Source organism: Kitasatospora sp. NPDC097605, from assembly GCF_040302725.1.
In the GTDB taxonomy this organism is placed as follows: Bacteria; Actinomycetota; Actinomycetes; order Streptomycetales; family Streptomycetaceae; genus Kitasatospora.
This window is the reverse complement of record NZ_JBEOSF010000008.1, coordinates 1-55129: the sequence shown is the minus strand read 5'-3', so window position 1 is coordinate 55129 and position 55129 is coordinate 1. Positions and strand designations below refer to the sequence as shown.

Annotated in this window: 55 protein-coding genes and 2 pseudogenes (1 of these 57 cut by a window edge); 26 read left to right on the top strand and 31 right to left on the bottom strand. The window is 75.4% G+C overall.

Annotated features, from left to right (window positions below):
• From ABTX81_RS11775 to ABTX81_RS11750, 6 genes are all read left to right on the top strand, one after another.
• A protein-coding gene (locus ABTX81_RS11775) for an acyl-CoA dehydrogenase family protein (RefSeq protein WP_350543377.1) crosses the window boundary here: on the top strand, nucleotides 1-794 show its 3' portion. Its footprint begins 397 nt before the window's first position; only the last 794 of its 1191 coding nucleotides appear in the window; its start codon lies beyond the left edge, outside the window; the stop codon is at nucleotides 792-794.
• Nucleotides 795-890: 96 nt separating this feature from the next.
• The gene (locus ABTX81_RS11770) at nucleotides 891-1322 is read left to right on the top strand and encodes an ADP-ribosylation/crystallin J1 (RefSeq protein ID WP_350543375.1); all 432 of its coding nucleotides are present in this window, start codon (nucleotides 891-893) and stop codon (nucleotides 1320-1322) included.
• 29 nt (nucleotides 1323-1351) lie between these two features.
• On the top strand, nucleotides 1352-2206 hold the full coding sequence (locus ABTX81_RS11765) for an ATP-grasp domain-containing protein (RefSeq protein WP_502892761.1): 855 nt from the start codon (nucleotides 1352-1354) through the stop codon (nucleotides 2204-2206).
• Between the two features lie 73 nt (nucleotides 2207-2279).
• Complete coding sequence (locus ABTX81_RS11760; RefSeq protein ID WP_350543373.1) at nucleotides 2280-3158, top strand: alkaline phosphatase family protein; 879 nt, start codon at nucleotides 2280-2282, stop codon at nucleotides 3156-3158.
• A 330-nt stretch (nucleotides 3159-3488) separates the two neighbouring features.
• The gene (locus tag ABTX81_RS11755; RefSeq protein ID WP_350543371.1) at nucleotides 3489-3968 is read left to right on the top strand and encodes a hypothetical protein; all 480 of its coding nucleotides are present in this window, start codon (nucleotides 3489-3491) and stop codon (nucleotides 3966-3968) included.
• Between the two features lie 131 nt (nucleotides 3969-4099).
• Nucleotides 4100-5464 (top strand): multidrug effflux MFS transporter, encoded by a 1365-nt coding sequence (locus tag ABTX81_RS11750; protein WP_350543369.1) that lies wholly within the window; start codon nucleotides 4100-4102, stop codon nucleotides 5462-5464.
• A 198-nt stretch (nucleotides 5465-5662) separates the two neighbouring features.
• Here ABTX81_RS11750 and ABTX81_RS39625 read toward each other — a convergent pair whose 3' ends face one another.
• The 11 genes and pseudogenes from ABTX81_RS39625 to ABTX81_RS11700 all read right to left on the bottom strand — a co-directional run bounded on the left by ABTX81_RS39625 (nucleotide 5663) and on the right by ABTX81_RS11700 (nucleotide 17963).
• Nucleotides 5663-6316: a carbohydrate binding domain-containing protein gene (locus tag ABTX81_RS39625; protein ID WP_502892760.1), complete on the bottom strand. Its 654-nt coding sequence runs from the start codon at nucleotides 6314-6316 to the stop codon at nucleotides 5663-5665.
• A pseudogene (locus ABTX81_RS11745) lies at nucleotides 6293-7786 on the bottom strand (chitinase); the annotation flags it as partial. The pseudogene ABTX81_RS11745 and the gene ABTX81_RS39625, both read right to left, overlap by 24 nt.
• Nucleotides 7787-8783: 997 nt before the next feature.
• Nucleotides 8784-9464: a hypothetical protein gene (locus tag ABTX81_RS11740; RefSeq protein ID WP_350543365.1), complete on the bottom strand. Its 681-nt coding sequence runs from the start codon at nucleotides 9462-9464 to the stop codon at nucleotides 8784-8786.
• Between the two features lie 87 nt (nucleotides 9465-9551).
• Nucleotides 9552-10529, bottom strand: a complete 978-nt coding sequence (locus ABTX81_RS11735; protein ID WP_350543363.1) for an ABC transporter substrate-binding protein — start codon at nucleotides 10527-10529, stop codon at nucleotides 9552-9554.
• Nucleotides 10530-10621: 92 nt separating this feature from the next.
• The gene (locus ABTX81_RS11730; protein WP_350543361.1) at nucleotides 10622-11314 is read right to left on the bottom strand and encodes an ABC transporter permease; all 693 of its coding nucleotides are present in this window, start codon (nucleotides 11312-11314) and stop codon (nucleotides 10622-10624) included.
• Entirely contained in the window at nucleotides 11311-11979 is a 669-nt protein-coding gene (locus ABTX81_RS11725) for an ABC transporter permease (protein WP_350543359.1), read from the bottom strand. Before ABTX81_RS11725 ends, ABTX81_RS11730 begins: the two co-directional genes overlap by 4 nt.
• Nucleotides 11969-13204: an ABC transporter ATP-binding protein gene (locus ABTX81_RS11720; protein WP_350543357.1), complete on the bottom strand. Its 1236-nt coding sequence runs from the start codon at nucleotides 13202-13204 to the stop codon at nucleotides 11969-11971. Before ABTX81_RS11720 ends, ABTX81_RS11725 begins: the two co-directional genes overlap by 11 nt.
• Before the next feature lie 242 nt (nucleotides 13205-13446).
• Nucleotides 13447-13833, bottom strand: coding sequence for a rhodanese-like domain-containing protein (locus ABTX81_RS11715; protein WP_350543355.1), 387 nt, complete (start codon nucleotides 13831-13833; stop codon nucleotides 13447-13449).
• Nucleotides 13827-14405, bottom strand: coding sequence for a cysteine dioxygenase (locus ABTX81_RS11710; protein ID WP_350543353.1), 579 nt, complete (start codon nucleotides 14403-14405; stop codon nucleotides 13827-13829). Before ABTX81_RS11710 ends, ABTX81_RS11715 begins: the two co-directional genes overlap by 7 nt.
• Before the next feature lie 184 nt (nucleotides 14406-14589).
• On the bottom strand, nucleotides 14590-14670 hold the full coding sequence (locus ABTX81_RS11705; protein WP_344330530.1) for a putative leader peptide: 81 nt from the start codon (nucleotides 14668-14670) through the stop codon (nucleotides 14590-14592).
• A 47-nt stretch (nucleotides 14671-14717) separates the two neighbouring features.
• Nucleotides 14718-17963 carry a hypothetical protein gene (locus tag ABTX81_RS11700; RefSeq protein WP_350543351.1) on the bottom strand — a complete coding sequence of 1082 codons (3246 nt, stop codon included), beginning with the start codon at nucleotides 17961-17963 and terminating at the stop codon, nucleotides 14718-14720.
• A gap of 363 nt (nucleotides 17964-18326) precedes the next feature.
• On the opposite strand from ABTX81_RS11700, the gene ABTX81_RS11695 reads away from it, so the two are divergent.
• The 3 genes from ABTX81_RS11695 to ABTX81_RS11685 are packed head-to-tail and all read left to right on the top strand — an operon-like array spanning nucleotide 18327 to nucleotide 21674.
• Complete coding sequence (locus tag ABTX81_RS11695; RefSeq protein ID WP_350543349.1) at nucleotides 18327-19169, top strand: nitrilase-related carbon-nitrogen hydrolase; 843 nt, start codon at nucleotides 18327-18329, stop codon at nucleotides 19167-19169.
• Nucleotides 19170-19182: 13 nt separating this feature from the next.
• On the top strand, nucleotides 19183-20610 hold the full coding sequence (gene hydA / locus ABTX81_RS11690) for a dihydropyrimidinase (protein WP_350543347.1): 1428 nt from the start codon (nucleotides 19183-19185) through the stop codon (nucleotides 20608-20610).
• A 38-nt stretch (nucleotides 20611-20648) separates the two neighbouring features.
• Nucleotides 20649-21674, top strand: coding sequence for a TIGR03842 family LLM class F420-dependent oxidoreductase (locus ABTX81_RS11685; protein WP_350543346.1), 1026 nt, complete (start codon nucleotides 20649-20651; stop codon nucleotides 21672-21674).
• On the opposite strand, the gene ABTX81_RS11680 is transcribed toward ABTX81_RS11685, so the two are convergent.
• Nucleotides 21664-22221 carry an SMI1/KNR4 family protein gene (locus tag ABTX81_RS11680; protein ID WP_350543344.1) on the bottom strand — a complete coding sequence of 186 codons (558 nt, stop codon included), beginning with the start codon at nucleotides 22219-22221 and terminating at the stop codon, nucleotides 21664-21666. The genes ABTX81_RS11685 and ABTX81_RS11680 overlap by 11 nt on opposite strands.
• Before the next feature lie 100 nt (nucleotides 22222-22321).
• Here ABTX81_RS11680 and ABTX81_RS11675 point away from each other — a divergent pair, with 100 nt between their 5' ends.
• Nucleotides 22322-22879, top strand: a complete 558-nt coding sequence (locus ABTX81_RS11675; protein WP_350543342.1) for an NUDIX hydrolase — start codon at nucleotides 22322-22324, stop codon at nucleotides 22877-22879.
• A gap of 53 nt (nucleotides 22880-22932) precedes the next feature.
• Here ABTX81_RS11675 and bla read toward each other — a convergent pair whose 3' ends face one another.
• Nucleotides 22933-23844 carry a class A beta-lactamase gene (gene bla / locus ABTX81_RS11670; protein ID WP_350543340.1) on the bottom strand — a complete coding sequence of 304 codons (912 nt, stop codon included), beginning with the start codon at nucleotides 23842-23844 and terminating at the stop codon, nucleotides 22933-22935.
• Between the two features lie 229 nt (nucleotides 23845-24073).
• Here bla and ABTX81_RS11665 point away from each other — a divergent pair, with 229 nt between their 5' ends.
• Nucleotides 24074-24340, top strand: a complete 267-nt coding sequence (locus ABTX81_RS11665; RefSeq protein ID WP_350543338.1) for a GlsB/YeaQ/YmgE family stress response membrane protein — start codon at nucleotides 24074-24076, stop codon at nucleotides 24338-24340.
• Nucleotides 24341-24384: 44 nt separating this feature from the next.
• Here the strand turns inward: ABTX81_RS11665 and ABTX81_RS11660 are convergent, their stop codons facing one another.
• The 6 genes and pseudogenes from ABTX81_RS11660 to ABTX81_RS11635 all read right to left on the bottom strand — a co-directional run bounded on the left by ABTX81_RS11660 (nucleotide 24385) and on the right by ABTX81_RS11635 (nucleotide 28432).
• Entirely contained in the window at nucleotides 24385-24732 is a 348-nt protein-coding gene (locus tag ABTX81_RS11660) for an ADP-ribosylglycohydrolase family protein (RefSeq protein ID WP_350543336.1), read from the bottom strand.
• A 73-nt stretch (nucleotides 24733-24805) separates the two neighbouring features.
• A pseudogene (locus tag ABTX81_RS11655) lies at nucleotides 24806-25129 on the bottom strand (ADP-ribosylglycohydrolase family protein); the annotation flags it as partial.
• Between the two features lie 236 nt (nucleotides 25130-25365).
• On the bottom strand, nucleotides 25366-25956 hold the full coding sequence (locus ABTX81_RS11650; protein ID WP_350543334.1) for a TetR/AcrR family transcriptional regulator: 591 nt from the start codon (nucleotides 25954-25956) through the stop codon (nucleotides 25366-25368).
• A gap of 143 nt (nucleotides 25957-26099) precedes the next feature.
• A complete protein-coding gene (locus ABTX81_RS11645) occupies nucleotides 26100-27122 on the bottom strand; it encodes an aldo/keto reductase (RefSeq protein ID WP_350543332.1) in 1023 nt (340 codons plus the stop codon).
• 109 nt (nucleotides 27123-27231) lie between these two features.
• On the bottom strand, nucleotides 27232-27534 hold the full coding sequence (locus ABTX81_RS11640; RefSeq protein ID WP_350543330.1) for a GNAT family N-acetyltransferase: 303 nt from the start codon (nucleotides 27532-27534) through the stop codon (nucleotides 27232-27234).
• Between the two features lie 52 nt (nucleotides 27535-27586).
• The gene (locus ABTX81_RS11635; protein ID WP_350543328.1) at nucleotides 27587-28432 is read right to left on the bottom strand and encodes a class I SAM-dependent methyltransferase; all 846 of its coding nucleotides are present in this window, start codon (nucleotides 28430-28432) and stop codon (nucleotides 27587-27589) included.
• 160 nt (nucleotides 28433-28592) lie between these two features.
• Between ABTX81_RS11635 and ABTX81_RS11630 the strand changes: the two genes are divergently transcribed.
• The 3 genes from ABTX81_RS11630 (at nucleotide 28593) to ABTX81_RS11620 (ending at nucleotide 33004) form a co-directional block, all read left to right on the top strand.
• Nucleotides 28593-30089 carry a sensor histidine kinase gene (locus ABTX81_RS11630; protein WP_350543326.1) on the top strand — a complete coding sequence of 499 codons (1497 nt, stop codon included), beginning with the start codon at nucleotides 28593-28595 and terminating at the stop codon, nucleotides 30087-30089.
• Complete coding sequence (locus ABTX81_RS11625) at nucleotides 30086-30745, top strand: response regulator (protein ID WP_350543324.1); 660 nt, start codon at nucleotides 30086-30088, stop codon at nucleotides 30743-30745. The genes ABTX81_RS11630 and ABTX81_RS11625 overlap by 4 nt, the downstream gene beginning before the upstream one ends.
• A gap of 630 nt (nucleotides 30746-31375) precedes the next feature.
• Entirely contained in the window at nucleotides 31376-33004 is a 1629-nt protein-coding gene (locus tag ABTX81_RS11620) for a M20 family metallopeptidase (RefSeq protein WP_350543322.1), read from the top strand.
• Between the two features lie 367 nt (nucleotides 33005-33371).
• Here ABTX81_RS11620 and ABTX81_RS11615 read toward each other — a convergent pair whose 3' ends face one another.
• The gene (locus tag ABTX81_RS11615; protein ID WP_350543320.1) at nucleotides 33372-34313 is read right to left on the bottom strand and encodes an aminoglycoside phosphotransferase family protein; all 942 of its coding nucleotides are present in this window, start codon (nucleotides 34311-34313) and stop codon (nucleotides 33372-33374) included.
• A 265-nt stretch (nucleotides 34314-34578) separates the two neighbouring features.
• Between ABTX81_RS11615 and paaA the strand changes: the two genes are divergently transcribed.
• Genes paaA through paaE form a run of 5 tightly spaced genes read left to right on the top strand, consistent with a single transcriptional unit; the run spans nucleotide 34579 to nucleotide 38637 of the window.
• Complete coding sequence (paaA, locus tag ABTX81_RS11610; RefSeq protein ID WP_350543318.1) at nucleotides 34579-35628, top strand: 1,2-phenylacetyl-CoA epoxidase subunit PaaA; 1050 nt, start codon at nucleotides 34579-34581, stop codon at nucleotides 35626-35628.
• Nucleotides 35625-35918: a 1,2-phenylacetyl-CoA epoxidase subunit PaaB gene (paaB, locus tag ABTX81_RS11605; protein ID WP_344330439.1), complete on the top strand. Its 294-nt coding sequence runs from the start codon at nucleotides 35625-35627 to the stop codon at nucleotides 35916-35918. Before paaA ends, paaB begins: the two co-directional genes overlap by 4 nt.
• Nucleotides 35919-35950: 32 nt before the next feature.
• Nucleotides 35951-36832, top strand: a complete 882-nt coding sequence (paaC, locus tag ABTX81_RS11600; protein ID WP_350543694.1) for a 1,2-phenylacetyl-CoA epoxidase subunit PaaC — start codon at nucleotides 35951-35953, stop codon at nucleotides 36830-36832.
• Nucleotides 36833-36837: 5 nt separating this feature from the next.
• A complete protein-coding gene (gene paaD, locus ABTX81_RS11595) occupies nucleotides 36838-37404 on the top strand; it encodes a 1,2-phenylacetyl-CoA epoxidase subunit PaaD (RefSeq protein WP_350543315.1) in 567 nt (188 codons plus the stop codon).
• Nucleotides 37405-38637, top strand: coding sequence for a 1,2-phenylacetyl-CoA epoxidase subunit PaaE (paaE, locus tag ABTX81_RS11590; RefSeq protein WP_350543313.1), 1233 nt, complete (start codon nucleotides 37405-37407; stop codon nucleotides 38635-38637).
• 28 nt (nucleotides 38638-38665) lie between these two features.
• Here paaE and ABTX81_RS11585 read toward each other — a convergent pair whose 3' ends face one another.
• Nucleotides 38666-39568 carry an NAD(P)H-binding protein gene (locus ABTX81_RS11585; protein WP_350543311.1) on the bottom strand — a complete coding sequence of 301 codons (903 nt, stop codon included), beginning with the start codon at nucleotides 39566-39568 and terminating at the stop codon, nucleotides 38666-38668.
• A 76-nt stretch (nucleotides 39569-39644) separates the two neighbouring features.
• Between ABTX81_RS11585 and ABTX81_RS11580 the strand changes: the two genes are divergently transcribed.
• Entirely contained in the window at nucleotides 39645-40082 is a 438-nt protein-coding gene (locus ABTX81_RS11580; protein WP_350543309.1) for a winged helix-turn-helix transcriptional regulator, read from the top strand.
• Nucleotides 40083-40118: 36 nt separating this feature from the next.
• Here the strand turns inward: ABTX81_RS11580 and ABTX81_RS11575 are convergent, their stop codons facing one another.
• Together ABTX81_RS11575 and ABTX81_RS11570 are read right to left on the bottom strand one after the other, a co-directional pair.
• Entirely contained in the window at nucleotides 40119-41273 is a 1155-nt protein-coding gene (locus tag ABTX81_RS11575; RefSeq protein ID WP_350543307.1) for a flavin-containing monooxygenase, read from the bottom strand.
• A 117-nt stretch (nucleotides 41274-41390) separates the two neighbouring features.
• Nucleotides 41391-41765 (bottom strand): YbjQ family protein, encoded by a 375-nt coding sequence (locus tag ABTX81_RS11570; RefSeq protein WP_350543305.1) that lies wholly within the window; start codon nucleotides 41763-41765, stop codon nucleotides 41391-41393.
• Between the two features lie 147 nt (nucleotides 41766-41912).
• On the opposite strand from ABTX81_RS11570, the gene ABTX81_RS11565 reads away from it, so the two are divergent.
• On the top strand, nucleotides 41913-42845 hold the full coding sequence (locus ABTX81_RS11565; RefSeq protein ID WP_350543303.1) for a hypothetical protein: 933 nt from the start codon (nucleotides 41913-41915) through the stop codon (nucleotides 42843-42845).
• A gap of 31 nt (nucleotides 42846-42876) precedes the next feature.
• Complete coding sequence (locus ABTX81_RS11560) at nucleotides 42877-43590, top strand: aminoacyl-tRNA hydrolase (protein ID WP_350543301.1); 714 nt, start codon at nucleotides 42877-42879, stop codon at nucleotides 43588-43590.
• A 93-nt stretch (nucleotides 43591-43683) separates the two neighbouring features.
• Here the strand turns inward: ABTX81_RS11560 and ABTX81_RS11555 are convergent, their stop codons facing one another.
• The 5 genes from ABTX81_RS11555 to ABTX81_RS11535 form a co-directional block, all read right to left on the bottom strand.
• Nucleotides 43684-44151, bottom strand: coding sequence for an LAGLIDADG family homing endonuclease (locus tag ABTX81_RS11555; RefSeq protein ID WP_350543692.1), 468 nt, complete (start codon nucleotides 44149-44151; stop codon nucleotides 43684-43686).
• 117 nt (nucleotides 44152-44268) lie between these two features.
• The gene (locus ABTX81_RS11550; protein WP_350543299.1) at nucleotides 44269-44748 is read right to left on the bottom strand and encodes a Hint domain-containing protein; all 480 of its coding nucleotides are present in this window, start codon (nucleotides 44746-44748) and stop codon (nucleotides 44269-44271) included.
• A gap of 91 nt (nucleotides 44749-44839) precedes the next feature.
• Entirely contained in the window at nucleotides 44840-45301 is a 462-nt protein-coding gene (locus ABTX81_RS11545) for an SRPBCC domain-containing protein (RefSeq protein ID WP_350543297.1), read from the bottom strand.
• 104 nt (nucleotides 45302-45405) lie between these two features.
• Nucleotides 45406-46173, bottom strand: coding sequence for a hypothetical protein (locus ABTX81_RS11540; RefSeq protein ID WP_350543295.1), 768 nt, complete (start codon nucleotides 46171-46173; stop codon nucleotides 45406-45408).
• Nucleotides 46170-47078, bottom strand: a complete 909-nt coding sequence (locus ABTX81_RS11535) for an ABC transporter ATP-binding protein (protein ID WP_350543293.1) — start codon at nucleotides 47076-47078, stop codon at nucleotides 46170-46172. The genes ABTX81_RS11540 and ABTX81_RS11535 overlap by 4 nt, the downstream gene beginning before the upstream one ends.
• 143 nt (nucleotides 47079-47221) lie before the next feature.
• Here ABTX81_RS11535 and ABTX81_RS11530 point away from each other — a divergent pair, with 143 nt between their 5' ends.
• Both ABTX81_RS11530 and ABTX81_RS11525 read left to right on the top strand, forming a co-directional pair.
• The gene (locus ABTX81_RS11530; RefSeq protein ID WP_350543291.1) at nucleotides 47222-48448 is read left to right on the top strand and encodes a sensor histidine kinase; all 1227 of its coding nucleotides are present in this window, start codon (nucleotides 47222-47224) and stop codon (nucleotides 48446-48448) included.
• Entirely contained in the window at nucleotides 48448-49110 is a 663-nt protein-coding gene (locus tag ABTX81_RS11525) for a response regulator transcription factor (RefSeq protein ID WP_502892759.1), read from the top strand. Before ABTX81_RS11530 ends, ABTX81_RS11525 begins: the two co-directional genes overlap by 1 nt.
• A gap of 26 nt (nucleotides 49111-49136) precedes the next feature.
• Here ABTX81_RS11525 and ABTX81_RS11520 read toward each other — a convergent pair whose 3' ends face one another.
• From ABTX81_RS11520 to modA, 3 genes are all read right to left on the bottom strand, one after another.
• Nucleotides 49137-50231, bottom strand: a complete 1095-nt coding sequence (locus ABTX81_RS11520; RefSeq protein WP_350543287.1) for an ABC transporter ATP-binding protein — start codon at nucleotides 50229-50231, stop codon at nucleotides 49137-49139.
• Between the two features lie 79 nt (nucleotides 50232-50310).
• The gene (locus ABTX81_RS11515) at nucleotides 50311-51192 is read right to left on the bottom strand and encodes an ABC transporter permease (protein ID WP_502892752.1); all 882 of its coding nucleotides are present in this window, start codon (nucleotides 51190-51192) and stop codon (nucleotides 50311-50313) included.
• Nucleotides 51189-52022, bottom strand: coding sequence for a molybdate ABC transporter substrate-binding protein (gene modA / locus ABTX81_RS11510; protein WP_350543285.1), 834 nt, complete (start codon nucleotides 52020-52022; stop codon nucleotides 51189-51191). The genes ABTX81_RS11515 and modA overlap by 4 nt, the downstream gene beginning before the upstream one ends.
• Nucleotides 52023-52311: 289 nt before the next feature.
• Here modA and ABTX81_RS11505 point away from each other — a divergent pair, with 289 nt between their 5' ends.
• Entirely contained in the window at nucleotides 52312-53379 is a 1068-nt protein-coding gene (locus tag ABTX81_RS11505; protein WP_350543283.1) for an RNA ligase (ATP), read from the top strand.
• 146 nt (nucleotides 53380-53525) lie between these two features.
• On the top strand, nucleotides 53526-55016 hold the full coding sequence (locus ABTX81_RS11500) for a cytochrome P450 (protein WP_350543281.1): 1491 nt from the start codon (nucleotides 53526-53528) through the stop codon (nucleotides 55014-55016).
• The last annotated feature ends 113 nt before the right edge of the window (nucleotides 55017-55129 follow it).

Genomic DNA, 55129 nt, shown 5'->3' with positions numbered 1-55129 from the left:
TGATCGGCTGCTTCGCCCTCACCGAACCGGACTTCGGCTCCGACCCCGCCAACATGCGCACCCGCGCCCGCCGCAAGGGCGCCGGCGAGGGCGCGGACTGGGTGCTCTCCGGTTCCAAGATGTGGATCACCAACGGCGGCGTCTCCGATGTCGCGGTGGTCTGGGCGCAGACCGAGGAGGGTGTGCGCGGCTTCCTGGTCGAACCCGGCATGCCCGGCTTCACCGCCACCGACGTGCCCGGCAAGCTCTCCCTGCGCGCCTCGGTGACCAGCGCGCTCGCCTTCGACGACGTCGTGCTGCCGGCCGACGCCGTCCTGCCCGGCGTCACCGGCCTGCGCGGACCGCTCTCCTCCCTCAACGAGGCCCGCTACGGCATCCTCTGGGGCACCGTCGGCGCCGCCCGCGACTGCTACACCGCCGCCCTCGACTACGCGAAGACCCGCGTCCAGTTCGAGCGCCCGATCGCCGGCTTCCAGCTCACCCAGCAGAAGCTCGTCGAGATGATGCTGGAGGTCGAGAAGGCCTACCTGGTCGCGCTGCGCGTCGGCCGCCTCAAGGACGAGGGCGCGGCCCGCCCGGCGCACATCAGCTTCGGCAAGCTCAACAACGTCCGCGCCGCCCTGGAGATCGCCCGCAGCGCCCGCACCGTGCTCGGCGCCAACGGCATCACCACCGCCTACCCGGTCCTGCGGCACGCCAACAACCTGGAGTCGGTGCTCACCTACGAGGGCACCAGCGAGATCCACACCCTCGTCCTCGGCGAGGCCATCACCGGCGAGTCCGCCTACCGCTGACCCTGTCCACCGCTGACGGCGCCTACCGCTGACGGCGCCCCGCTCCGGCGAAAATCCGGTACCGCCGCCGGGCCGTTCATGGCTACCGTCCTGCCCATGAACGGCCCGACGACCCCACCCCCGACGACCGGCTCCACGAGCCCGTCCCCGAGCACACCCACCGGTACCGGCGCCTCCACCGGCACCACCACGCTCTGGCGCCCGACCGGCCCCGAGGAACTGGCCCTCGTCGAGGCCGCCGACTGGCGCGCCTGGCCGCCGCGCCTGCCCGATCAGCCGATCTTCTACCCGGTGCTGAACGAGGACTACGCGATCCGCATCGCCCGCGACTGGAACGTGCCCGCCTCCGGCGTCGGCTACGTCACCCGCTTCGAGGTCGACACCGCCTTCCTCGCCCGCTACCCGGTGCGCCAGGCCGGCGGCCGCACCATCCTCGAACTCTGGGTCCCCGCGGAGGAACTGCCCGAGTTCAACCGTCACCTGGTCGGCCGCATCGAGGTGGTCCACGCGTTCCGGCCGCAGCCGTGACGGCCGCCGTCGCCGGTGGCGCCCCGGTCCTGCTGACCTCGGCCCAGGCCACCGGCACCACCTCGCTGCTCACCGGGGCCGCCGCCGCCCGCGGACTGGCCACCGCCGTCCTGACCGGCCCCGACACCCTCGACCGGCTGGCCGGCCGGCCCGTCCACTGGTACGGCGGCCCCCTCGCCGCCGCCCGCGTCGCCGACCGGCTCGCCCTGGCGCTGCTCGAACCGGCCGACGACTGGCTCGCCGCCCTGCCCGAGGAGTTCACCGGCCGCCGCATCGACCTCACCACGCTCGCCGAGGCCTGGACGCTGCGCCGCCCGGCCTTCGTCAAACCGCCGGCCGACAAGTCGATCCCGCCCGCCGTCTACGCCGACGGCGACCGCCTGCCGCGCACCGGCGAGCGGATCGGCCCCGGCACTCCCGTCCTGGTCAGCGACCCGGTGACGTTCGGCACCGAGTACCGGCTCTTCGTCCTCGACGGCGCCGTGCACACCGGCAGCCGCTACGCCCGCTTCGGCCGGCTCGACCCCGGACCGCTCACCGGGCAGGCCCTCGCCTTCGCGCGGCGGCTGCTCGCCGCCGTCGGACCGAGCCTGCCGAGCGCCGTCGCCCTCGACGTCGGGACCCTGCTCGACCCGTACGACCCCGCCGAGCGGTGGGCGGTGGTCGAGGCCAACATGCCGTGGTTCGCCCACTGCTACGCCGCCGACCCGGCACGCGTCCTGGACGTCGTCCTCCGCGCGGCGGGCCCGGCGGGCGCGGTGCGGGCCGCCGACCGGCGGTTCGTGCGCTCCGCCGCGGGCCGTCCGCCGGAACGGGGCACTCCGGACGCCGTCCGTCCATCCGCCCTTCCCCTCCAGGACACCCGGCGGTCCGGCGCGGCGTGAAGCATGGCGCGGTCGCCGCCGCCCGCCCCGTGCGGGCCCGGCGGCGCCCGCACCGTGAAAGGAACCGCCCCTCATGTCCACACCGCCGCTGCCGCGCCCCCGGGTCCTCGTCGTCGGGATCGACGGCGTCCGGTACGACCTGCTGGAGCGGGTGCCGATGCCCCGGCTCGCGGAGGTCGCCGAGGCCGGATTCCTGGCGCCCGTGACGGTGGCGGACTCCACGCCCACCATGTCAGGACCGTGCTGGGCCACCATCGTCACCGGCGTCGAGCCCGCCAAGCACGGCGTGTGGGGCAACCACCTGGGCGGCAACCGGCTCGACGTCTTCCCCGACTTCACCACCCGGCTGGCCCGCGGCGACCGCCGCCGCACCTTCGTCGCCGCCGGCTGGGACCCGCTGGTCATCGCCGAGTCCGGCGGCCCGCTGTTCCGCGCCCCCGGCCGGCTCTGCTACGTCGCCCCCGCCGAGGACACCCCCGAGGCCTGGGAGGACGTCGACGAGGAGGTCACCCGCGAGGCCGTCGACGTGCTGCGCGACGCCGACCCCGAGGCCTCCTTCGTCTACCTCGGCGCCGTCGACGAGACCGCCCACTTCCTCGGCTGCGGCGAGGAGTACCGCGCCGCGATGCGGGCCGCCGACGAACGCCTCGGCCGGCTGCTGGACGCGCTGCGCGAGCGGCCCGGGTACGCCGAGGAGGCCTGGACGGTCATCGTCGTCACCGACCACGGCCACGTCGACGGCGGCGGCCACGGCGGGCGCACGCCCGAGGAGCGCACCGCCTGGGTCGCCTGCGCCGGTCCCGGCATCCCCGCCGCCCCGCCCGTCGGCGAGATCCGCCACTCCGACGTCGCCGCCCAGGTGTACGCCGCGCTCGGCCGCCCGATCGACCCGCACTGGACCCTGGACGGCCGGCCCTTCCCGCTCGCCGCCCCCGCGCCCGCGGCGCTCTGACCGGCGGCGCGCCACCCGCCGCACCGGGCCCCGCAGTATCCGGCGACCGGGTGGCCGCCGCACCCGCCGGCACCCGGGCGGGTGCGGCCGGGCTGCGCCGCCGACCGGGCCGGGCCAGGCTCGACCGGGGGACAACCCCGAGACCGGCCGGGCGCGCGTACGCCTCAAGGTGGAGGAGCTACCCCCCAAGGACGGCGGAAGGCCACGACCTTCCGGTGACGATCCGGCACCCCGGAGCGCACCAGGATGGAGACACACCGGGAAACCGGTCCCGGAGCCGGGGGAACGGGCGCCGGAGCAGCAGTACGACTCGGGAGAGGACAGTCGGGCATGAACGGCATCGCGGGCAGGATCGCACTCGGAGTGGTGGGCACCGGCATGGCCGTGGCCGTCGCCGCCGTGGTGGCGGGGCCGAGGGTCGCCGAGTGGTACGACGGCCGGCACCAGGAGCAGTCCACCTACGCCAGCGGCAGCGAGGCCAAGGCCGACCACCGCGCCATGCCGGCCTGGCTGCCCGACAACGCCTCGTCCGTCCGCTACCTGATGTCCACCACCGGCGACGACCGCCTGCTGACCGCCACCCTCCCGGACGGCCGGCTGCCCGCCGGCTGCCGGACGGGCGAGCCCGGCCGGGGCAGCCACCCGGCCCCCGTCTCGCTGCGGGCGGGCTGGTTCCCGGAGGGGATCACCACCAGGGCCACCGGCTCCTGCGGCCACTACAACGTCGCCCTGCGCGGCAACCAGCTCTACGCCTGGCAGGACGGCGCCGCCGTCCAAGCCGCCCTGCGGGCCGAGCGGCCGGCGCGCTGAGAGGCCGTCACCGCCCACCGGGCGACGCGCCCGGCGCGCGCCGGGCGGCCGACCCCCGACTGTCGGCGGGCCGGGGCGCTGGGGTAGGACGGAGCGGGCACGATCGCCGTGCCCGTTCCGAGAGGAGCCCCATGCCTGGTCCGACCGCCGGCTCTGCCGGTGACACGTCGACCGCCTCCACCACCCCCGCCGAGACCGCCACCGTCGACGACGCCGCCACGGCAGCCGCCGCCGACGGTGTCGCCGGCGCCGCCACCGCCACCGTCAAGGATCGGGCGGACGGCGGCGTCGGCGGCCGCGCCACCATCCTCGTCCTCGGCGGCCTGGTCGCCCTCGGCCCGCTCACCACCGACCTCTACCTGCCGGGCCTGCCCGCGATCGCCGACGACCTCGCCGCCGAACCGGCCGCCGTCCAGCTCACCCTCACCTTCTCGATGTTCGGCGTCGCCGCCGGCCAGCTGATCTTCGGACCGCTCAGTGACCGCTTCGGCCGCCGCCCGCCGCTGCTCGCCGGACTCGTCGTCTACACCCTCGCCAGCCTCGCCTGCGTGGTCGCGCCCAACCTGGCCGTGCTGATCGCCGCCCGCTTCGTCCAGGGCGCCGCCGGCGCCGCCGGACTGGTCATCGGCCGCGCCGTCGCCCGCGACCGCTTCGAAGGCGTCGCGATGATCCGCTTCCTCGCCTCGATCACCCTGATATCCGGCCTCGCCCCGATCCTCGCCCCGCTGTTCGGCGCGCAACTGCTGCGCTTCACCTCCTGGCGCGGCACCTTCGGGGCGCTGGCCGCGCTCGGCCTGCTGCTCACCCTGGTGGCCCTCGGCGCGCTGCGCGAGACCCTCCCGGCCTCCGCCCGGCGCGGCGGCGGCCTGGCCGCCACCCTGCGCACCATGGGCGGGCTGCTGCGCGACGTGCCCTTCCTCGGCCAGCTGCTGACCAGCACCTTCGCCTTCGGCGCGCTGTTCGGCTACATCAGCGGCTCCTCGGTGGTGCTGCAGCACGTCTACCACGTGTCGCCGCAGACCTACAGCCTGCTGTTCGGGCTCAACTCGGTGGCCATCGTGGCCTCCACCCAGGTGAACGGGCGGCTGCTCGCGCCCCGGTTCTCCGCCGCCACGCTGATGCGCACCGGCCTGGCGGTCCTGATCGCCGCCGGGACGTTCCTGGTCCTGGCCACCGCCGTCTGGGACCTCGGGCTGGTCGCCGTCTGCGCCTCGCTGTTCGTGATGATGGCGGGGCTCGGCGTCGTCCTGCCCAACTCGGCCGCCCGGGCGCTCAGCATGGTCGCACCGCAGGCCGCCGGCTCCGCCTCCGCCCTCCTCGGCACCGGCAACTTCCTCTGCGGCGCCGTCGTCGCCCCGCTCAGCAGCCTGGGCGGCAGCCCCTCGGCCGTGCTGCTCGCGGTCGTCGTGCTCAGCTGCGCGCTGCTCGCGGCGGCGTCCTACCTGCTGCTCCTGCGTCCGGGCCGCCCCGCTGCCCCGGAGCCGGCCGCCGCCTGAGCGGCCGTCGTCGCGAGGCGCGGTGGCGGGTCGGACCGCGGTGAAACGGGCCCCGCCGGGGTGCCGTGACCCAAGGGTCGCGGCACCCCGGCGGGGGAGTGGAGCGGGGGCGGGCTGACAATTGACAGCTGACGTTATCTGTCAGCTGTTATCTGTCAGTTGTCAACTGTCAGCTGTCAGCCGTTCCCGCGTCGGCCGTCAGGCGATCGAGAAGTCGTCGCCGTAGACGGCGCCCTGGCCGTACCAGCCGTGCAGGTAGACCGTCACCGTGCCGGAGGCGCCGGTGGTGAACGGGACGCTGAGCTTGGTCCAGCCGGAGGCGCTGGTCCACGCGGAGCCGGTGGCGCCGCCGCTCACGCCGATGTAGGAGTAGCTGCCCTGGACCCAACCGGTCAGCGTGTACGCCTTGTTGGGCGCCAGGGTGACGGTCTGGGTGCACTCGCCGGTCTGCGCCGGGCCGGCCGCGGCCTGGAGCGCGTAGGAGCCGGAGTGGACCGGGGTGCTCACCACGGAGCCGCCGGCCTGGCAGGTCCACGGACCCAGGCTGCCGGTCTCCAGACCGCCGTTGGCCAGGCCGCCGGGCGGGGTGACCCCGGTGACGGTCAGCGTGTAGGTGGTGGTGTGGCTGCCGGAGGCGGCGGTGCCGGTGATGGTCAGCGGGTAGCTGCCCGGGGTGGTGGTGGCCGCGGTGGCGACGGTGAGCGTCGCGGGCGAACCGGCGGTGACGCTACCGGGGTTGACCGTGGCGGTGACCCCGGCCGGGGCGCCGCCGACGGTCAGGGCGACGCTCTGCGCGGAGCCGGAGACGACACCGGTGTTGACGGTGGCGCTGGCGGAGGAGCCGGCCGTCACCGATCCGGCGGCCGGGCTCACGGCGACCGAGAAGTCGTTGCCGGGCTGGGTCCCCGTCACCTTCAGCGTGTAGGTGGTGGTGTGGGTGCCCGTGGCGGCGGTGCCGGTGACGGTGAGCGGGTAGCTGCCCGGAGCGGCGGCGGCCGTGGTGGCGACGGTGAGCGTCGCGGGCGAACCGGCGAGAACGGTCCCGGGGTTGACCGTGGCGGTGACGCCGGCGGGCGCGCCGCTGACGCTGAGGCTGATGCTCGGCGCGGTGCCCGAGGAGCCGCCGGCCGGGGTGAGCTCGGCCGTGTTGACGGTGGCGGTGGTGGAGGAACCGGCCGCCACGGTGCCCGAGGTGGGGTTCATGCTGAGCACGAAGTCACTGGTGGACGGGGTGCCGCTGGTGAACGGAGCGAAGATCTTGCTGAAGTCCCAGGTGTTCTGCTGGATCCCGGAGCAGTCGTCGCGGCCGCCGACGCCGGGGCACTTGCCGGTGTCGCGCTGCAGCGCCCAGAACGACAGGGTGCTGATGCCCTTGGACAGCGCCCAGTTGTAGACCGTGGCCGCGTTGGCGAGCGTGAAGGTCTCGGCCGGGCCGAAGTCGTCGATGCCGGGCATCTCGATGATGCCGATGGAACCCCAGAGCTGCGTGGGGGTCTTGGTCGGGTACAGCTTGGCCAGCTGGTTGTACAGGCCGGTCGCCGCGGTCTGGGTGTCGACGGCCATGTCGTGCGTGGCGTTGTCGTAGTAGTCGAACGTCATGATGTTGACGACGTCGATCCGCGCGTTGTTGGTGACGGCGTTCCGCAGCAGTGCGAGGCCGTTGGAGGCGAGGCCGCTGGTCGTCGTGGGCAGCGTGTAGGCGAACTGGATCTGCCGGCCGTTGGCAGCGGCCCAGTCCTGGGTCAGCTTGATCGCCTTGTTGCGGCGGTCGACGCCCGCGGCGTTGTCCAGCGAGTCGGCCTCGATGTCGAGGTCGATCCGGCTGATGTCGTAGGTGGTGATCAGCTTCTGGTAGGCGGCCGCGATCTGGTTGACGTCGGTGCAGCTGTCGGCCAGTTCGGTGCCGGTGGTGTCGGCGGTGTAGCCGCCGAACGACGGGATCACGTCGCCGCCGTTGGCCCGGATGGTGGCGAAGTCGGCGCCGAAGGACGACTGCGCGACCGGCAGCGAGGTGTCGCCGTTCCAGTACGGGGTGCACGAGCCCTTGGTGGCGGTCTGCAGGAACGCCATCGTCAGGTGCTTGGCCCCGGACTGGGCGGACAGCGCGGCGGGGCTCTCGCCGGTCCAGGACTCGAAGTAGGGCGCGAAGACCCGGCTGGGCAGCGGGGCCGCGGCGGTGGCGGCGGCCGTGGTGGCGGCCTGGGCGCCGGCCGGGCTCGCCGGCGCCGCGTCGGCCGTCGCCGCGCCGGCGACCAGACCGGCCGAGGCGACGAGCGTGGCACAGGCCGTCAGGGCTGCCTGGACTGTTCTGCGTAGACGCATGGGTTCTCCAACAGACGTGGTGGGGCAGGACGTTGGTGAAGCGTGCGGCGGAAATGCGCTGCTGCGGACCGTGCGGGGGTGGGCGGGACGCACGGGACCCTCGTAGGGGGAGAGGACCGTGCGGTGCGGTCGTGCGGGGGTGTGCAACCCCGCGGGCACGCGGCACGGACGGACGCACGTGCGCGAACGCGCGTACGCCGTGACGGGGCCTGGGGGCGGAGCAGGGCAGGGCCGTGCCTCAGCCGCCGGTGGTCACACCCCCACAGTGCATCCCGGTCGGATCGACATGCCTATGGTTGGACTAGACCACTCGTCTGTCAAGAGTCCTAACAGTTCGTCAGCGAAGCGCGTGGGCGGCCGAGGTTGGCCGAGTGACGGCCGACCTCCGGCAAATCCGGTTGTGGCCGGGTCGGCCGCTCCGACATCATCGGGGCATGCGAGACCTCGACTGGAAGCTCGACAGAGAGGGCGCCTGCCGCCCGCACGGGTGAGCCCCCGGCTCCCGGGCCCCGGCCCGCCGACACCGGCGTCCGGCGGCCGGACCGCGTTCGTTCGCTCCCGCGCCCGCCCGCCCATCCGCTCCGTGGCTCGCCGTATCCGCCGCTGGTGCGGTTGCCGCCGTTGCCGCTCTGCTGCCGTACTGCCCGCGGCTCTCCCGCGCCCTCCCCACGCCCGCCTCGCGGGCGTCCCTCGGCGCGGGAACGCCCTTCACCCCGACCTGCCCGCGCGCCGGGCGCACCCGCGCACCGCTGCGCCCGTACGTCTGCCCGGAGACCCGGCGCCGCGCCCGCGCGCCCTCATGCCTGTGCGTCTGTAGGCCTTTCGACTCCCGGAAAGGAGGAACGCCATGGACTTCATCTCGTCCGACGACAAGGACACCGCCTGGAGCATCGTCTGAGCCGGGGGTGTGAGCCGTGGCCGCGCGGTGGTCGTCGCGCGCGGCCACGGTGGCCCGGAGCTCAGGACACCGGGCCGTTCGGGGGTCCGCCGGGGAGGTTCAGGCCGGCGGGCAGAGGGTGGTGCGCAGCGCGTCCAGGATCTTCTCCGCCTTCTCCGCTCCGAAACCCTGGGGGTGGGTGGGATCCGTGAAGCGCTGGTTGGCCAGGTCGACCAACTTGGCCCGGTCCTTCGGGAACCGGTACATCGCCTGGCACTGGTCGCGGGCCCGGTCGACGGCCTGTTCGGGCTGTCCGCCGACGATCGCCGGGTCGACCGCCTCCAGTGCGGCGATCAGCCGCGCGGTGACGTCCGCGGCGGGCTTGGCCGGCAGCCCGGCGTCGGTGGGGGGTGCCGGCTTCGGCGGCGCCGGGGGATCGGCGGGGGAGCCGGTCGCCGGCGCGGAGCCCGTGGCCCCCGGGGCGGGCGGGTCCGCGGGCGCCGGCGTGGCCGCGGGCCCGGTCGCCGGCGCTCCGGGGGAGGCCGCGGACGTGCTGCCGGGGCCGGACGCGTCGGGGGCGCCCGGCGTCGGGGCGGCGGCGGTCGCCGGGGGCGTCGCGGCGGTGGTCGCCGAGGGGGCGCCGGACGCGTCCGCGCCGGCCGAGGGGGTGCCGGGCGGCCAGGTGCCGGAGGCGGTCGTGCCGGCCGCGGTGGTGCCGGAGCCCGAGCCGGAGCTGGAGCACGCGGCGAGGCTCACCGCGGCCAAGGCCGTGAGGGTGGCGGCGAGAAGACGAGTGCGCATGCCGCCACACTGTCATGTCCGCGCCGTTCTAGGGAAGATCCGCCGGGCCCGGGATCGGCTCCCGGGCCCGGCCGGCCTCCCGGGTGGTCAGGACAGCCCGTTGCTCTTCAACCACCCCTTGGCCACCGCCGACGGGTCCTCCTTGTCGACGGCGACCTTCTTCATCAGCGCCAGCAGCCCCGCCGTGTCCAGCTTGGCCGACACCGCGTTGAGCGTCGCGGTCGCCGTGGCGTCCACCTCGGCCTTGTTGACCAGCGGCGTGACGTTCTGGGCGGCGAACAGGTTCTTGGGGTCGCTGAGCGGGACCAGCTTCAGCTGGGTGATCTTCGGGTCGGTGGAGAAGACGTTGCCGACCTGGACCGAGCCGTCCTTGACCGCGTTGGCGGTGGTCTCGCCGGTCGACTTCCACTCCTTGAACGTCACGCCGTAGACGTCCTTGAGCGGCTGCTCCTGGCGCGACTTGAACTCCGGCGGGCCGCCGATGGTGAACTCGCCCGCCTTGCCGGCCAGGTCGGCGATCGACTTCAGCCCGTATTTGTCGGCGGTCTCCTGGCTGACGCTCAGGGTGTCCTTGTCCTCGGCGGGGGAGGAGTCCAGGATCGCGAGCGAGGCGGGCAGCGCCTTGGCCAGCTCGGCGTTGACGGCGGCGGTGCCCGGATCGGCCGACTTCTTGCCCAGGTAGGCGAGCAGCGAGCCGTTGTACTCGGGCAGCACGGACAGGCTGCCGCTCACCAGCTGGTCGTAGAGCACCTCGCGGCTGCCGATGTTGAACTTCTCCTCGACCTTCACGCCCTTGGCCTTGAGCGCCTGCGCGTAGATCGAGCCGAGCAGCACGTTCTCGGGGAAGTTGGCCGAGCCGACCACGACCGTCCCGCCGGCCGCCGGGGCGCCGGTGGGGGCGCCGCCGGTGGGCGCCGGGGCCGCCGAGCCCTTGCCGCCCAGCGGGTCGCCGCCGGAGGAGGAGCAGGCCGTCGCGGTGAGGGCGAGCGCGGCCAGGGCGGCCAGGGCGGCGGCGCGGCGGCCGGCCGGCGCCGTTCCCGGCGCAGCGGATGCGGGTGTCGACATGGTGAGAGGTGTCCTTTCGCGGTGGACGTCACGGTCGGGTCGAAGGAGACGGGGCGGTGCTTCGGCGGCGGCCCGCCGAAGGACCGGAACGGTCACGTCGGCTGCCGGGCCGCGGCCAGCTGCTGCGCGCGCAGCCCGGGCGGCAGCGCGTACCGGGCGAGCAGGGCGAAGAACGCCTGGGCCCCGACGGCGAGCAGCACGACCAGCAGCGCGCCGCCGACCGTCATCGCGTAGTCCCGGGTGGCCAGGCCGTCGACGACATAGCGGCCGAGCCCGCCGAGCCCGACGTACGCGGCCACCGTCGCCGTCGCGATGACCTGCACGGTCGCGGTCCGGAAGCCGGCCAGCAGGGTCGGCAGCGCGGACGGCACGCAGACCTGCCACAGCACCTGCGGGTGCGTCAGGCCGACGCCGCGTGCCGCGTCCCGCACGTCCGGGTCGGTGCCGCGCACCCCCTCGACGGCGGCGACCAGCAGCGGCGGCGCGGCCAGCGCGATCAGCGGCACCAGGACGGCGGTGTCGCCCACCCCGGCGAGCAGCACGGCCAGCGTCACCAGTCCGAGCGTCGGCAGGGCGCGGGCGGCGCCGGCCAGCGCGGTCACCACGGTGACGCCGCGCCCGGTGTAGCCGATCAGCAGCCCGAGCGGGACGGCCAGCAGCGCGGCGAAGAGCAGCGCCTCACCGGAGAACAGCAGGTGCTCGGCGACGCGGTTCACGATCGAGTTCGGACCGCTGCGGCGGTCCGGGTCGGAGAAGAAGTCCCCGAGCCAGGTGAGCCAGTTCACCGGCCCGCTCCCTTCTCCCGCACGGCCCAGGGCGCCAGCAGCCGGCGGGCCCCGACCAGCAGCAGGTCCACCGCCAGGGCGAGCGCGGCGATCAGCACGATCCCGGCCACGATCGGGGTCGGGAAGGTGCGCTGGAAGCCGTCGACGAACAGGTAGCCGAGCCCGCCGCGCCCGACCAGCGCGCCCACCGAGGCCAGCGAGATGCTGGAGACGGCCGCCACCCGCAGACCGGCCACCAGGTAGGGGACGGCGGCGGGCAGTTCGACGGCGGCCAGCCGGTGCCACGGCCCGTACCCCATCGCGGTCGCGGCCTGCCGCACCGGGTCGGGCACGGCGCGCAGCCCGTCCACCGTGGTGGGCAGCAGGACGGCGAGCGCGTAGAAGGTGAGCGGGATCATCACGGTGGCCTGGGTGGCCAGCCCCGTGTAGGGGATGAGCACCACGAAGACGGCCAGCGAGGGCAGGGCGTAGACGATGTTGAAGACGGCGGCGAGCGGCTGGTAGAGGCGGGGGAAGCGGGCGCAGGCCAGGCCGAGCGGGATCGCCAGCAGCAGGCCGATCAGGACCGGGAGCAGCGCGATGGTGGCGTGGTCGGCGAGCAGGTCGCCGAGGTAGCCGAGGTGGTCGCCGATCCAGTACCAGCGGATGATCGGTTCATCGTCCACCGGTGGCTCCGTCCTTCTCGGCCTCGGCCGCGCCGGCTTCGTCCGCGCCGGCTTCGTTCACCGCGGCCTGTTCCACCGAGGCCTGTTCCGCCGCGAGGGCCTGGCCGGCGGTGACGTGGGTGGCGGGGACCTGGGCGACGGTGCCCGGGGCGACGGTGCCCGGGGCCGGGCGGGCCGCGAGCGCCGCCAGGACGGCCTCGCGGTCGGCCGTGCCGGCCACCCGGCCGTCGGCGTCCAGGACGACGGCGACCCCGGCGGGGGAGAGCACGGCGGCGTCCAGCGCGGCGCGCAGCGTGTCGGCCTCCGGCCGGAACCCGGGGGCCGGGTGCAGGGCGGCGTCCGCCGCGTCCCGGTCGATCCACCCGATCGGGCGGCGCTCGTCGTCCAGCGCGAGCTCCCATCCGTCGAAGCGCGCCCCGCCGTTCGCCCGGCCGCCGGGCCCGACCGGTATCGGCCGGACGGCGACGGTCGCGGCGGGCCGCAGCGCGAGCCCGCGCAGGCCCCGGTCGCGGCCGAGGAAGGCGGCGACGTCCGCGTCGGCGGGCGCCGTCAGCAGCGTGTGCGGGTCGGCGAGCTGGGCGATCCGGCCCCGCTCGCGCAGCACCACGACCTGGTCGCCGAGCCGGACGGCCTCCTCGATGTCGTGCGTCACGAACAGCACCGTCTTGTGCAGCTCGGACTGCAGGCGCAGCAGCTCCTCCTGGAGCCCGGCCCGCACCACCGGGTCGACGGCGCTGAACGGCTCGTCCATCAGCAGCACCGGCGGATCGGCGGCCAGCGCCCGGGCCACGCCGACGCGCTGCTGCTGGCCGCCGGAGAGCTGGAACGGGTAGCGCTTGGCGGTCTCCGGGGCGAGCCCGACCAGGTCGAGCAGCTCGGCCGCCCGGGCGCGGGCCTTCCTCCGGTCCCAGCCGAGCAGGTAGGGGACGGTCGCGACGTTGTCGATCACCCGGCGGTGCGGGAACAGCCCGGCCTGCTGGATCACGTACCCGATGCCGCGCCGCAGCTTGGCCGGATCCAGCGCCGCCACGTCGGTGCCGTCCAGCAGCACCCGGCCCGAGGTCGGCTCGATCATGCGGTTGACCATCCGCAGCAGGGTGGTCTTCCCGCAGCCGGACGGTCCGACCAGCACGGTCGTCCGACCGGTGGGGACGTCGAGGTCGAGGCCCTCGACGGCGACCGTGCCGTCGGGGTGGCGCTTGCCCGCGCCGTCGAATCTGATCACGGGGTGTTTCCTCGTCCCGGCGGCCCCCGGCGGCGGCGCCTGTGGTGTCGTCTGTCGGTCTGTCGGTCTCGGTCGGTGTGCCTGTCGCTCGCGTGGCTGCCCGCCCTGACGGCGGTGGAAACTCTGATCAGCCTATGACCTGACGACCCCTGTGTCCCTGATTTCCCAGCCGTGGTCGGATCCGCCGGGCGTCGCGCCCCGCGCGGATCCGACCATCGGCCGGTGTCCCGGTCCCGGCCCGCTCACCCGCCCTGACGGGTCGGCAGCCCGGCCGCCGCCCAGCCGACGAACCCGCCGTCCAGGTCGGTCGCGCGGTGCAGGCCCAGTTCGCGCAGCGACGCCGCCGCCAGGCTCGACGCGTACCCCTCCGAGCAGACCAGGATCACCTCCAGGTCGTGCCCGGTGGCCTCCGGAATCCGGTGACCGCCCGTCGGATCCAGCCGCCACTCCAGGACGTTGCGTTCGATGATCAGCGCGCCGGGGATCTCCCCCTCCCGCGCGCGCTGCGCCGCCGGACGGATGTCCACCAGCAGCGCGCCGGCGCGCTGCGCCCGGTGCGCCTCCTCGGCGCCGGGCCGGTGGACGCCCGCGCGGGAGCGGGCGAGCAGGTCGTCGATCGTGGTCACCACTGGTCGGGTCCTTCCTCGGAGGTGCGGACCAGGCCGCCGGCCCGCAGGTCGTAGTGCGCCATCGAGCTGAGCGGCGGCGAGTAGGCGTGCAGCGTCACGGCCGGGCCGGACGCGGTGTTGCGGACGTCGTGCACGTACTCGGGGCCGAACGCGCGGACGGTGCCGGACCCCACCCGCCGGATCAGCAAGCCCTGCTCGGGGCCGCCCAGCGACAGCTCCTCCAGCTCGCCCAGCGCGACCGTGAACGCGCCGCGCGAGCCGCCGTGGTCGTGGAAGCCGGTGGACTGGCCCGGTAGCCAGCTGATCAGCCAGACCTCGTGGTCCTCGTCGGCGGCCAGCCGCCGGTACCAGCGCTCCTCGGTGGAGAGCCGCACATGGTGGATCCACTGCTCGGGCTGTTCGGCCAGCTCGCGGACGATCGTCCGCAGGGTGCTCGGGGTGAGCGGCGCGCGGGCGTCCCCGACGGGGGCGGGCGCGGTGGCGATGGCGCCCGGGGTGGAGGTGGTGCCCGTGGCGGTGGCGGTGACGGGCGTGTCAGTGACGGGCGTGTCGGGGGCGAGGTCCAGGCTCATGTGGGTGTCCTCGGAGACGGCGGGAGGGGGAGCGGAGACGTGGTGGCGCACGCGCCGGACCGCGCCGGTCGGGGACCGGCGGGTGGCGCGGACACGCCGGTCGAAGGCGCGTCAGGAGTGCGACGGGTGCGCGGCGCGGGCCCTGGCGGACGTCACAGGGCGGGGCCGGCGGGGAAGGACGAGCTCAACAACAGGCACAGATGGAACTCGCCTGGCGTCGCAGGTCGACGTGCAGGCGGCAGACCAGAGTGGTGCCGGAGTCCATGAGCCGGATCCTTCCCGACGGACGCGGTGGGAGTCAAGCGCACACCGTCACACCTGCCCGGTGCGCCCCGGATCGCTGCGCTCCTGGCCGCCGCGCTGCTGGTCGGGCGCGGTGGCTCCCCGTTCCGTGTCCGGCGCCCGGCCGGGCCCGGGAACGGTCCCCGCCCGGCCCGGACCCCGGCTGTCGGACTTGCGCTCCGGGCCGACCGGGCCCGCCGGGGAGGTCGGGGAGGTCGGGGAGGCCGGAGAGGTCGGGGAGGGCGGGGGCGCGGACGTCTCCGGGCCCGCCAGCGCCGCCGCGACCGCCGGTGCCGCCTGCTCGCCCAGGTACCGGCCGAGCGTCTGGTAGGCGTCGAACTGCCGGTGGTCGAACCACTGGTCGCCGGCGCCGTCGTTCGGGAACGCCGGATCGGCCACCGCGTACGCGTGCAGCTCGTACGGCATGCCCGGGGTGAGCACCGCCTGGGCGACGATCAGCGTGCCGTGCCGGGCCGCCCCCGGCGGGCCGTCGGCGTCCCCGTCCCCGTCCCTGTCCCCGTCCCCGTCCCTGTCCCCGAGCTGCAGCGGCCACGGGTACACGATGTCGCCGACCACCACCGCCCGTGCGGACAGCCGGTCGGCCAGCCGCGCCGCCAGACCGCGCAACGGCGGCTGGCCGCTCCCACCGGGCGTGCTCCCGCCCCCGCTTCCGCCTCCGGCGCTGCCCGGGATCAGCAGCTCCGGCTCGCGCAGCGTGATGGCGATGCCCAGTTCCTCCCGCGCCAGGGTGATCGCCGCCGCGAGCGCGCCCGCGAAGGCGGAGTCACCGCTCGCGTCGACGCACACCGCCGTCCGCACGCCGTGGCGCAGCAGCTCGACCAGGCCGAGGTTCTCGTAGTGCCCGCCGTCGGTGGTGAGCAGGAACCGCGCGTCCATCGGGTACCGCCCGCAGGCCTCCCGCAGCTGGTAGGAGAGCCGCCGCACGGCGGGCTGCGGCGCGTACCGCCAGTCCCGGTCGGCGGCCCAGAGCGGGGCGAGCGCCGCCGGATTGGGCAGCCAGGTGCCCAGCCGCGCGTTGGTCACCGCGAACAGCCCCTGGTAGGCGCGCGAGCGGCGGCCCATCGCGGAGGAGAACGCCGCACCGGAGACGGCCATCGCGGACTGCACGGTGAGGTCCCTGGCGATGTGCCGCCGGGTTCGCCGCTCCAACAGGTCGGTGCGCGCGTAGCCGACGTCCGGCCCGCCGACGTAGTCGTGGGAGAAGGTGAACGACACCGCCCGCCGGCCGGGCGGCGTGCGCGCGCTCCCCGAGAGGTTCGCCGCCGCCGCGAAGATCACCTGCGGGAAGTCGGGCCGCCGGGCGCCGTAGTGGCTGAGCCGGGTCTGCTCGCGGAAGAAGTGGAACGGCCGGGCCAGCACCTCCCCGGTCGCCCCCTCGGCCCCGTCACCCGCGCCCTCGCCGGCATCGCCGCCGCCCGCGTCGCCCGCGTCGCCCGCGCCCCCGCCCTCCACCACCCGCCGGACGGCGAAGGCCGAGGCCAGCCGCCGCCGGTAGAAGGGGTGCAGGCCCATCCAGGTCTGGTCGAGGTTGAGCCCCACCGTCACCAGGACCAGCGGCAGCAGCACCTGGAGCGCGCCCGGCCAGGCGTGCCCGGTGGCCACCGCCCAGCCGAAGGTGAGCAGCGTGCCCGAGGTGAGCGCGGTGAGCGCCGACCAGAGCACCAGGTACTCGGTGATCCGCCCGGTGAGGCCGCCGGGCCGCCGCACCCCGGCGCCGCGCCGCACCTCGCGCAGCACCCCGCCGAGCACCGCCGCGCCCTGTTCGATGGCGTGCCGGCCGTGCCAGAGGATGCCCAGCAGCAGCGCCACGTAGCTGAGCAGCACGGTGAGGCTGATGCCGGCCCCGGTCTGCCGGGCCCCGACCGCGAGCGCGCGCTGCAGCGCGACCGCGCCCCACGCCAGGCCGGGCACGGCCAGCACGCCGACGGCGGTCAGCGCCGCCAGCGCGAGCGCGCCGTGCGAGAGGCGGCGCAGGACGCGCGGCAGCAGGGTGTTCCAGCCGAGCCAGGAGAAGGTGAGCAGCCACAGCAGCCACCCGGTGACGGCGGTGGCCAGCAGCCCGGCGAGGGCGAACAGGGCGGGGGTGCGCACCGACGGCGGCCCGTCCAGGTCGGCGAGCGGGACGAGGTGGTAGCACCGGCTCAGCCCCAGGCCCAGCACCAGGACGGTGGCGAGCAGCAGGGAGAGCGCCGCGACCAGCCCGCGCAGCAGCGTGCCGAGCGCCACCAGCCACTCGCCCGCGCCGTCCGCCAGGTACTTGGAGTGGCGCCGCAGGTGGTCCTCCTCGGGCGAGCCCGGTTCGAGCACGGTGTCGGCGTCCAGCCCAGAGCGGGTCCGGACCGGGCCGCCGGGCGCGGAGTCGCCGAGCGCCAGCTGCATCGCGCCGACGGTGTACCCGCCGCCGGAGACGGCGACCAGGTAGCGGGCCTGTTTCAGCCAGGGGCGCAGCGCCTGCAGCGCGCCGAGGGTGACGCAGGCCGAGCGGATGCCGCCGCCGGAGACGCAGAAGCCGAGCCGGGCGTGCTCGCGCCCGGGCGGCACCCGGGCGGCGTTGCGCCAGCGGGCGTGCCGGGCGAGCGGCCCGTGGGCCCGGGGTCCGGGCGGCCACCGCCCGCCCCGCGCGGTCGCCACCGGCCACGGCGGGATCAGCGCCGGCCCCGCCCCGGCGTCCCCGCCGCCCTCCTCCTCCGGCGGCCGGGGCAGCAGGGCGCGCACCGCCCGGTGCACGGTGGCGGCGCAGACGACGACCGCGACCGCGCCCGCGGGCGCCAGCAGCAGCCACTTGACGATGGCGAACGCGGCCGCCGCGGCGAACGGCGCGTCCCCGCCCGCCGGTCCGGGGCCGGCGCGGCCGAGGCCGACGCCCAGCAGGACGTCCTCGGCCAGGTCGCAGCCGCCGGCCAGCACCCCGGCGAGGCCGGCGACGAGGGCGGTCCGCCGCCAGTGCGCCCGGGTGAAGACGTACGCCCCGAGCAGTCCGGCCGCCGCCAGCGTCACCGCGAGGCCGCCGATCAGCCAGAGGTCGGCGTCCAGCGAGGCGCGGAAGGCCGGGGCCCGCCCGGCGAGCACGGCCTCGGCGGCGGCCCGCGAGCCGGCCAGCTGGAGCCGGACGTCCAGCGCGCCCTGCCCGGCGGGCGTCCGGCGGACGAACAGCAGCCACCCGAGCAGCGCCGGCAGCGGCACCCCGACCCCGAGCAGCACCCCGCCCCAGGCGGGCACCCGTGCCGCCGCCCGCACCCCGTCGGCCGTCACCATCCGTCCATCACCCCCTACCGACCGTCGTGTGTCACCGGCTTCCTGCCCCGAACCACGCCGTTCCGCTCCTGGATTCACCCGAATGAGTAAGGAGCGCACTCTCGGGGTAGATGACCGTTTCATCCCATCGATTCATCCCGCCCTGAGGGCCCCGCGTGTCCGCGCCGCCGGATCGCCCCGGCCGCGTCGCGTCCGACGTATTGTCAGGCGACCGAGGCCGGGCCTACCGTCGAGGCACCCGCCCTCTACGCACGTAGACCGCGCACAGACCGCACGAAGACATCCACCGCAGGCAGCACCGCCCGCCGACCCTCGAACCGCGGGCCCGCCCCCGGGACGGGCCGCGGAGTTGCGGAGGTACCCATGTCGCAGATCGTCCGTGCCGCCCTCGTCCAGGCCCGCTGGACCGGCGACCAGGAGAGCATGATCGCCCTCCACGAGCGCCACGCCCGCGAGGCCGCCGCCCGGGGCGCGAAGATCCTCGGCTTCCAGGAGGTCTTCAACGCCCCGTACTTCTGCCAGGTCCAGGAGCCCGAGCACTACCGCTGGGCCGAGCCCGTCCCCGACGGTCCCACCGTGCGCCGGATGAGCGACCTCGCCCGCGAACTCGGCCTCGTCCTCGTCGTCCCCGTCTACGAGGAGGAGCAGCCCGGCGTCTACTACAACACCGCCGCCGTGATCGACGCCGACGGCCGCTACCTCGGCAAGTACCGCAAGCACCACATCCCGCAGGTCAAGGGCTTCTGGGAGAAGTACTACTTCAAGCCCGGCAACCTCGGCTGGCCGGTCTTCGACACCGCCGTCGGCAAGGTCGGCGTCTACATCTGCTACGACCGGCACTTCCCCGAGGGCTGGCGCGCCCTGGGCCTGGCCGGCGCACAGATCGTCTACAACCCCTCCGCGACCAGCCGCAGCCTCTCCGCCTACCTCTGGCAGCTCGAACAGCCGGCCGCCGCCGTCGCCAACGCCTACTACGTCGCCGCCATCAACCGCGTCGGCACCGAGGAGTACGGCGACAACGACTTCTACGGCACCTCCTACTTCGTCGACCCGCGCGGGCAGTTCGTCGGCGACGTCGCCTCCGACAAGGAGGAGGAACTCGTCGTGCGCGACCTCGACCTCGACCTCATCGAACAGGTCCGCCGGCAGTGGGCGTTCTACCGCGACCGCCGCCCCGAGGCCTACGGCCCGCTGACCGAGGCGTGAGGAGGCCGACCCCGTGACCGCCACCGCACCGCGCCGCACCGCCATCCGCGGCGGACTCGTCGTCACCGCCACCGAGGAACTGCGCGCCGACGTCCTCATCGAGGGCGAACGGATCGCCGCCCTCGCCGCCACCGGCAGCCAGGCCGCCCTCTCCTGGACCGCCGACACCGTCATCGACGCCGCCGGCCACTACGTCATCCCGGGCGGCGTCGACGTCCACACCCACATGGAGCTCCCGTTCGGCGGCACCCACGCCTCCGACACCTTCGAGACCGGCACCCGCGCCGCCGCCTGGGGCGGCACCACCACCATCGTCGACTTCGCCGTCCAGCCCGTCGGCGGCAGCCTGCGCGAGGGCCTGGACACCTGGCACGCCAAGGCCGAGGGCAACTGCGCGATCGACTACGCCTTCCACACCATCGTCTCCGACGTCACCGACGCCGTCCTCAAGGAGATGGACGCCCTCGTCGACTCCGGCGAGTCCACCTCCTTCAAACTGTTCATGGCCTACCCCGGCGTCTTCTACAGCGACGACGGACGCATCCTGCGCGCCATGCAGCGCGGCGCCGCCAACGGCGGCCTGATCATGATGCACGCCGAGAACGGCATCGCCATCGACGTCCTCGTCGAACAGGCCCTCGCCGCCGGCCGCACCGCGCCCCGGTACCACGGCGAGGTCCGCCGCGAACTGCTGGAGGCCGAGGCCACCCACCGCGCCATCAGACTCGCCCAGGTCGCCGGCAGCCCGCTCTACGTCGTCCACGTCTCCGCCGCCTCCGCGCTCGCCGAACTCGCCCGCGCCCGCGACGACGGCCACCCCGTCTTCGGCGAGACCTGCCCCCAGTACCTCTTCCTCTCCACGGACGACCTCGCCGAGGAGGGCGACGACGGCTTCGAGGGCGCCAAGTACGTGTGCAGCACCCCGCTGCGCCCCCGCGAGCACCAGGCGGCCCTCTGGCGCGGGCTGCGCACCAACGACCTCCAGGTGGTCTCCACCGACCACTGCCCGTTCTGCTACACCGGCCAGAAGGAGCTCGGCCGCGGCGACTTCTCGAAGATCCCCAACGGCCTGCCCGGCGTGGAGAACCGGATGGACCTCCTCCACCAGGCCGTCGTCGACGGACACCTCAGCCGCCGCCGCTGGATCGAACTCGCCTGCACCACCCCGGCCCGGATGTTCGGCCTGCACCCCCGCAAGGGCACCCTCGCCCCCGGCGCCGACGCCGACGTGGTCGTCTACGACCCGACCGCCGTGCAGACCGTCTCCGCCGCCACCCACCACATGAACGTCGACTACTCGGCGTACGAGGGGCGCACCCTCACCGGCCGCGCCCGCACCGTCCTCTCCCGGGGCACCGTCGTGCTCGACCACGGCACCTGGCTCGGCCGGGCCGGCCACGGCACCTTCCTGCGCCGCGACACCTGCCAGTACCTCGGCTGAAGCCGCCCCTCCTCTCCCTTCCCCTCCCGGAGCCCTCCATGGACATCGGCCTCGTGCTGCAGACCGACCCGCCCGCCCGCCTGCTCGTCGACCGGATGGTCCGCGCCGAACGGGCCGGCTTCAGCCACGGCTGGACCTTCGACTCCTGCGTCCTGTGGCAGGAGCCCTTCGTCATCTACAGCCGGATCCTCGCCGAGACCACCACCCTCACCGTCGGCCCGATGGTCACCAACCCCTCCACCCGCACCTGGGAGGTCACCGCCTCCCTGTTCGCCACCCTCAACGACATGTACGGCAACCGGACCGTCTGCGGCATCGGGCGCGGCGACTCCGCCATGCGCGTCGCCGGCCGCCAGCCCGCCACCCTGGAGCGGCTCTCCCGGGCCATGCACGCCATCAAGGAACTCGCCGAGGGCCGCACCACCGAGGTCGACGGCACCGAGATGCACCTGCCCTGGGTCGGCGAGGGCGCCGCGCTGCCGGTCTGGATGGGCGCCTACGGCCCCAAGGCGCTCGCCCTGACCGGCCGCCAGGCCGACGGCTTCATCCTCCAGCTCGCCGACCCCTTCCTCACCGAGTACATGGTCAAGGCCGTGCGCCGCGCCGCCGCCGAGGCCGGCCGCGACCCCGACGCGCTCACCGTCTGCGTCGCCGCCCCCGCCTACGTCACCGCCGACGACTCCCCGGCCGCCCTCGCCCACGCCCGCGAGCAGTGCCGCTGGTTCGGCGGCATGGTCGGCAACCACGTCGCCGACCTCGTCCGCCACTACGGCGAGCACTCCGGCCTCGTCCCCGACGCCCTCACCGACTACATCAAGGGCCGCCAGGGCTACGACTACAGCCACCACGGCCGCGCCGGGAACCCCGACACCGCCTTCGTCCCCGACGAGATCGTCGACCGCTTCTGCCTGATCGGCCCCCCGGCCGCCCACCTCGCCCGCCTCGAACACCTCCGCGCCCTGGGCGTCGACCAGTTCGCCGTCTACGCCATGCACGACGCCGTCGAACCCACCATCGACGCCTACGGCACCGACATCGTCCCCGCCCTGCGCGTCACCGGTTGAACCACGGCCTTCCGGCGGCCCAGTGCGCCACCCATCCGGCGAAGCCCGGCCCGGCGGTGGTGGAGCCGAACTCCGCGCCGAAGGGCACCGCGCCCTCCCCGCCGATGCTCCAGACGTGCCCCCGGTGCGGGCCGGTGACGACGAGGTGCCAGTGGACGCCGCAGCCCTCGGTCCCCAGCACGACCGAACCGTGGTCGAGGACACGGTCGACGAGCGGGTCGATCTCCTCGGCGGGCCGCGGGTCGTCCTCCCACACCCACGCCGAGGTCAACGGGAACGGCCGGCCGAGCTCACGCGCCGGCCGGCCGGCGGCCCGGCCGCGTGGCGGCTCGGCCGGCCCCACCAGCCCGTACGCCGGCGGTCCGGCCTCGGCCCCGTCCGCGACCTCCGCGACGAACGTCCGGTACGGCTCGGGCAGCACGACGCCGTGCTTCGCCTCGAAGGCGCGCACCGCGCCCCAGCCCAGCGCTGGCCGGCCCGCCGCACCGAAGCCGAAGGCCGCCCGGAGCGCGGCGAGCTCACGAGGATCGGCGTGTTCCGTGTCCACGGGCCCATGGATACCACGCGCCACCGACAGCGCGGGCGTGGGAGAGTCGGCGGGCACCGGCGCGCACGCACGGGGCGCGCACGGACATGAGGAGGATCCGGTGACGGGATCGCGGTGGCGGGTCCATGGCCGTCGGCAGGTGTACGGCTCGCCGTGGGTCGAGCTGTGGCTCGACGACGTGGACATCCCCGGCGTCGGCCGGATCGAGCACCACGTCGTCCGGATGCCCCGCGCCTCCACCTCGGCGGTCGTCACCGACGAGCACGGGCGCTTCCTGCTGATCCACCGGCACCGCTTCATCACCGGCCGATGGGGCTGGGAGGTCCCGGCCGGCTGGGCGGAGCCCGGCGAGGAGCCGGCCGCCGCCATCGCCCGTGAGGTGGAGGAGGAGACCGGTTGGCGGCCCGGGAAGGTCGAGCTGATGACCGAGTACGACGCCATGGCGGGCATCAGCGACGCCCATTTCCGGAGCTACCACGTGACCGCCTGCCGCCGGATCGGCGAACCGCGGGACACCTCCGAGGCCGCCCGCGTGGAGTGGTTGACCGAGGCCGAGGTGGTCGGGCTCCTGGTCGGCGGCGAGATCTGCGACGGCCCGTCGCACGCGGCGCTCTCCTACTACCTGGGGCCCTACCGCCTCGCCCGCGAGGGCCGTTGACCTCCGACTCCCCCTCGGATTCCGCCCGCCCCGGCGTCGGTGCGGGCGGACGGTCAGGCCAGGGCGGTCGCGAGCAGTGCGGCCGTCGCGGCGAGCAGGGGCTCGTCGGCGGGTGCGGCGGGGTCGGGCTTGGTGGACAGGACGGCGAGGGTGATCGGGCCCCGGTGGGGCGGCCAGGTGGTGCCGACGTCGTTGGTGGTGCCGTAGCCGCCGGTGCCGGTCTTCTCCGCGACGCTCCAGTGCTCCGGCAGGCCGGCGCGCAGGCGGTCGGCGCCCGTCGTGTTGGCCAGCAGCCAGCCGGTCAGCCGGTGGCGATCGGGGGCCGCGAGGGCGTTCCCGACGGTGAGGCGGGCGTAGGTGCGGGCGATGGCGCGCGGGGTGGTGGTGTCGGTGATCCGGTCGGGCTCCGCGGAGTTGAGCGCGGGCTCCCAGCGGTCGAGCCGGGTCACGTGGTCGCCGACGGAGCGGCAGAAGCGGGTGACCGCCGTCGGGCCGCCGAGTTCGCGCAGCAGGAGGTTGGCGGCGGCGTTGTCGCTGTACGTGATGGCCGCCGCGCACAACTCCTCGACGGTCATGCCGCCTTCGAGGTTCGCGGGCAGGCCCGTGACCGGTGCGTGGCCCGCGTTCGTGACGTCCGGCGCGGTGTAGCGGATGCGCTCGGCGAGGAACGTGCCGTCGTGGTCGAGGTCCCGGAGCACCGCGGCCACGGCGATCGTCTTGAACGTCGAGCACATCGGGAAGAGTTCGTCCGCCCGGTACGCCACCGTCCTGCCGGTGGCCGTGTCACGGGCGAAGACCCCCAGCCGCGCCGCATGCGCCCGTTCGAGCGCCCGCAGCCGGCCGGCGAGGCCGGGCCCGCCCGCCGGACCCTGCGCCAAGGCCCGCCCCCCGGTGGGGAGTACGGCCGTCAGAGCGGCCCCGGCCGCCCCGCCGAGCACCTGGCGTCGACCGGGTCGCGATGTCATCGGGGGCCCTTCGTGAAGGGGGCGGCCTCGCCCCGCGAGGCCGCGGTGGCGATCGGGATGCGCATGTCCGCAGTATCACGGGGTAGTCGGGAGCGGAGAAGGGCGCCACGCCGGCCGCTCCCGCAGCCGGGGCGGGAGGGCGGGAACCGCCGGCCGGCGGTGCGGCGTCCTCGCAGGCAGTACGGCGTGCACGGGGCCGCCGTACGGTGCGAAGGGCGGGAGGACACGGATGAGCTTCGTCGCATGGATCGTGCTGGGCCTGGTGGCCGGGGCCCTGGCCAAGCTGCTGCTGCCGGGCCGGGACCCGGGCGGCCTGGTGGTGACCACCCTGATCGGCGTCGCCGGTTCGTTCGTCGGCGGCTGGATCTCCTCGAAGTTCCTGCACCGCCCGGTGACGGCCCACTTCTTCGACCTGGCGACCTGGGCGTCCGCGATCGGCGGGGCGCTGGTGCTGCTGGTCCTCTACCGGATCGTGTTCGGCCACTCCCGGAACTGAGGACGGGAGGGGGCGGGGCGCCCGGACCGGGTGGGCGCCCCGGCTCAGGTGAGCGGCAGGTCGGGCGGCAGGGCTTCGCGGGCGGCCGACCAGGAGGCGGGCACGCCGGCCAGGCCGGTGCGGGCGGCGACCACGCCGCCGGCGATGGCGGTGGTGGTGTCCATGTCGCCCCAGCCCTCCAGGGTGTGCCAGAGGGCGTCCGGCAGCGAGTCCGGATGCCCGGCGGCGGACCACAGGGCGAACGGCACGGTGTCCGGCGCGGAGATCAGGAGCCCGGAGCCGAGGACGTGCGCCGCGTGCCGCACCGTGGTGCCGTCGGGCAGCCGGGCGGCGATCCGCAGACCGGAGCGCACGTCGCTGTCCGCGGGCCGGCCGGCGATCTCGTCGAGCAACTCGGCCCGCGCGGGCGCGCCCTGACCCCGGACGGGCGGCGAGCGCGGCCGCCAGGGCGACGGCGACCACCCCGGTGACCGCTTCCGGGTGGAAGTGCGTGGTGCGGGCCTGGAGTTCGGCCCGGCGGGCGACGGTGTCGAGGTCGTCGGCGAACCAGGCGCCGAGCGGCGCCACCCGCGTCGCAGCGCCGTTCCCCTACGAGCCCTGGCCCTCGAACTGGCCCGAGGTGACCGCGCGCCGGTCGGCGCCGGCCCGGATCCCGCGCAGCACGCGGTGCATCGACGGGCCGTACGTGCGCCCGTGCCCGCGGGTGTACTCGGCGGCGAACTCCCGGGCCGGCGCGTCCTGGTGGACTTCGCCGTGGGTGCGCAGGTGGCGGACCAGGACGATCGCCATGGCGGTGTCGTCCGTCCAGTGCCAGTGCCAGTGCCAGGGCCAGTGCCAGCGTCAGGGCCAGGGCCAGCGCCAGGGCGCGGGGCGGGCCGGCCGGGCCGCGAGCGCGGTGGGGGCCTCGTCGACGGGGACGGCGAACCAGCGGTCGCCGAACGCGTCGCCGAGGGCGGGGCCGTGCAGGCTGTCGGGGGCGGGGCGGGCGAGCGGCTTTCGCCGGGCCGGGGGTGGGCGGGAGGCCGTCAGGCGTCGGCGGCCAGGCCGCGGAGGACGAGCTTCCAGACGGCCTCGAACCGGTCCTCGGCCGCCGGGTCGGACCAGCCGGTGGCGTGGGCGGGGTCGTGGAAGTGGGCGGTCGCCTCGAACACCGCGCGGGAGGTCGAGACGATCGGGGTGTGCCGGAAGTCCCCCTTCTCGATGCCGTCCTGGACGATCTGCGCGATCTGGTCGATCAGCGTCTGCAGGTGGGCGTCGACGACGTGGCTCGCCTCGCCGACCAGCGTCATGTAGGTCGCGAAGAGCTGCGGGTCGTCGAGGGCCTTGCGGCGCTTGGCGGCGAACAGCGTGGTCAGCCAACGGTGCAGGCGCTCGGCGGCCGGGCCGGGCTCGATGGCGATGAAGCGCAGGTCGTCGTGGGCCTGGGCGAGCCAGCGCTGGGTGACGGCCTCGCGCAGCGCCGCCTTGCTGGGGAAGAAGCGGTAGACGCTGCCGTGGCTGACGCCGAGGGTGCGGGCGACGTCGACGACGGTGGCCTTCGTCGGGCCGAACCGCCTGAGGACGTCCTCCGTCGCGGCCAGGATCTGTTCGGTGGTGAGTGCGCTGTCCGTGGCCACGGGGCGGTTCGTCCTAACGGGTGAGGCGTCCGCCCGCCGGGTGCGGCGGGCGGGCGGCCGGCCGGGTGGCGGCCGTCGGCGGGTGGTGCGGGTGCGGACGGCCCGTGGGCGGCGGGTGCGTGCCGCGGGCGGGACCCCGCGGCTCAGCGCTCGCTGTCGAGATGGGCCATCTGGGCGGCAGCGTACCGCTCCCCGGCCGCGGACCCGGCGGGGACCGCCGCCTCGATGGCCGCGAGGTCGGCCTCGGTGAGGGCGACGTCCAGGGCGCCGAGCGCCTCGGTGAGCCGGTCGCGGCGGCGGGCGCCGACCAGCGGGACGACGTCCTCGCCGCGCGAGGCGACCCAGGCGATCGCGATCTGCGCGACCGTGGCGTCCCGCTGGGCGGCGACCGCGCGCAGGGCCTCGACCAGGCGGAGGTTGTGGGCGAGGTTGTCGCCCTGGAAGCGGGGGCTGTGGCCGCGGAAGTCGCTGCCGGACAGCTGGCGGTCGCCCTGCCAGTGGCCGCTGAGCAGGCCGCGCGAGAGCACGCCGTAGGCGGTGACGCCGATGCCCAGCTCGCGGGCGGTGGGCAGGATCTCGGCCTCGGCGGAGCGCGAGAGCAGCGAGTACTCGAACTGGAGGTCGCTGATCGGGTGGACGGCGGCGGCGCGGCGCAGGGTGTCGGCGCCGACCTCGGAGAGGCCGATGTGGCGGACGTGGCCGGCCTGCACCAGTTCGGCGATCGCGCCGACGGTCTCCTCGATCGGCACGGCCGGGTCCAGCCGGGCCGGGCGGTAGATGTCGACGTGGTCGGTGCGCAGGCGGCGCAGCGTGTAGGCGAGCGCGGTCTTCACGGCGGCCGGGCGGGCGTCGTAGCCGAGCCACTGGCCGTCCGGGGCGCGCTGGGCGCCGAACTTCACGCTGATGAGGACGTTCTCGCGGTCGCGGCCGCGCAGGGCGTCGTGGATCAGCAGCTCGTTGTGGCCCATGCCGTAGAAGTCGCCGGTGTCGAGCAGGGTGATGCCCGCGTCGAGGGCGGCGTGGACGGTGGCGATGCTCTCGGCCTCGTCGGCGGGGCCGTAGAGGTCGGACATGCCCATGCAGCCGAGGCCGAGGGCGGAGGCGGTCGGGCCGGCGGCGCCGAGCGCGCGCCGGGGGATGCGGGGGAGGGGAGAGGTGGTGGGCATGGTTCCAGGGTGCACCCGGCGCTGACAGATTTCAAAATCTGTCATCTGTTATCTGTCATCTGAAATCTGTCAGCTGTCATTTGTCAGCGGCCGGACCCCGCCCCCGCCGTCAGTCGGTCACCCGGCTCCGGTTCTCGTACGCCAGATCGAGGTACTCGGGGTGCCGCAGCATCCACGCCTTGATGAACGGGCACGTCGCCAGCACCGCCAGCCCCCGTGTCCGCGCGTCGTCCAGCGCCGCCCGCGCCAGCGTCCCGCCGATGCCCTGCCCCTCGTACGCCGGCTCGACCACCGTGTGCGGGTACACCACCAGGCCGTCGCCGCGCAGGTACTCCGCGAACCCGGCCAGGGTGTCGCCCACCCGGGCCTCGAACCGGGCGGCGCCCTCGGCGTCACGGATCGTGACCGTCATCGCGGACTCCCTCACTGCTCGCCACGGGGCCGCGGCCGGCGGCCCCGGTCCATCATCGGGCGGCTCCCGGCGCACCGCCTGCCGAAGCCCCGCCGCCTGCCGCCGCGTGCCGGTGGCCGCCCGGTGCGCGCAGCAGGTACGCCCGGGCCGGCGGAACGTTTCGCCACGCCGTCCGGCTCCCCAGCCCGTACTCCCTCTCGAACCGCCGCAGCAGCCGCACCACCGCCCGGTGCCGCGCCCCCCGGCGCGGCCCGGACGTCAGCAGCCGCGCCGCCGACGTCCCCAGGTAGGAGAAGTACGTCAGTTCGCCGCCGGGCACCAGCAGCCGCAGATAGAGGTCGAGGACGCGCTGGACCTCCACCGGTTCGAAGTTGGTGAACGGCAGGCCGGAGACGATGACGTCGTACCGTCCGGAGCCGTCGTCGGGGCCGGCTCCCGACTCCGCCGCCCGGGACTCCGGAAGGTCCTGCACCCGGCACTCCGACACCCGCAGCCCCAGCTCCGGCCCGCGCCGTGCCAACTCCGGATCCGTCCGCAGTCGTTGGACGAACCGGGGGTTGGACTCCACCGCGTGCAGCCGGTCGCCCGCCCGCAGCACCCGCGCCAGCCGGCGCGTCACCGCCCCCGTCCCGGCCCCCACCTCCAGCACCGAGATCGGCCGGTCCGGCCGGCTCGCCGCCGGAACCACCAGCGCGTTCACCAGGTCCGCCCCGCTCGGCGCCACCGCGCCGGTCAGCCGGAAGGTGCGCAGCGCCTCGGAGAGGAAGAACCAGCCCTCGCCGCCGCCCGGCCGGGGCTCGTGGGGGACGGGCAGAGCATCGGGGCGGACAGCGGCGGCGGGAGCGGGGTGGGGAGCGGGGTCGGGGACAGGATCCGGGTGGAGCTGATCGGTCGTCATGACACCGAAGCTAGGGACGCCTCCGGCGCCCCGAATCGGCCGACCGACCGCCCGCACCCCCGACGAAAGTCGAGGGCGCCATTGGCCGTTCGTCAGGGGCCACGGCCCGCCGCCCCGTCGTAGCATCAGGGCCCTGAGTCACCGAGGGAGGGAGGACCGGATGACCGCCGAGCACCTGACACGCACACCCCGCACACCCCGCACACCCCGCCTGTCCCGTCCGGCCGCCCGCCCGCCGCAGGAGCCGCGCCCCGGTCGCGCCGCGTCGCTCGGCTGGTACGCCCCGGGCCGGAACCGGCTGATCGAGACGCTCCTGCTCGCCACCGTCCTCGTGCTCGCCGCCGAGGAGACCGTCTTCCAGTGGCTCGATCACGACCTGCCGCTGCGCCCGCTGCGGATCGCCGGTGCCGCCCTCGCCCCGCTCTCCCTCCTCCTCGCCCGCCGCCGCCCGGTCGCCGCCGCGGTGCTGCCCGTCGTCGTCTGCGGGCTGCTCAACCGCGCCTTCCCCGGCCTGTTCAGCGTCTTCCACCTGGCCTCGACGGGCCGCACCGTCCCGGCCTTCGTCGCCGGCGCCGCGATGGCGGCGCTCAGCGCGGTCCGCGCCGACTCCGTCCTCGACTGGGTCGGCATCACCGGGTCCCAACTCCTGGTCGAGGCCGCCGCCGTCTCCCTCGGCCTCTGGCTGCACGGCCGCCGCGCGCTGATCCGTACCCTGCACGCCAAGGTCGACGCGCTGCGCCGCGAGCGCGAACTGCGCGCCGAGCAGGCCCGGGCCGCCGAACGCGCCCGGATCGCCCGCGAGATGCACGACGTGCTCGCCCACCGGCTCAGCCTCCTCGTGCTGCACACCGGAGTGCTGCGCGACCAGGCCCGCGCCGGGACCGTGGCCGACGACCTCGAGCGCCTCACCCACCGGCTTGAACTGCTCCGGGCGACGGCGGCCCGCTCGCTCGACGACCTGCGGGACGTCCTCGGCGCCCTGCGCGCCTACCCGCCGGACCACCCCGGTCCACCACCCGCGCCCGGTCCACCCGCTCCACCCCTTCCGCCCGTCCAGCCACCACCGCCGCCCGACAGCACGCCGCTCTCCCGACATCCGGACCCCAGACCCGTCGCCGCGCCCGCCCTGCGCGACCTCGCCGAACTGGTCGGCGAGGCCACCGACGCGGGCCAGCGCGTCGAACTCGCCCTCGCCGGAGACCCGGAGAGCATCCCGACCACCCACCGGCTGGCCGTCCACCGCGTCGTCCAGGAGGCGCTGACCAACGCACGCAAGTACGCGCACACCGCGGCGGTCACCGTCCGCGTCCAGTACGGGGCGCCCGCGACGACGGTCGAGGTGCACAACGGTGCGGGCGACCCGGCCCCCTCCGGCGCCTGCACGGGCGGCGGCTACGGCCTGGTCGGGCTCGGCGAACGGGTCGGCGCGCTCGGCGGGTACTTCGACGCCGGTCCCGACGGCACCGGCGGCTTCCGCCTCGCCGCGCGCCTCCCCGCCTCGCCCCGGCCACCGGTCCTCCCGCCGACGCGACCGCCCGACCGGACGGCCCCCAGCCCCCGACCGCCCGAACCGACCCCGACCCCGACACCGATCCCGATCCCGACCTCGACACCGACACAGGATCCGGGCCCGAACCCACCGAGCGAGGCGATGTGATCCGCACGATGGTCGTCGACGACGACGCACTGGTCCGGCTCGGGCTCGTCGACCTGCTCGCCCAGGACCCCGAGCTCACGGTCGTCGCCGAGGCGGCCGACGGACTGGAGGCCGTCGAACTCGCCGGACGGCACCGCGTCGACGTCGCCCTCATGGACATCCGGATGCCCCGGCTCGACGGCATCGCCGCGACCCGCCGGCTGCGCGAGCTGCCCGACGGTCCGCGCGTCATCGCGCTCACCACCTTCGACCTCGACGAGTACGTCTACCGGGCACTCGCCGCGGGCGCCGACGGCTTCCTGCTCAAGGACACCCCGCCCGCCGAGATCGCCCGTGCCGTCCATGTCGTCGCCGGCGGACAGGGGATGCTCCATCCCGCCGCCGCCCGCCGGCTCATCGACCGCTACCACCGCACCGGCGAACCCCGGGCCGTCGCCGCCCGGGGCAGGCTGTCCGCGCTCACCCCGCGCGAGACCGACGTGCTGCGCGAACTCGCCGTCGGCCGCTCCAACGCCGAGATCGCGCTCGCCCTCGGCATGCGCGAGAGCACCGTCAAGGCCCATGTCAGCCGGATCCTCACCGGACTGGGCGTCGGCAACCGCGTCCAGGCGGCGTTGCTCGCCCGGGACGCGGGCGTGGTGGACGACTCCGCCTGACCGACCGTCGCCCGCTCACGACCACCGGAGGTCCGTACCGTCCGGACTGTTCCCCGTCCGCCCGTTCTCGGAGCGAATCATCCCGTCCCGACCAGGTCCGATCAGCGCCACGCGGTACTCGCCACCGACCCGCCATCACCCATCTGGCTTGGAAAAGGCGCGCCTTGGCGTCCCGCGCTGCCGAACCCCCGCCCCGGGTCCATGGTGGAAGTGGGCGCGATCCGGCGATCGCGTCCGCGCGCCGGGCCAGAACCGCACGCCGTGCGCCGACCGCGTCCCGCGGCCCGCGCACCGGTGCGGATCCCGGTCCCGGCACGCTGGGAGCAGGGCCACCTCGCAGGAAACCGAACGGTTCTTCTAGGCTCACATCTCGGCTTCCCTGCAGTGGTGCGCTGTTCCGCGCCTGCCGCAAGGGAAGCCGCCGTCCACGGAGGCCCCGGGACGATCGGGGCCACCGGATCGAGCGAGGAGGACGCACATGCCACACACGCCGCCCAGCCGTTCCAGCGCACGCGGACCGGAGGGACCCTTCCGCTGTCCCGCCGTTGCCGCCGGGCCCGTCCGCCCGGCGACCTGGTCCGGCCGACCCGCCCGGCCGCTCTATACCGGCGGCGGCCGCGGAGGCGAGCGTTGAGTCCTCAAGCCGTCCGCCCGTCCACCGCACCGGCGGCCCCCGCGACCGCCGTCGCTCCCACCGCCGTTGCCGCCACCACCCAGGGCACCACCCGCAGCGCCACGCAGAGCATCACCACCACCGGCACGCTCACCGCGGCGACCGTCGCCCCCGCGACCGGAACCGGCACCACCCCCGGCACCACCCCCGCCGTAGCCGCCACCTCCGCCACCTCCGCCACCTCCGCCACCTCCGCCGTAACCGCCGTCACCACCTCCGCCGTCACCACGGCCGAACCGACCAGGACCGCCGACGCCGCACCCGGCGCGGCCGCGCCCGGCACGACCAGACCCGGCACCGCCCGAACCGCCCTCGCCCCGGCCACCCCCACGCCCGCCGCCGCACCACCCACCGCGGCGGCCCCCCACGCTCCGGCCGTCCCCGACAGCGAGGGCCAATCCGGCCCCACCGCCGCCCTCCCCGGTCTGCCCCGGGCCCTCACCACCCGCGCCCGCACCCTCGCCGGAGCCGTCCGCAGACGCTGCGCGGACCTGGCCAGGATCGAATCCCCCAGCGGCGACGCGCCCCGACTGGACGCCCTCGCCGAGGAGTTGGCCGCCGGCTTCCGTGCCACCGGGGCCACCGTCCAGCGCGAGCCCGGCCCCGCCGGTGACCACCTGGTCCTCCAGTGGGACGGCCGGGACGAGAGCCTGCCGCACCTGCTCGTGGTCGGCCACCACGACACCGTCTGGCCCGCCGGCACCCTCACCGACTGGCCGGTCACCGAACACGACGGCACCCTCAGCGGGCCCGGCGTGGTCGACATGAAGGGCGGACTCGCCATCCTCGAAGGCGCGTTCGCACTCCTCGCCGACCTCGGCCAACGCCCGCACCGCACCGTCCGGCTGGTCGTGGTCTCCGACGAGGAGGTCGGCAGCCCCGACGGCCGCCGGCTCGTCGAACGCCAACTGCGCGGAGCCGCTGCCGTCCTGGGCCTGGAACCCCCGCACCCGGACGGCCGGCTCAAGACCGCCCGCCGCGGCTCCACCCGGGTACGGCTCACCGTCACCGGACGCGAGGCGCACGCGGGCAACGACGCCGCCCAGGGAGTCTCGGCGGTCGACGAACTGGTCGACCAGCTGGTGGCCGTCCGAGGCCTGGTCAGCCTGCCCGGCACCGAGCTCAACGCGGGCCGGATCAGCGGCGGCAGCCGCGCCAACGTCATCGCCGGCCGGGCCGAGGCCGAACTCGGCCTGCGCTTCGCCACCACCGAGGCACAGCGCCGCACCCTCGACGACCTCGCCCGGCTGACCGCGCTCCGGCCCGGCGCCCGGGTCCGCACCGAGGTGCTGTCCAGCCGCCCGGCCTGGCCCGAGCGCTCCGCCAACCCGCTGCTGCGCCACGTCCGTTCCCTCGCGGCGGCACTCGGGCAGCGGCTGGACGGCGGTCCGGCGGGCGGCGCGGGTGACACCAACCTGCCGGGCTCGCGCGGACTGCCCACGCTCGACGGCTTCGGTGCCGTCGGCGGGGGCGCGCACGCCCGGCACGAGCACATCCGGATCGACCAGCTGGCACCGCGGATCGCCCTGCTGGCGGCGCTGCTGGCCGTCCCGCTGCCGAGGCTGCGCGACCGTTCGGAGGGCTGAGCGCGCGGCCGGCGGGCCGACCTGCCGGTCGGGACGGTGGTCGGCGGGTCCCCGGACCCGCCGACCACCGTCCGTCAGCGCGTCTGCGGTTCCCGCTCGGCGTGCGCGAGCAGCGGGAAGAGCCGGGTGACCGCCACCGCGGGCCGGGTCCCCGCGCGCGGCCCGTGCCCGCGGTGGGGCGCGAGCAGGGCGCGCTGCCTCCAGCACGAGACCGGCCACCTCGGCGGCGGCCTCTCCATATCGACCGTCTCGCCGCCCGGGGCCGGCGCGACGACCGTCTCGCCGCCCGGGGCCGGCGCGCCGGCCTGCGCTGCACCGCCCTGCGCTGAGGCCGGCCTGCGCTGCGTCGGCCCCGAGCCGAACCCGCCTACCCGGGACCCGCGGCGGCGTCGGCGAGGATCGCCCGCAGGCGGGCCAGGCACTCGGCGACGAACGCCGGATAGGTGTGCCAGTAGTACGGCACCCCACTGGCGGCGACCGCGATCGCCCAGGCGCGCGCCCGGGTCCAGGTCGGCCCGTCGAGGTCCAGCGCGTCCCGGTAGGCCCGGCGCGCCGCGGGCGGCAGGTCCCAGACGGCCGCATGCTCGGCGTCCGGGTGGCCGACCGACAGGCAGCCGAAGTCGATGACCGCGTGCAGGCGCCCGTCCCGGACCAGCAGGTTGGTGGGCCTGAGGTCGCCGTGCAGCCACACGTGCGGCCCGGACGGGTCCGGCAGCGCGAGCCCGGCCCGCCACAGCCGCTCCAGCGCGTCCACGTCGAGCCCCCCGCCTCCGTCGGGGAGGTCCGTGCCCGGGCCCGCCAGCGCGCGGCAGTCCGCCAGGCACCGGCCGGCCCACTCCTCGCCGTCCCGCAGCGAGCCGCCCCGATACCAACTGAGGTCGCCGGCGCGGGTGGCGCCCATCAGGTCGAGGCCGTGCAGCTCCCGCACGAACGCCGCGAGGTCGGCGCCGAAGGCCGCCCAGTCCCCGACGCTCGCCGTCCCGGCCTCCGCGCCGTCGATCCAGCGGTAGACCGACCAGGCGAGCGGGAACCCCGCGCCGGGCGCGCCGCGGTGCACGGGCGCGGGCACGGCGCGCCCGAGCAGCGGGGCCAGCCGGGGAAGCCACTCCTGCTCCTTGTGCAGCGACTGGGCACCGTCCGGGGTGCGCGGCAGCCGGACGAGCAGGTCGTCGCCGAGCCGGTACATGGTGTTGTCCGTGCCCGCACCCGCCGGCGCCAGCGCGAGGCCGGCCCACTCCGGCCGCTGCGCCCGCAGCAGGGCGCGAACCAGGTCCTCGTCGGCCGGGATCTCGTCCGTGTGCAGTGTCATGCCCGGGAGTCTGGTCCGGGCGTCGCGCGCGGGCCACCGGTTTTCCGTCCCGCCGGGCGGGCGGCCCCCGACGGAGGCGCCCGTCACCGGCGGCGCGCGGCGCTCCCTTGTCAGCCGACCCCTCCCCGCGCACAATAGTACCGACCGAACGGTTGGTCGGTTGCCCCCGGCGGCGGCCGGGGCGACCCGCCGACGCCCGACGCCCCGCAGAGGACGGCGGCGGGCGGGGACCGGGCGGGGACAGAGCCAGCGAAAGGGGACCGTGGTGACAGCAGAGGTGGCCGAGCGGCCCGGGGCGTCGCCCGAGGAGGCGTTCGAGGCCGTCATCGCCGCGGAGCAGCGGATCGAGCCCCGCGACTGGATGCCCGACGCCTACCGGGCCACCCTCGTCCGCCAGATCGCCCAGCACGCGCACTCCGAGATCATCGGCATGCAGCCCGAGGGCAACTGGCTCACCCGCGCCCCCTCCCTGCGACGCAAGGCGATCCTGCTGGCCAAGGCCCAGGACGAGGCCGGCCACGGCCTCTACCTGTACGCCGCCGCCGAGACCCTCGGCGTGGACCGCGCCGAGCTCACCGAGAAGCTGATCGCCGGCCGCCAGAAGTACTCGTCGATCTTCAACTACCCGACGCTCACCTTCGCCGACGTCGGGGTGATCGGCTGGCTGGTCGACGGCGCCGCGATCTGCAACCAGGTCCCGCTCTGCCGCTGCAGCTACGGCCCGTACGCCCGCGCCATGGTCCGGATCTGCAAGGAGGAGTCGTTCCACCAGCGCCAGGGCTACGAGCTGCTGATGACGCTGATGCGCGGCACCGACGCCCAGCGCCGGATGGTCCAGGACGCGGTGGACCGCTGGTGGTGGCCCTCGCTGATGATGTTCGGCCCCTCGGACGCCGCCTCGCCGAACACCGCCCGCTCGATGGCCTGGCGGATCAAGCGGCACACCAACGACGAGCTGCGCCGGCGCTTCGTCGACATGACGGTCCCGCAGGCCGAGCACCTCGGCGTCACGCTCCCCGACCCCGAGCTGCGCTGGAACGAGGAGCGCGGCGGCTGGGACTTCGGCGAGCCGGACTGGTCGGAGCTGACCCGGGTCATCCACGGCCAGGGCCCGTGCAACGCCGAGCGGATGGAACGGCGGCGGGCCGCGCACGAGGACGGCGCGTGGGTGCGCGAGGCCGCCACGGCGTACGCGGCCAAGCGCCGCGCCGAGGCCGAGGCCGGCGCGGGCCTCGGCGCGGGCCTCGGCACGGGCACGGAAGCGGGACAGCACGCGCACGCCGGACAGCACGCGGAACAGGAGAACGGAAAGTGACCGAGTCCAAGGCCGGCTGGCCGCTCTACGAGGTGTTCGTGCGCCCCCGGCGCGGTCTGAACCACGTGCACGTCGGCTCGCTGCACGCGTCCGACGACCGGATGGCCCTGCTCGCCGCCCGCGACCTCTACACCCGCCGCAACGAGGGCGTCAGCCTCTGGGTGGTCCGCTCCGACGCGATCACCGCCTCCACCCCGGACGAGCGCGACCCCTTCTTCGCGCCCAGCGGCGACAAGGTCTACCGCCACCCGACCTTCTACGACATCCCCGAGGATGTCCCGCACATCTGACCGGGAGCAGCCGAACCATGACCGACGACCACGTGACCGACGACCACGTGTACCTGAGCCTCGCCGAGGCGTCCCCCGGGCCCGAGGGCGAGGGCCGCTGGGCGTACGGCACGGGCTTCGCCGACCCGCTGCTCGGCGTGGACACCGCCGTGCCGCCCGGCCTGGACGGCGCCGACCTCGCGGCCTACTGCCTGATGCTCGGCGACGACGCGCTCGTCCTCGCCCAGCGGCTGATCGAGTGGTGCACCCGCGCGCCGGAGCTGGAGGAGGAGGTCGCGCTCGCCAACCTCGGCCTCGACCTGCTCGGCCAGGCCCGCCAGCTGCTCACCCGGGCCGGGCAGGCGGACGGCTCCGGGCGCACCGAGGACGACCTGGCGTACTGGCGCGAGGAGCACGAGTTCCGCAACGTGCGCCTGGTCGAGGCGCCGAACGGGGACTTCGCGTACTCCATCGCCCGCCTGCTGCTGTTCGCCACCGCCCGCGGCGCGCTGTACGAGGCGCTGGCCGGGCACGCCGACCCGGTGCTGGCGGCGGTCGCGGCGCGCGGGGTGAAGGAGCTGGCCTACCACCGCGAGTACGCCACGGCGTGGACGCTGCGGCTCGGCGACGGCACGCCGTACTCGGCCGCGCGGATGCAGGCCGGGCTGGACGCGGTGTGGCCGCTGCTGGAGGAGCTGTTCACCGCGCACCCGGTGGAGCTGCGGGCCGGGGTGGACCCCGCGACGCTGCGCGGGCCGGTGCTGCGCTCGGTGGCGGCGGTGTGCGCGGAGGCCGGGCTGACGGTGCCGGACGCGCCGGGGCTGGCGGCCGTCGGCGGCCGGGCCGGCCGGGACGGGGTGCACACCGAGGCACTGGGTCCGCTGCTCGCCGAGCTGCAGGTGGTGGCCCGCGCCCACCCGGGTGCGACGTGGTGACGGCCGTGGCCGGGACACGCGCGTCGAGCGGGGCGGCCTGGACGGTGGCGGCGGCCGTGCCGGACCCGGAGCTGCCCATGCTCACCCTCGCCGACCTGGGCGTGCTGGCGGAGGTCACCGAGGACGGCGGCACGGTGACCGCCTGGCTCACCCCGACGTACTCGGGCTGCCCCGCGGTCGCCGAGATGGCCGCCGACGTGGACCGGCGGCTGCGCGCGGCCGGGTTCGCGGAGGTCAGGGTCCGGCTGCGGCTGGACCCGCCCTGGTCGACCGACCTGATCACCCCCGAGGGGCGGCGCAAGCTCGCGGAGGCCGGCATCGCCCCGCCCCGGCCGGGCGCCGGCGCGGGTACCGGCGGCGGGAGCACACCGCTGAGCCTCGGCCCGACCCGGCTCGTGGACGCCGCGGCCGCCGGGCGCGCCGCCGTCGCGGGCGCCCCGGCGCCCGTCACCTGCCCGCTCTGCGGCGGCACCGACACCGAGGAGCTGTCCCGCTTCGGCTCCACCGCCTGCAAGGCGCTGTGGCGCTGCCGGGACTGCCGCGAGCCCTTCGAACGCGTCAAGGAGATCTGAATGGCCGCCGTCCCGTCCGCGGAACTGTCCGGGGAACCGTCCGGGGAGCTCGCCGTGGAGGTGCCCGCGGAGGTGCCCGCAGAGCTCGCCGCGGAGCCGCCCGCGGACGTGTCCGCAGAGCTCGCCGCGGAGCCGCCCGCCGTGCGCCCCGCCCGCCGTCCGACCTTCCACACGCTGCGGATCGCCGGGCTGGAGCGGCTCTGCGAGGACGCCGTCGCGGTGACCTTCGCGGTGCCGGACGGGCTCACGGAGGCGTTCGCGTTCCGGCCGGGGCAGACGCTGACGCTGCGCCGGGTGGTGGACGGCGTCGACGAGCGCCGCTCGTACTCGATCTGCGCCCCCGTCGGCGGCCCGCTGCGCATCGCCGTGCGCGAGGTGCCGGGCGGGCTGTTCTCCCGCTGGCTGGTGCGCGACGCCCGGCCGGGGGAGGAGATCGAGGTGCTCACGCCGTCCGGCCTGTTCACCCCGGACCTCGCCGAGCCCGCCGACCACGTGCTGCTGGCGGCCGGCTCCGGCATCACGCCGATGGTGTCGATCGCGGCCTCCGTGCTGGCCGCCGACCGCACCTCCACGGTGACCCTGCTCTACGGCAACCGGCGCAGCGACACCGTGATGTTCGCCGACGAGCTCGCCGACCTGAAGGACCGCTACCTGGGCCGCTTCCAGCTGGTCCACGTGCTCTCCCGGGAGACCAGGGACGCCGAACTGCTCAGCGGCCGGCTGGACCCGGAGCGGGTCGCGGCGCTGCTGGCGGCGCTGGTGGACACGGCGGCGATCGGCCACTGGTGGCTCTGCGGGCCGTTCGGCATGGTCGCCGGGGCGAAGGAACTGCTGGCCGGCCTGGGCGTCCCGGCGGAGCGGGTGCACCAGGAGCTGTTCCACGCCGAGGACGAGCCGGTCGCCGAGCGCGCGGACGACGCCCCGGCCGGCGCGGCCGGCGGGGCCGACGGCGCGGCGCGCAGCGAGGTCACCGTCGTCCTGGACGGGCGCGGCAGCACCCTGTCGCTGCCGTGCGACCGCTCCATCCTGGACGGCGCGCAGCGCTCCCGCCCCGACCTGCCGTTCGCCTGCAAGGGCGGGGTGTGCGGCACCTGCCGCGCCCTGGTCACGGAGGGCGAGGTGGAGATGCGGCGCAACTTCGCCCTGGAGGAGAAGGAGCTGGCGGCCGGCTACGTCCTCACCTGCCAGGCCCGCCCGGTGACGGACAAGGTGACGGTCGACTACGACCGCTGACCGTTGACCGGTCTCCTGGCCGGGCGCGTCACGGCGTCCCCGCCAGCAGTTCGGCGCGGTGGGCGGCGAAGAACCCGGTGAGCGTCACGGGTTCGCGTCCGAGCAGCCGCCGCGTGGTGCCGTCGTCGGGGACGTCGAACCAGCCCCGGCGCCGGAACGGGTCGTTCTCGCCCCAGCCCGCCGCCAGCGGCGCGGGCACGCCGAGGGCCGTCAGCGCGCCGGGAACGTCCGCGTCGGCCACCGGGCGGTGCCGCACCGGCCGTCCGGTGGCCTCGGTGAGTGCGGCGGCGACGTCGGCGTCGGTCAGGCCCGGGCCGGTCACGTCGAGGACCGTGCGGGCGCCGGCCCCGCCGCCGGCCGCCCCGGTGAGGACGCGGGCGGCGGCCCGGGCGGTGTCCTCCCGGGTGATGTAGCCGACCCGGCCGTCGGCGGCGCCGCTGGGCAGCTCGCCGTGGGCGACCGCGAGCCGGGCCAGTCCGGTGAGCAGCAGCATCTGCGGCCAGACGTTGAACCGCAGGACGGTGTGCGGCAGGCCGGACCCGGCGAGCAGCAGCTCGGTCCGGCGGTGGTCGGCGGCCTCGGGGACGGGGTTGTCCGGGTCGGCGGCGCGGACCACCGAGGTGTAGACGACGTGCTCCACCCCGGCGGTGACGGCCGCTTCGACGGCCGCCGCGTGCAGGTGGAGCCGCTGGGGCGAGCGCTCGGTGCTGACCAGCAGCAGCCGCCGGACCCCGGCCAGCGAGGCCGCGAGGGTGTCGGGGCGGGCGAAGTCGGCCCGCCGGGTGGGCACGTCGGGGCGGTCCGGATCCGCGTCGGCCCGGGCCGGATCGCGGGTGAGGGCGACCACCTCGGTCCGGTGGGCGGCCAGGCCGAGTACCGCGGTGAGTGCCAGCCGGCCGAACCGTCCGGCCGTCCCGGTGACTGCGAGCATGTGAACTCCTCGACTGTGTCGGCGTCTTGCGGCGATCATGGGTGTGGCCGGCGGGTCGTCGAAAGAGGGAACATCCATGTCCACTGGCGCGGACTCCACCGGCACGGACTCCACGGGCACGCGTTCCGCCGGCATCCGTTCCACCGGCACGGACTCCACCGGCACGGACGGCGCTCGGGCGGGCGCCGCGGCACCGGTCACCGCGCAGGACCGCGCGCGGTGCCCGGCGACGGCGGTCCTGCACCGGATCGGGGACCGCTGGAGCGTGGTGCTGATCTGCCTGCTCGCCGAACGTCCGCGCGGCTACAACGAGCTGGACCGTGCCGTCGCCGACCTGAGCCGCCGGGTGCTGACCCGCGCGCTGCGCACGCTGGAAGCCGAGGGGTACGTGAGGCGCACCGCCCTTCCCGGGCCCCCGTACCGGGTCGAGTACGCGCTGACCGGCCTCGGGGAGTCGCTGCACACGGCGGTGGCGGAGCTGGGTGCCTGGGCCGACACGCACCACGACGGCTGACCGGCGCGGTGAGGGCCGGCCGGTACCGCCGATCCGTCAGCCGGTGGCGGCCGGCGCCGCGGCCTCGGCGGGGGACGGCGCGCCGAGGAGCGTCACGATCCCGTTGACCGCCGCGCGGCCGGCCCGGTTGGCGCCGACGGTGCTGGCGGACGGCCCGAAGCCGACCAGGTGGACGCGCGGGTCGGCGGTGGCGCGGGTGCCGGTGAGGGCGATCCCGCCGCCGGGGGAGCGCAGGCCGAGCGGGGCGAGGTGGCCGACCTCGGGGCGGAACCCGGTCGCCCAGACGATCGCGTCGACGGCGAGCTCCTCCTCGCCCCAGGCGACCCCGCGTTCGGTGAGGCGGTCGAACATCGGGCGGCGGTGCAGCGCGCCCAGTTCCTCGGCCCGGCGGTAGGCGACCGACGGGCCGAGCCCGGTCACGCTCACCACGCTGCGCACCGGCAACCCCTGCCGGACCCGCTCCTCGACCTTGGCGACCACCGCGCGCCCGTACTCGGGGCTGAACGGCCCGTCGTGGTAGACGGGCGGGGTGCGGGTGACCCAGACCGTCTCGCCGACCGCCGCGACCTCCGACAGCACCTGGATCGCCGAGGCGCCGCCGCCGACCACCAGCACCCGCCGGCCGGTGAACTCCTCCGGGCCCCGGTAGGCGGCGTAGTGCAGCTGGCGCCCGCCGAAGCGGCCGGGGTAGTGGGGGAGGAAGGGGCGGGTCCAGGTGCCGGTGGCGTTGATCAGCGCCCGGGTGGACCAGGTGCCGGAGTCGGTCTCGACCAGCAGCCGGGCGTCCGGGCGGGCCGACGCGGAGCGCACCGCCAGCACCTTGACGGGGCGTACGACGGGGAGCGCGTGCCGCGCCTCGTACGCCGCGAAGTACCCCGGGACGACCTCGCGCGCGGGGGCGTTCGGGTCGGGTTCGGGGAGTTCGAAGTCGGGCAGGTCGTGGAAGCCGTGCACGGTGGCCATCCGCAGGGACGGCGAGCGGTGCGCCCAGGCGCCGCCGGGGGCGGGGTCGGCGTCGAGGACGACGAAGCCGCCGTCGGTGTCCGCGCGGTGCGGCGCGAAGCCGCGGCGCCGCAGGTGGTAGGCGGCGGACAGGCCCGCCTGGCCCGCGCCGATCACCAGGACGTCGACCCGGCGGCCCTCGTCCGAGGACGGGTTCGCACCGGAAGTGGTTGCACCGTAAACAGTCACGCCCGTGAAACATCCGGCGGGCGGTCGGTGTTCCCGGGACCCCTCGTCCCGGACCGCCCGCCGCCCGCCGCCCGCCGCGAAGTACGGCGCCCGCCGCCCGGACCGTCGGCGTCGGCGTCAGGTCGTGGCCGGGGAGATCACCACGGCCGTGCCGTAGGCGCAGACCTCGGTGCCGACGTCCGCCGCCGCCGCGACGTCGAAGCGGAACATCAGCACCGCGTTCCCGCCGCGCGCCTTGGTCTGCTCGACCAGCCGCTCCATCGCCTCGTTGCGGCTCTCCACCAGGGTCTTCGTCAGACCGCGCAGCTCACCGCCGACCAGCGACTTCAGCGAGGCGCCGATCTGGCTGCCGATGTGCCGGCTGCGCACGGTCAGGCCGAAGACCTCGCCGATCACATGGTCGACCCGGTACCCGGGGATGTCGTTGGTGGTCACTACCAGGACCTGGGCGTCGGGGCGCTGGCCGCCGCCGTACTCGTCGATGTTTGCCATGGCCTTATCCTGCCGGGCGGATCGGACGTCGTCGAACAGAGGCGCGCGGGGCGTGCGCGGGAACGCGTGGGGCGGTAACGGCGAGAACGCGTAGGGTAGCCGGAACAGACCGGTGATCGGCGGGCCGAAAAGCCGTACCGTAGGCCCATGGGCGAGCGAAGCGATCATCCACAGGGGCCGGGCGCGGCGGAGGACTCCGGCGCGCAGGAGATCGAGGCGACGGTGGTCCTGGGCCTGCGGATCACGAACTGGCCGGCGTTGCGCGCCGCGGCCATCGCGGCCGTGGAGGAACTGGACTTCGAGGGCATCGATCCGGCCGGGCAGCGCCGCGAGCTGCTGCGCGAGGTGGCCGAGGACGCCAACGCGGCGCTCGGCGCGCTGCTCCACCCGGACCGGCTGGTGGCGGCGATCCCGGGGGTCGAGGCGATCGGCGGAACGCTGGAGATCAGCGTCACCGAGGACTTCGCGCCCGACTTCGCCGAGCTGTTCCCGCTGGACGGCGACGAGGAGGAGGGCGGCGGCGCGGCCGGCGACTGGACGCTCACCCCGCGCACCGCCTGTCTGCTGCACGCCCAGCTGCTCGGGCTGGCCGACGCCGCGTACGACGACCTCGACGAGCACGAGGACGAGCCGGTCTCCGACGGCGAGGAGGCCGACTGGACGGTGTTCGGGCGGCTGCCACAGCGCACCTGGCGCCTCCACCGGAGCTGGCGCCGCGCCATGGCCCGCACCTTCGACGACCTCGCCGACGACCTCGCGCTCGGCGAGTGGCCGCTGCCGCGCTGCCTGGCGGAGGAGATCGCGCTGCGGATGGCGCTGGTCGACGCCCGGGCGCTGCTCGGCGCGCAGCCCGAGTCGGTCGCCGACATGATGGGCGACCTGCCGGCGGACCTGTACGACTACGACTGGGACGGCTGCCACGACGAGCTGTTCGGCGTCTACGGGCCGGACGACGGCGATCCGGAGCTGACCGCGGAGCAGCGCGCCGAGCTGCTGCTGACGGCCACCCACCCGGAGGGCTGGTTCCTGACCTACGACGACGCGGAGGAGCGGGACCCGCAGCGCGGCTACCGGCGCTGAGCTGCGGGGCGGGGGCTGGCATGCTGGTCGGGTGACTTCTCCGTTCGACGCCCCCGTTCCCGACCCGACGCCCGAGGACCGCGACGCCCGGCCGCAGTACGTGCTGCCGCTGGTGGTCCGGCTGGAGCGCGCGACTCCGCCCGGGCGGACCGACGCGCTGGAGACCTCGGCGCGCGCGGTGCTGACCATGCTCTCCGACCCTCGGGTCACCGAGCCGGAGGGGGAGTGGGCGGAGCGGGTCGCGGCCTGGGAGGACGCGCGGATCCGCAAGGTCGTCCGGCGGGCGCGCGGCGGCGAGTGGCGCCGGGCCGGGGAGCTGCCCGGGATCACGGTGAGCGGCCGGGAGGCGGAGGTGCGGGTCTTCCCGCCGGTCCCGCTGGACGGCTGGCCGAAGGAGCTCGCCAAGCTGCAGGTGTCGGGCACCGACCTCGAGGAGGGCGCGCCCGTCGACGCCCCGGCGCCGGGTGTGCCGGTGCTCTGGCTGAACCCGGAGCTGGAGATGAGCGCCGGCAAGACCATGGCGCAGACCGGCCACGCGGCCCAGCTCGCCTGGTGGCGGCTGGACGAGGCGCACCGCAAGGAGTGGGCGGCGAGCGGGTTCGCGCTCGCCGTCCGCACCGCGACGCCGGAGGCGTGGGCGGACCTGGTGGCGAGCGGCCTGCCGCTGGTCCAGGACGCGGGCTTCACGGAGATCGCCCCGGGCAGCTGCACCGTGGTCGCGGACCACCCGGCGCTGCGTGGCTGACGACCGACACCTGACGGCTGACAGATGACGACTGACAACTTTCAGATGACAGATAACAGATAACAGATTTTGAAATCTGTCAGCCGTCAGCCGTCAGCAGTCGTCCAGCACGGGCACCAGGCCGTCCCCGGCGAGGTAGGTGCCGCCGGAATCGGACACGCGGACATGGGTCACCGGCACGGGTGGCACCGGGGTGATGGCGGTGATGGTCCGCACGCGTGAATAGGGGACCGCCTTGCCCTGGGGGCCGAGGCGGTCCGCTTTTCGGGGCAGTCGGGAGACGCGGTCGGTCCGGTAGGCCGTGAAGACGATCCGGTAGCGCGAGCCGACGACCCGGCCCTTCAGGGTCGCGTCGCCGACGCTGAGGCGGGGGTAGAGGCCGAGCGTGCGGATCAGTTCCGTGGTGTCCCGTGCGAGTCGTTCCGAGGTGAAGCAGACCTCCACGCGATTGGTGCCGGATTCGATGTAGCCGTCGCTGTCGACAATCCCCTGGAGGACTCCGCGGCGCTGCTCCTCCGAGGACCGGAACACCGTGCGGGGAATGTGCTTGTTCTGAAGCACGCCCAACTCCCGAAGGGCCTCGACGCCGCTCGCCCGCCGGCCGAGGTCGAATCGAAGCCGGAACGTCCGCCCGTGCGTCAGTTGGCGCGAGACTATGCGCGCGCCCAGTGACTCGCACTATTCATCCAGGGACGGAATGTCGTCATCCGCGATGGTGATGCGAGGGCCGTCGGAATCGCCGTCGCCGAGCCAGTATCCGAGGAGGTAGGGGGGAAGCGGCAGGGCGGTCGCGGGAAGGTCGAGCGCCGGCGTCGCCCCGGTCCGCCAGCGGGCCACGTCACCCTTGGCCGCCTTCGTCCTCCCCGTGGTGAGGGGCCGGAAGTGGGTGACCCCCGCCTGCGCCAGCTGCTCGGAGGAGGCCACGACATCGCGGTACTTCCCGTTGTACTCGCGGACCGGCCAGCGGTGGTCCCCGTCGGCCGTGATGCTGGTTCCGTCGCGGAACGTCAATGCGTAGCAGGTCGAGTCGGCCATTCGGGTCTCGACCGAGAGGACCGGCACGGCCCTTCCCGATTCGTCCAGAAGCCGGTCTCCCGGTTTGAGGTCTTCCGCGTTCTCCCAGCCCTGGACGGTGGCGACTCTCCCGTTTATGGCCAAGACCCGCTCCTCTTTTCCGGCCGCCGACGATTGACTGCCGAAAGATAACAGAGTCCGAATCCGTCGTCCTTCGGCCGGCATTCGCCAGCCGTCACCGGCGGAGCGTGAGGCGCTCGGTGTGGCAGGCGAGTTCGGTGAGCTTGCGGGTCCAGCCGGTGCCGTTCCGGTCGAAGCGGGTGCGCACCGCCTCCCGGGGAAAGGCGAGGGAGGCGAAGCCGTTTTCCACCATGCGCAGCCGGGTGTGGTCGCCGGGTTCGGTGCTGAGGGTGAAGGTGACCAGGGTGGAGGTGCCGTCGGCCGGGTCCTCGCCGGCGGGGCCCTGGGACCAGCGGAAGGCGAAGACGGCGGGCGGGTCCAGCCGCTCGATCAGCGCAAGCAGCGGCCCGTGCGCGCCGTGGTCCAGGAGGATGCGGCCGCCGGGGCGCGGGTCGATCAGCGCGGGGGCGCCGGTGCCGAACCAACTGCCCAGGAACTCCGGCTGGGTGAGCACCTCCCAGACCCGTGCGCGGGGTGCCGCGATGGTGATCTCACGCTCGATGCTGTCGGCGACCATGTCGTGAACCTCCTCGATCCGTTGCCCGAGGGTCGCACGTTCCGGCCGCCATGTGCAACTCGCGAGTTGCACATGGCGGGGTGCGCGCCATGGCTGGGGCGGCGTCAGGCCGAGTGACGGCGCAGGCCGCGCAGGCCGCCGTACGCGGCCGCGGCCGCCCACAGGGCCATGACCAGCAGGCCGGTCCAGTGTCCGTACGCCATCTGCGGGTCGTCGGCGTACCGCAGCGCGTACTGGCCCGCCCGGTCCGGGAGGAACTGCACGACGCCGCGCACGCCCGGGATGCCCGACAGCAGCGGGGAGAGCAGGAAGACGCCCGGCAGCAGCAGGCCCATCGCCGCGCTGAGGTTGCGCAGCACGGCGGTCAGGCCGAGGCAGAACACCACCAGCAGCACCGGGTACAGGGCCCCCGCGACGACGCTGCGCGCCAGGGCGGGACCGTCCCAGCCGTCCGGCACGAACGCGGCGTAGCCGGCGAGCGAACCGGCCGTCCCGAGCAGCCCGACGCCGAGCGCGACGGCCGCGCCGAGGGCGAGCTTGGCGCCGTAGAGGCGGCCGCGGTGCGGGACGGCGGTCAGCGAGACGTCGATCATGCGGGTGCCGAACTCCTGCCCGAGCAGCAGGACGGCGAAGCAGACCAGCGCCGCCTGGCCGAAGTTGAGGCCGTAGTGGATGCCGAGGCCCGGGTCGGCGGCGAAGCTGTCGTCCTTGGTGCCGACCACGGCGGCGACGGCGGTGCCGAAGCCGACGGTGAGCAGCAGGGCGACGAGCGGGGTGACCCAGAGCGAGCGCAGCGTGGTGAGCTTGATCCGCTCGGCGCGCAGAGCGGCCCGGAGCGGCACGGCGGTGGCGGGGGCGGTCGCGGTGCTCACGCGGCCACCGCCCGGTACTCGACGCTGTCGGCGGTCATCCGCAGGAACGCCTCCTCCAGGGAGTCCTGTTGGACGGCGATCTCGTACAGCACCACCCCCTCGGCGGCCGCCAGGGCGGCGAGCTCCTCGGGCGCCGCGCCGGCGACCTCCCAGGCGCCGTCGCCCACGCGCCGCGCGTCCAGGCCCGAACGGTCCATCAGCGACGCCAACCCGTCCGGGTCGACGGCCCGCACCCGGATCCTGGTCCGGCCGTGGCGCTCGATGACGTCCGAGGTCGCCGCGTCGGCCAGCAGCCGGCCCCGGCCGATCACCACCAGGTGGTCGGCGGTCAGCGCCATCTCCGTCATCAGGTGCGAGGAGACCAGCACCGCCCGGCCCTCGGCGGCCAGGGCGCGCAGCAGGGCGCGGATCCAGCGGATGCCCTCCGGGTCGAGGCCGTTCACCGGCTCGTCGAGCATCAGCACCGGCGGGTCGCCGAGCAACGCGGCGGCCACACCCAGGCGTTGGCGCATGCCGAGCGAGAAACCGCGGATCCGCCGGCCGGCCGCGTCGGCCAGGCCGACCTGGTCCAGCACCTCGCCGACCCGGCGCTCCGGCAGGCCGTTGCTCGCGGCCAGCCAGCGCAGGTGTCCGCGCGCCGTGCGGCCGCCGTGCAGGGCGTGCGCGTCGAGCAGCGCGCCCACCCGCCGCAGCGGGACGTCCAGTTCGGCGTACGGGCGGCCGTCGACCAGGGCCCGGCCGGCGGTCGGGCGGTCGAGGCCGAGGATCAGCCGCATCGTGGTGCTCTTGCCCGCGCCGTTGGGCCCGAGGAAGCCGGTCACCACCCCGGGGCGGACCTCGAAGTCGAGTCCGTCCACCACCCGCGTCCCGCCGTACTCTTTGGTGAGGCCCTCCACCTTGATCACGGCCGTCCTCCCTCTCTCCCGTTCCGCGCCGACGTCGTCCATGGGACCCGATCCGGGCACTCCGGCGGATCCCGCCGGGGAGGGGGCCGCCCTCCCTCCCGGGAGGGAGGCCGCGCACGGCGCTGACCTGGCAGGATGGCGCGATGCCCCGCATACTCGCGCCCCTGCTGAGCGCCGTCACCTACGCGCGCTGGCTGCACCTGCTGATCGGCTGGATCTTCGCCGGCGTGGTGCTGATGATCTATCCGGGCATCGAGGGGCGCGGCCCCGGCGAGGTGCTGGTGCGGGCACTGCCCGTGGACGTCGCGCTGCTGGGGCTCTCCGCGCTGGTACCCGCGATGCGCCGCGCGGAGGGTGTGCAGGCGCGCCTGCTGCTGGTCCCCGAGCGCGAGCAGGACATCGCCGTCGAACCGGCCCGCGGCTGGGCCGACCGGCGGCGCACGGCGGCCTGGCTGATCGGGCGGTTCGCCCTCGGCGGGGTCGTCGGCGTCGCCTCGGTCCTCGGGCCCGCCGCCGCCTTCGACCTGGCCGTGCGCCCGGAACCGGTGGTGTTCGGCGTGCGGGTGCCCGGCGGGGACGTCCCGCGGTGGGGGCTGCTGCTGTCGCCGCTGCTGCTGTTCGGGCTCGGCTGGCTGGTGGTGTGGGCGGGACGCCTCCAACTCGCCATGGCGATCCGTCTGTTGGGCCCGTCACCGGCGGATCGGCTGGCCGCGGCCGAGCTGCGCGCCGAACGGCTGCTGGAGCGCAACCTGTTGGCGCGCGAGCTGCACGACTCGATCGGCCACGCGCTGACGGTGACGGTCCTTCAGGCGGGCGCGGCGCGCGAGGTCGGCGACCCGGCGTTCTCGGCCAGGGCGCTCGAAGTCATCGAGGAGACCGGCCGGCGCGCGATGGACGATCTCGAACGCACCCTCGCACTGCTCCGCGAACCGGGCGGGCCAGGTGATCCGAACGAGCCGGGCGGCGGCGAGGACGCCCGCGAACGCCCGGGCATCGACCGCCTCCCCGCCCTCTTCGAGACCGCGCGCGCGGCCGGCAGCCCCGTCGAGGCCCGGATCGACGTCCCGTCCGAGGGCCTGCCCGGCGTGCTCTCCCGCGAGGGCTACCGGATCGTCCAGGAAGGCGTCACCAACGCCCTCAAGTACGCGCCCGGCGAGCCGATCAGCGTCCGCGTCGTCGTCCGCGACGGCCGGCTGGAGCTGCGCTGCGCCAACCCCCTGTCCCCGCATCCTGGCGCACCGCGCCGTGGCGGCAAGGGACTTCGCGGCATCCGCGAGCGGGCCGTGCTGCTCGGCGGCGAGGCCACCGCGGGCGCCGAGGCCGGCAAGTGGGTGCTGGCCGTCCGGGTCCCCCTACGCTTGGGCGCGTGATGATCGACATTCTGCTGGCCGACGACGAGGAACTCGTCCGGGCCGGCCTGCGCGCGGTGCTGGAGTCGGGGGGCGATCTGCGGGTGGTCGGGGAGGCCGGCGACGGCGCGCAGGCGGTCGCGCTGGCCCGCGAACTGCGCCCGCACGTGGTGCTGATGGACGTCCGGATGCCCGGGATGGACGGCCTCGCGGCCACCCGCGAACTGGTCCGCGACGGCGCCGCGCCCGGCGGCCACGCGCCGAAGATCCTCGTCGTCACCACTTTCGAGGTCGACGACTACGTCTACCAGGCGCTGCGCGCCGGCGCCGACGGCTTCCTGCTCAAGCGCACCCGGCCCGCCGAGATCGCCCGAGCGGTACGGCTGGTGGCGGCCGGCGAATCGCTGCTCTTCCCCGCCCGGATCCGCCGGCTCGCGGCCGGCCAGGGCAACGCGGCGGCGCGCGCGACGATGGCGCGGGCCGCCCTGACGGAGCGCGAGGCGGAGGTGCTGCGGCACGTGGCGCGCGGGCTGACCAACGGCGAGATCGCCGAGCAGCTCTTCCTCGGGGTGCAGACCGTGAAGACGCACGTCAGCAGCGTGCTGGCGAAGCTCGGCGCGCGCGACCGCACCCAGGCGGTCATCCTCGCGTACGAGTCGGGGTTCGTCGAGCCGGGCGAGTAGCGCCCCCGCGCGGGCGGCGGTCGGCCTCAGGCCGGGTAGGCGTGCGTCTGCGCGGCCTTGACGGCGGCCCAGACCGCCGCCCCGGGCGCCAGCCCGAGCTCCGCGGCCGCCGCCGGCGTCAGATCGGCCGCCATCGGGACGTCGCCCGCCAGGTCGGCCCGCACCTGGTCGCCGTGCAGGTCCAGCCCGGCCACCGTCAGCTCCCAGACATTGCGCGCGCTGCCCTCCGGCCGCGCCCGGTGCAGGGTCACGGCGGACGGCGGGAAGGCGACGAACGCCGGCCCGGACAGCTCCTCGTCCGTCGTCAGCACGGCGCCCCGCGGCAGGGTCACCCGGTGCCCGTCCGCCGTGCCCCGGTAGAGGTTGAGCCCGACCAGCCGGGCGATGTAGTCGGTGCGCGGCCGGCGCGCGATCTCCGCCGGGACGCCCGACTGCACCTCGCGCCCGTCCTCGATCACCACCAGCCGGTCGGCCAGCACCATCGCGTCCAGCGGGTCGTGCGTCACCAGCACCGCGACCGCCTCGAACTCGGCGAGGTGGCGGCGCAGTTGGGCCCGAACGTCGAGCCTGGTGCGGGCGTCCAGCGCGGCCAGCGGCTCGTCCAGGAGCAGCAGCCGCGGCCGTACCGCCAGCGCCCGGGCCAGCGCCACCCGCTGCGCCTGGCCCCCGGAGAGCAGACCGGGCCGGGCGCCCGCGTGCTCGGCCAGGCCCATCCGCTCCAGCCAGCCGGCCGCCTCGGCGCGCGCCTCGCGCCGGGAGCGGCCCCGGCAGCGCGGGCCGAACGCCACGTTGTCCAGCGCGCTCAGGTGGGGGAAGAGCAGGTAGTCCTGGAAGACCACGCCGACCGGGCGCTCCTCGGCGGGGGTGTGCAGCCGCCGGGCCGGGTCCTCCAGGACGCGGCCGTCCAGCCGCAGATGGCCGGCGCCCAGCGGGAGCAGCCCCGCCAGCGCGCGCAGGGCGGTGGACTTGCCGGCGCCGTTCGGGCCGAGCAGCGCGACCACCTCGCCGGGGGCGGCGGTCAGCGCCAGGTCCAGGGTGAAGGCGGCGCGCTCGACCCGCAGCCGGGCGTCCAGTCCGCCGGCGGTGGATCCGGCGGCGGGTGGGGCGGTCGGGGCGGTCATCGGCGAGCACCTCCGGGGACGGGGCCCGGACGGGCCGACGGACGGCGGGGGAGGCGCGCACCGGCACCGGAGCGGGGCGTCACGGCGCGGACATCCAGCGCTCGCGCAGCCCGGCCAGCACCGCGATCGACACCACCAGCAGCACCAGCGACAGCGCGATCGCCGCCTCCGGGTCCGACTCCATCGCCAGGTACACGGCCAGCGGCATGGTCTGGGTGCGGCCGGGGAAGTTGCCCGCGAAGGTGATCGTCGCGCCGAACTCGCCGAGCGCCCGCGCCCAGGCCAGCACCGCGCCGGCGCCGATCCCCGGGGCGATCAGCGGCAGGGTGACCCGCCGGAAGGTGGTCAGCCGGGAGGCGCCCAGTGTCGCGGCGGCCTCCTCGTAGCGCGGATCGGCGGCGCGCAGCGCGCCCTCGACGCTGATCACCAGGAACGGCATCGCGACGAACGCCTCGGCGATCACCACACCGGTGGTGGTGAACGGCAGGGTCAGGCCGAAGGCGGAGTCCAGCCAGGAGCCAACGATGCCGCGCCGCCCGAGCACCAGCAGCAGCGCCACGCCGCCGACCACCGGCGGCAGCACCAGCGGCAGCGTCACCAGGGCCCGGATCAGCCGCCGGCCCGGCAGCTCGGTGCGGGCCAGCAGCCAGGCCAGCGGCACCCCCAGCACCATCGACACGGCCGTGGCCGCCGTCGCGCAGACCAGCGACAGGCGCAGCGCCTCCCACACCTGCGGGCTGGTGAGCTGATCCGACAAGGTGCTCCACGGCGCCCGGACCAGCAGCCCGACCAACGGGAGGACGAGGAAGGCCAGGCCGAGCAGCGCCGGGAGCAGCAGGGTGACCGGCAGCCGGTGCGCGCGGCGCCGGCCGCGCCGGCGCGGCGGGTCGTCGGCGCTCCTCGGCGGGTGGCCGGCGCTGCGCGGCGGGCCGCCGCCGGGCTGGCCGGTGCGGCGGATCACGGGGCCTGGAAGCCCGCCGCGGTCAGCACCTGCTGCGCCTCGGGCGACTGGATGTAGGCGACGAAGGCGGCGGCGCCGTCCTTGTTCGGCGCCTTGGCCAGCGCGGCGATCGGGTAGTCGTTCACGGCCTTGGCGGCCTCGGGGAAGTCCACGCCGTCGATCTTCCCAGCATCGGCCCGCACATCGGTGCGGTACACCAGGGAGGCGTCGACCTCGCCCAGTTCGACCTTGGTCAGCGCGCCCTTGACGTCCTGTTCCAGGGTGACCGGGGTGAGCTGGACGTTCGCGGCCTTGAGGGCGGTCAGCGCGGCGGCGCCGCAGGGCACCTCCTTGGCGCAGAGCGCGACCTTCACGCCGGGGGCGGCCAGGTCGGCGAGGCCGGTGAGGTGCTTGGGGTTGCCCTTGGGGACGGCGATGGCGAGCGTGTTGCGCACGAAGGTCTTCGGCTCGCCCGCGGCGCCGCCCGCGTCGGTGACCGTCTTCATGGTGGCCGGGCTGGCGGCGGCGAAGACGTCGGCGGGGGCGCCGGAGTTGATGCTGGTGGCGAGGGCGGAGCTGCCGCCGAAGTTGAAGGTGACCTTGGCGCCGGGGTTGGCGGCCTCGAACTTCTTGCCGAGGTCGGTGAAGGTCTCCTTGAGCGAGGCGGCGGCGAACACGGTGATCGAACCGGATGCCTTCGGGACGCCGGCGGAGGCCGTCGCCGGGGCGGTGGCCCCGCTGTTCGTGGTGCCGGAGCCGGTGCCGGAGCCGCCGTCGCTGCCGCAGGCGGTGGCGCCGAGGGCGAGGACGAGGGCCGCGGCGCCGGCGGCGGTGAGTCTGCGGACGGTCATTGCTTCGCTTCCCCTCCTGGGCGCGCCGGGAAGGGCGCGGGACCATGACCGCAACTGCGGCCTTTATGCCGATCATAGTGCCGCAGATGCGGGCCGATCATCGCATCTTCCATCGCAGAGGCAAGGGGTGGGGTGCACCGCCCTCCAGCGCCGGACAGTGCGCGGACACCGCGCCGCCCCCGGAAAACCCTTCGCGCACGGCCGCGCCGGGACGGGAGAGTGGCCCACGCCAGTCCACCAATCCGTGCGCGCACCGGCCGACCGGCCGAGCCGGGGGAGGAGTACGCCCATGTCCACGCTGCGGGTCACCGCCGAGCGGTTGACCGTCCTGGAGCACCCGAACGCCGACGCCCTGGAACTCGCCCAGGTCGGCCTCTACCGCGCGGTGGTCGCCAAGGGGGCCTACCGCACCGGCGACTGGGCCGTGTACATCCCGGAGCAGGCCGTGCTGCCGGCCCCGCTGATCGCCGAGCTGGGCCTGACCGGACGGCTCGCCGGCGGCGGGGCGGACCGGGTCAAGGCGGTACGGCTGCGCGGCGAGCTCTCGCAGGGCATCGTCTGCCGGCCCGCCGCCCTGGCCGGCGTCGACCTGGCGGCGGCCGCCGGGCGCGGCGAGGACTTCGCCGCCCTGCTGGGCGTCACCAAGTGGCAGCCGCCGGTGCCCACCACGATGAGCGGCGACGTGGTCGCCGCCCCGGACCTGCTGCCCTGGGTGGACATCGAGAACCTCAAGCGGTTCCCGGACGTCTTCGCGCCCGGCGAGCCCGTCGTGGTGACCGAGAAGCTGCACGGCAGTTGCTGCCTGCTCACCTACGACGCCGCCACCGGCGGGGTGCGGGTCTCCTCCAAGGGGATCGGCGCGCGGGGGCTCGCGCTCGTCGAGGACGACCGCAACCTGTACTGGCGGGCGGTGCGGGCGCACGGCGTCGCGCAGGTCGCGGCGCGGCTGGCCGAACGGCTCGGCGCCGAGCGGGTCGGCGTCTTCGGCGAGGTCTACGGCGCGGGCGTGCAGGACCTCACCTACGGCGGGTCCGCGGGCGGCGGGGCGCCCGGCTACGCGGCGTTCGACGTCTCGGCGGTGGTCGGCGGACAGCTGCGCTGGCTGCCCGCCGCCGAACTGCTGGACGGCGAGCTGCCGCTGGTGCCCGAGCTGTGGCGCGGGCCGTTCGCGGCGGACACCGTGCTGGCGCTCGCCCGGGGGCGCGAGACGGTCTCCGGGCGCGGGCTGCACCTGCGCGAGGGCGTGGTGGTCCGGCCGGTGACCGAGCGGTACAGCCCGGTGGTGGGCGGACGCGCCATCGCCAAGGCCGTCAGCGACGCCTACCTCACCCGCAAGGGCGGCACGGAGTACGAGTAGAGCGGCACGGAGTACGAGGAGAGGGGGCGCGAACGTTTCGGCGCGCGCCCGGCGGCGTCCGCCGGGCCGCCCCGTACGCTCCTTCTTCTCTGATTACCAGTCAGTTACTTTGGGAGCGGTACGAGGGGCACGACAGAGGAGGGGACATGGCACAGACCGTCGCTGCCGTCACCGTCGCCGCGGCCGCCGGCGCCGCCGCCACCGTGAAGCGGATACCCGGTCCGCCCGGACTCCCCCTGGTGGGCTCATTGTTCGACCTCACCCGGCGCCCGCTGCGGACCTACCTCGACGCCCACCGCGACTACGGCGACGTCGTCCGCTTCACGGCCGGCCCGCCCGGGCTGCGCGCCGAGTTCTACGCCGTGTTCTCCCCGGAGGGCGCCCACCAGGTGCTCGGCAGCCAGGCCGCCAACTTCCGCAAGGACAACAGCTTCTACGACGAGCTGCGGACCAGCCTCGGCAACGGCCTGCTGACCAGCCAGGACGGCGACTACCAGCGCCAGCGCCGGCTGATCCAGCCGCTGTTCACCCGCCGCCGGGTGGACGGCTACGCGCAGGCCGTCGGGCTGGAGTGCCGGGCGCTCGCCGAGCGGTGGCGGGCGGCGCCGGGCGGGGTGGTCGACGTGGCCGAGGAGATGTCGCGCTTCGCGCTGCGCACGGTCTCCCGGATCCTGTTCGGGGCGGACGTGGAGGAGGCGGTGGCGGTGGTGCACCGCAGCTTCCCGGTGATGGGCGAGTTCGTCCTCGAACGCGGCTTCGCGCCGGTCCGGGTGCCCCGCGCCTGGCCGACGCCGTCCAACCGGCGCGGCGCCGAGGCGCGCCGTGACCTCTACGCGGTGTGCGACCGGATCATCGCGGAGCGGGCCCGGCGGGCGGAGCGGTCCGGCGGGGTGGTTCCCAGCGGTCCCGGCGATCCGGGCGGTGCCGGCAATCCGGGGGGTCCTGGCGGTCCGGGTGGTCCCGAAGGTACCGACGACCTGCTGGAGCTGCTGGCCCGGGCCCGCGGCGAGGACGGCGAGCGGCTCGACCAGGACGAGCTGCGCGACCAGGTGCTGATCTTCCTGCTCGCCGGCCACGAGACCACGGCGACCTCGCTCGCCTTTGCGCTGTTCCTGCTGGCCAAGCACCCCGAGCAGCGCCGCCTGGCCCGGGCGGAGGCGGACGCGGTGCTGGCCGGGCGCGAGCCGGTGGCCGCCGACCTGGAGGCGCTGCCGTACCTGACCCGGGTGCTGAAGGAGGCCATGCGGCTCTACCCGGCCGCCTCGCAGATGGGGCGCCGCTCGGTGGCCGAGTCGGTGGTCGACGGGCACGTCATCCCGGCCGGCGCCCAGGTGATCCTGGCGCCCTGGGTGACCCACCGGCACCCCGGCCACTGGGAGGAGCCCGACCGCTTCGACCCGGACCGGTTCCTGCCCGAGCGCGAGAAGGGGCGCCACCGCTACGCCTGGTACCCGTTCGGGGGCGGGCCGCGGGCCTGCATCGGGCAGCACTTCTCGATGCTGGAGTCGGTGCTGGCGCTCGGCGCGCTGCTGCGGGACTTCGACCTGGAGGCGGTCGACCACGGGGTGCGGCTCGGCCAGGGCATCACGCTCCAGGTGCGGAGCCCGATGCGGGTCCGGCTGACGCCGCGCGAATGAGCGCGTGGGCGTGGGCGGGGACGGGGTCCGGATCGGCCGGGATGTGTTTGAGGTAGCCCAGCCGCGCGCCGTCCCCGGGCGAGTAGTCCGACGGAAGGCGCGTGACCGTCGTC

Coding starts and splice junctions, on each gene's coding strand:
- ABTX81_RS11645 (WP_350543332.1), bottom strand. CDS start 27,122: ATGCCCACCACCTCTCCCCTCCCCCGCATCCCCCGGCGCGCGCTCGGC.
- bla (WP_350543340.1), bottom strand. CDS start 23,844: ATGACATCGCGACCCGGTCGACGCCAGGTGCTCGGCGGGGCGGCCGGG.
- ABTX81_RS11705 (WP_344330530.1), bottom strand. CDS start 14,670: ATGGACTCCGGCACCACTCTGGTCTGCCGCCTGCACGTCGACCTGCGA.
- ABTX81_RS11710 (WP_350543353.1), bottom strand. CDS start 14,405: ATGAGCCTGGACCTCGCCCCCGACACGCCCGTCACTGACACGCCCGTC.
- ABTX81_RS11665 (WP_350543338.1), top strand. CDS start 24,074: ATGAGCTTCGTCGCATGGATCGTGCTGGGCCTGGTGGCCGGGGCCCTG.
- paaE (WP_350543313.1), top strand. CDS start 37,405: ATGGCCGCCGTCCCGTCCGCGGAACTGTCCGGGGAACCGTCCGGGGAG.
- ABTX81_RS11505 (WP_350543283.1), top strand. CDS start 52,312: ATGTCCACGCTGCGGGTCACCGCCGAGCGGTTGACCGTCCTGGAGCAC.
- ABTX81_RS11525 (WP_502892759.1), top strand. CDS start 48,448: ATGATCGACATTCTGCTGGCCGACGACGAGGAACTCGTCCGGGCCGGC.
- ABTX81_RS11580 (WP_350543309.1), top strand. CDS start 39,645: ATGTCCACTGGCGCGGACTCCACCGGCACGGACTCCACGGGCACGCGT.
- modA (WP_350543285.1), bottom strand. CDS start 52,022: ATGACCGTCCGCAGACTCACCGCCGCCGGCGCCGCGGCCCTCGTCCTC.
- ABTX81_RS11640 (WP_350543330.1), bottom strand. CDS start 27,534: ATGACGGTCACGATCCGTGACGCCGAGGGCGCCGCCCGGTTCGAGGCC.
- ABTX81_RS11585 (WP_350543311.1), bottom strand. CDS start 39,568: ATGCTCGCAGTCACCGGGACGGCCGGACGGTTCGGCCGGCTGGCACTC.
- ABTX81_RS11760 (WP_350543373.1), top strand. CDS start 2,280: ATGTCCACACCGCCGCTGCCGCGCCCCCGGGTCCTCGTCGTCGGGATC.
- ABTX81_RS11750 (WP_350543369.1), top strand. CDS start 4,100: ATGCCTGGTCCGACCGCCGGCTCTGCCGGTGACACGTCGACCGCCTCC.
- ABTX81_RS11770 (WP_350543375.1), top strand. CDS start 891: ATGAACGGCCCGACGACCCCACCCCCGACGACCGGCTCCACGAGCCCG.
- ABTX81_RS11630 (WP_350543326.1), top strand. CDS start 28,593: ATGACCGCCGAGCACCTGACACGCACACCCCGCACACCCCGCACACCC.
- ABTX81_RS11700 (WP_350543351.1), bottom strand. CDS start 17,963: ATGGTGACGGCCGACGGGGTGCGGGCGGCGGCACGGGTGCCCGCCTGG.
- ABTX81_RS11520 (WP_350543287.1), bottom strand. CDS start 50,231: ATGACCGCCCCGACCGCCCCACCCGCCGCCGGATCCACCGCCGGCGGA.
- ABTX81_RS11695 (WP_350543349.1), top strand. CDS start 18,327: ATGTCGCAGATCGTCCGTGCCGCCCTCGTCCAGGCCCGCTGGACCGGC.
- ABTX81_RS11500 (WP_350543281.1), top strand. CDS start 53,526: ATGGCACAGACCGTCGCTGCCGTCACCGTCGCCGCGGCCGCCGGCGCC.
- ABTX81_RS11635 (WP_350543328.1), bottom strand. CDS start 28,432: ATGACGACCGATCAGCTCCACCCGGATCCTGTCCCCGACCCCGCTCCC.
- ABTX81_RS11530 (WP_350543291.1), top strand. CDS start 47,222: ATGCCCCGCATACTCGCGCCCCTGCTGAGCGCCGTCACCTACGCGCGC.
- ABTX81_RS11755 (WP_350543371.1), top strand. CDS start 3,489: ATGAACGGCATCGCGGGCAGGATCGCACTCGGAGTGGTGGGCACCGGC.
- ABTX81_RS11615 (WP_350543320.1), bottom strand. CDS start 34,313: ATGACACTGCACACGGACGAGATCCCGGCCGACGAGGACCTGGTTCGC.
- ABTX81_RS11735 (WP_350543363.1), bottom strand. CDS start 10,529: ATGTCGACACCCGCATCCGCTGCGCCGGGAACGGCGCCGGCCGGCCGC.
- ABTX81_RS11685 (WP_350543346.1), top strand. CDS start 20,649: ATGGACATCGGCCTCGTGCTGCAGACCGACCCGCCCGCCCGCCTGCTC.
- ABTX81_RS11570 (WP_350543305.1), bottom strand. CDS start 41,765: ATGGCAAACATCGACGAGTACGGCGGCGGCCAGCGCCCCGACGCCCAG.
- ABTX81_RS11565 (WP_350543303.1), top strand. CDS start 41,913: ATGGGCGAGCGAAGCGATCATCCACAGGGGCCGGGCGCGGCGGAGGAC.
- ABTX81_RS11545 (WP_350543297.1), bottom strand. CDS start 45,301: ATGGTCGCCGACAGCATCGAGCGTGAGATCACCATCGCGGCACCCCGC.
- ABTX81_RS11740 (WP_350543365.1), bottom strand. CDS start 9,464: ATGCGCACTCGTCTTCTCGCCGCCACCCTCACGGCCTTGGCCGCGGTG.